The sequence below is a fragment of the Nocardiopsis salina YIM 90010 genome (genome assembly GCF_000341025.1).
In the GTDB taxonomy this organism is placed as follows: Bacteria; Actinomycetota; Actinomycetes; order Streptosporangiales; family Streptosporangiaceae; genus Nocardiopsis; species Nocardiopsis salina.
In genome coordinates this window covers 1-55,650 of sequence record NZ_ANBF01000077.1, presented here as the reverse complement: position 1 = coordinate 55,650, position 55,650 = coordinate 1, and the positions used below count along the sequence as shown (strand labels likewise).

Below are 55,650 nucleotides of genomic sequence, written 5' to 3'. Positions count from 1 at the left end.
GCGGCGGGACTTCGTAGCCAACATCTCGCACGAGTTGAAGACCCCGGTCGGCGCTCTGTCGTTGTTGGCGGAAACCGTACAGGACGCCAGTGACGATCCCGAGGCCGTCCGCCGTTTCACCGAGCGTATGCAGACCGAGGCGAACCGCCTCACCGCGGTCATCCAGGACCTCATCACGCTCTCCCGCATCCAGGGGGCCGAACCCATGGCCGAACCCACGCGCGTGGACCTGAACGCGATCGTCGAGGAAGCTCTGGACACGGTGCGCATGCCCGCCGACGCCAAGGACATCGACCTCGTCGGCAGCGGCGCGGAGGGTGTCACGGTCATGGGCGACGAGGGCCTGCTCGGTACTGCGCTGCGCAACCTCGTCTCCAACGCCGTGGCCTACAGCCCGAAGAACACCCGGGTCGCGGTGTCGGTGGGGGTCTCGCCGTCCTCGGTCGACATCAGCGTCGCTGACCAGGGTATCGGCATCCCCCAACAGGACCTGGAACGCATCTTCGAGCGGTTCTACCGTGTGGACGCCGCTCGGAGCCGGGCCACCGGAGGTACCGGTCTCGGCCTGGCCATCGTCAAGCACATCATGACCCACCACCGCGGAGAAGTGACCGTGTGGAGCAAGGAGGGGTCGGGGTCGACGTTCACGCTGCGTCTGCCCCGACCCGAGACCGGAGGGTACGACGCCCCCCGCAACACCGACCGTCAGGAGGCGGCCCAGTGACGCGCGTACTCGTTGTCGAGGACGAGGAATCCTACAGCGACGCCCTGTCGTATATGCTGCGCAAGGAAGGTTTCGAGGTCGCCGTGGCGCCCACCGGCAACGTGGCGCTGGAGACCTTCGACCGCACCGGGGCGGACCTCGTCCTGCTCGACCTCATGCTCCCGGGCCTGTCCGGGACCGAGGTCTGCCGGACCCTGAGGCAGAAGTCGAACGTCCCCGTCATCATGCTCACTGCCAAGGACTCCGAGATCGACAAGGTCGTCGGTCTGGAACTGGGCGCCGACGACTACGTCACGAAGCCGTTCTCCTCGCGTGAGCTGGTGGCCCGCATCCGTGCGGTGCTGCGCCGCCGCGGCGAGGAGGAGGCCCCGCTGCCGGCCGCGCTGGAGGCCGGTCCGGTCCGGATGGACGTGGAACGCCACGTGGTCACCGTACGCGGCGACAACGTGACGCTGCCGCTGAAGGAGTTCGAGCTGCTGGAGGTGCTCCTGCGCAACGCCGGGCGGGTGCTCACACGCATGCAGCTCATCGACCGGGTGTGGGGGGCCGACTACGTCGGTGACACCAAGACCCTGGACGTGCACGTCAAGCGGCTGCGCGCCAAGATCGAGGAGGACCCCTCGCACCCGCGCTACATCGTCACCGTGCGCGGCCTGGGTTACAAGTTCGAGCCGGTCACCGTCGACGTGGGCTGAGCACGGCCGCCCCTCCCGGCGCCCCGGCCCCCTCAGGATCGGGGCGCTCCGTCGTGTCCGGTCAGGGTTCTGGGCCGGCCCCTGATCAGACCTCGAGGACGACCGTGAAGGGCCCCTCGTTGGTCAGTGAGACCGACATCTGCGCGCCGAAGACCCCGGTGGCGACCTCGGCGCCGAGCTCGCGCAGCTCCTCCACGACCGCGTCCACGAGCGGTTCGGCCACCTCGCCCGGCGCGGCCGCCTGCCACGTGGGGCGGCGGCCCTTGCGTGCGTCGCCGTAGAGGGTGAACTGGCTGACGACCAGGAGGGGTGCCCCGACGTCGGAGCAGGACTTCTCGCCCTCGAGGATGCGCAGCGTCCACAGCTTCTTGGCGATCTTGGCGGCCTCGGCCCGCGTGTCGCTGTGGGTGGCGCCCACCAGGGCCATGAGCCCGGGGCCGGTGATCTCGCCGACGGTGGCCCCGTCGACGGTCACCGACGCGTGCGAGACCCGCTGTGCGACCGCGCGCATGTCGTCGTCCTCCTGGTCATGAGTGTCATGGGTCGGCCTTGAAGCGGTTGAGGGACCGCAGCCGCCGGGTGTTGGTGATGACGCCGGTGAGGGTCACCACGAAGGTGCTCACGGAGTCGGCGAAATCCTCACGGATGCGCCAACCGTCCGGACCGGTGTACCAGTGGAGCCCGTCGCCGTCGAGTTCGTCGCTCGTGAGGTCGGTGCTCGCGGCCTCGGCGAGCAGGGCGGCCCAGCGGTCGACGTCGTCGAAGATGACGGCGTAAGGGAGGTAACGGGAGAAGAAGGTGACCCGGCGTTCGGGCGGGGCCTGGGTGGCGCGTTCGCTCGCGAGGTAGTCGCGGAAACCCATGGTGTGGGCGTACACGGAGCTCCCCAGGCGGGTCTTGGCGGGCATGTACTGGGCCCCGGCGGTGACGGCGGCGCCGACGATGACCACCGCGAGGCCGGTGAAGGCCAGCGAGGTGAAGGCGGCCAGCGCACCGGTGAGCGCGACCCCCGCTGCGGTGACGACCATGCCGATGGTGGTCCACAGGCCGCGTTCCTGGTCGGGGGAGCGCGCGAACCAGCCGAGCCGGACCATGTCGCGGTAGAGCTGGGCGCGTACGCGGTCGACGCGTTCGGGCAGGTGCGGGGACCTGCGGGCGGAGGCGAGCTCGGACAGGGTGACGGTGTCGTCGTCGCCGAAGAGGGCCTCCATGAGGAGTTCCTCGGAGGGCAGGAGGGGTTCGTCGGTGCCGCCCTCCTCTCGCACCAGGCGCCAGTCGACCGAGGTGAAGTGGTGGTGCGGCAGTTCCTCGATACGCAGGTGCCCGCGGACCGCGAGATCGAGCACGGTCGCGGTGAGGTCGGCGATGTCGACGCGTTCGTCGATGAGGGTGCCGATCTGGCCGGGGTGTACGTCGTCGGGGGCGTGGAAGCGGGGGAGGAGGCCGGGGCGGTCCTCGACGGGGTCGTGGTCCCCCTCGGCGGACTCCTTGCGCAGGGCGCGTTCGTCGCGCCCGCGGACACGCACGAGTGCGATGAGGCCCGCGGCGGGCAGCAGGAGCAGGAGCCCGAAGGCGGTGGCGGTGGTGGGTGTGATCGCGAAGGCCGAGGCCAGGGACCACCGGCGGTCGAGGTCGGGTGCGCCCTCGGCGGTGCCCTCGGGGTAGGTGACCACGATGTCGAGGCGGTCCGCGGGGGACATGTCGGACTGCAGGAAGTTGGCTACGGAGGCGTCCTGGCCCATGTCCGAGGCGGTGCAGTACATGGCGCTGCGGGGTTCGCCGGCCAGGCAGGACAGCGCCTCGGGCGGCATGGGGGCGTTCACGGTGACGTCGGTCGTCTCCACCCGGTGGCTGTAGGCGCCCACGGCCCGCCACTCCAGCTGGACCCCCTCGGAGACCTCGGTGACGGCCCCGGTGACGGTGTAGTCGAGCTCGACCCGGTCGCGCCCCTCGGTGTCCAGGTGCGCCAGGAGCGAGGCTCCTTCCTGCTCGGTCTCGACGGGGACGGTTCCGCCGTCGGGGTCGACCGCGCGCACGTTCTCGACCTCGAAACGGCGGTCGTACTCCTTGTCGTAGAGCATCGCTGTGGTCAGGGCGCGACTGAAGGTTTCGGGGGCGTCGCCCTCGAAGGTGATGGTCTCGCGTGCGGTCAGGGTGCCGTCACTGTCGAGCTCCAGCCGGATGTCGTTGGTGATGACGGCCCCCGGGTCGGCGGTCCCCGGTACGTGCCCCGGTACTGTGGTGGGCGGCACGGCCGCGGCCTCGGCCCGGGGCGCCCCACCCGACCAGCTGAGGAGCACAGCCGTGACCAGTGAGGCCAGCACGATCAGGGCCGTCGCGCCCGCGACCGCCCGACGCCAGGAGTCGACCCACCACATGACGCGAGAGCCTATCCGGTCCCGTTGTGCGTCGTTGCCCCGGGCGGTGGCACCGGGCGCAGGTCACCCGATGCGCACAGGGGCCGCGGAGTGAGATCGCGGCCCCAGCCCGACGCGGGAGCCTGGTCCGAGCGCCCCGGCCTCCTCCAGCGGATGGGGCTGGGGGTGGCGTTGACATTGGGTACCGGGCTTGCGGCGGTGGGTGTCACGGGGTTCCTCGCGATCTCGGCGGCTTTTCCCTCGAACGGGCACGACACCGGCATCGCCGAGGCCGGTTTCCCCACCGCCGACGGGGTTCCGGGCGGCAGCAGCGCTTCCGGAGCGGTGGCCGATTCCGGCCAGGAAGGGTACGGGGACGACCCTGTCGGAGACAACCTGCTGTACCGGGTCGGCGAGCTGGGCGAGGTGACATGTGCAGCACCGGATCTGGACGAATCGGATCCCGAGTCCGTCGAGGAGTTCGCGCACGCCATCGCCGACTGCCTGGACGCGGCGTGGTCGGACTACTTCGAGGAGGCCGGGCTGGAGTTCTCCTCCCCCAACCGCGTGTACTGGCACGCGCCCGGCCACAGCCCCTGCGGCCCCTTCCCGAACGAGGACACGGCGGCGTTCTACTGCGTCGCGAACGAGGGTCTGTACCTGGGTGTCGAGGACATCGTGGAGGCCTCGGCCGGCAACGACGAGCCGGAGGCGTACACGTTCCTGCTCAGCCACGAGTACGGGCACCACGTCCAGGGCCAGTCCGGGATGCTGGCTGAGCTGCACTCGGCACGGGCCACGGCGAACGAGGACGGGGAGGACGAGCTGACCAGGCGGAACGAGCTCCAGGCCAACTGTCTCGGCGGGGTGTTCCTGGGAGCGTCGGGCGACTCCCTCGGGCACGACCGGTCGGAACAGGACAATATCCTCGACGACGTCGCGCGTCGCAGCGACAGTGGCGGCGAGCGCACACACGGTTCGCAGGAGAACGGGATCCTGTGGACGCTCCACGGCATGGACCGGGTGAACCCGGCCTCCTGCAACACGTGGGTGGTCGACGAGCCGCTGGTGCGGTGAGTGGGCCGGTGCCGCGGTTCCTCTCCCGCGGCCGGGAACGGCGACGACAGGTGGGCGGACCAGGGGTGCACGCGGGCTTCGGAGAACCGTCCCGGGCCGAGGCGGTGCGCAGGGCCCGGCGCAGCGACCGCCGGGTGTTCGCACTCGTCACGGCTCTGTTGGTGGCACTCCTGGCCTTGACGCTGCTGTCGTGGACGACCGTGGCGGACGAGGGTACCGGCGGCGCGTCCCAGGGCATGGAGGACCCGGCCGACAGCGGCCCGCCCGCGGACGAGACGAACGTTCCGGGCAGTGACGCCGTCTCGGAGCGGCTCGGCACCCAGGACACCCCGACGGGCCGGACGGCGCTGGTGGCCAACCCGTTGTACGAATCGGGACGGCTGAGCCCGCTGCCCTGCCCGATCCCGGAGCTGGACTCCCAGGACCCCGCGTCCATGGAGGAGTTCCTGCACACGATCGCCGACTGCCTGGACCAGACCTGGGAGGCGCAGTTCGCCAAGGCCGGACTGGAGTACGAGGCGCCCGATCGGGTCTTCTGGGAGGAGCCGGGGGTCAGCCCGTGCCGGCCCTACCCCTCGCCCGCGGGCGCCTTCTACTGCCGGGCGAGCGAGAGCATCTACATCGGCCTGACCGACGTGGTGGAGAAGTGGAACGGGGCCACGCAGAGCGTCATCTACGCGTCGCTGCTGGCCCACGAGTACGCCCACCACGTGCAGGGCGAGTCCGGGCTGCTGGACTACTACCACGAGCAGCGCCAGTTGGAGACGGACGACGCCGACCGGAACTCGTGGACGCGCCGCAGCGAGCTGCAGGCCAACTGCATGGCGGGTGCGTTCCTGGGCTCGGTCCGGGTGTCGTACCCATTGACCGACGCGGACCTCGACACACTCCTGACCGACGCCGCGGCCACGGCCGACCGCCCCGAGGAGACCGCCGAGGAGCGCACGCACGGGTCGATCGACAACAGCGTCTCCTGGACCGAGCAGGGCTGGGAGGGCCAGGATCCGGGTGCGTGCAACACCTGGGAGGCCTCGGAGGACGAGGTGTACTGACCACCCTGCGGCGCGGGCACACCGTTCCGTATGCGCGGGCGACCCGGTGCCCGCGGGGCCGGTTGCGGCCGTTGTCCACAGGCTGCGCCCCCGGCCTGTTTCCGCGGGCTCGGGCATGGTTACATGCCCACCATGCCGGATCATTCCGCACCCCCCGGTCCCCGTGTTCCCCCGTCCCCGACGCCCCCCGCGCCCCTCGCCGACGATTCCCCGGCGCAGGAGGCCGCCTCCCCCGTCACCGACCGTGTCGAACTGCGTGTGCACGGGGTGAGCGGCGGCCGTGCCGAGGAGCTGCTGGACGTCGAACCTGCAGTGCGGGTCGGCGGTGACAGCTCGGCCGGGTTCTTCCGGTGGCGCCGCGCACCGGACACCGAGACGGTGCCCGGCATGCGCAGGGAGATCTTCGCGTGGGGCAACCTGACCTCGGGCGACGCCTCCCGCGCCTTCTGGCTGCTGCTCCTGCCGTTCATGCTGCTCAACATCTCGTACTGGATGCGGCCGGGGCGGGTCGACCGCGGCCCGCGCGGGTTGCGGCGGGTGGCCAACAACGTCTACGGGGCCGGGGTCCGGTTGCTCGCACTGTCGCTGACGGCGCTCATCGTGCTCGCGGCCGCCGGGATCGGGATGGACCTGGTGGCCTGGCAGTGCCCGGCCCAGGCCCAGGAGTGTGTGCGGGCGCGGCCGTGGCTGGCGTTCCTGGCAGCACCGGCCTCTCCGTTGTCGACCCCCGGGACCGCCCTGCTCATCGGGGCGCTGCTCCCCGCGCTGGTCGTGGTGGTGCTGTGGCGGCTCTCGCGCCGCACGGCCTCCGACTACGAGGTCGCCGACGGCCGGGTGAGCGCCGAACCCTCCGATGCCGCGCCGCTGAGCAACCCCGGGTTCTGGAACAACAGCGAGACCATGGCGCGGCTGCGGTCGGCGCACATCGCCGTGGCCGTGGGCACGGTGGCCTCGCTGCTGCTGGTGCCGGCGGTCAGCCACGACCTGGAGGTACACGCGCTGGGCGAACCTGCTCTGCCGGGGTCCTGGGTCCCCGGGGTGCTGCTCGCGGTGCTGTTGACCGCAGTGATGACGGCGGCGGCGGGGAGCGTTCTGGTGCCTGGGGTGGATCCCCGGTGGAACGCACGCGCCGACCTCCTCTGCCGGGTGCTGCGCGACCTCGCGCTGGGGCTGGCGGCGGCGGTCGCCCTGTACACGTTCTGGCCGCGCCCGGGGTGGGTCGCCGAGGGACGCCTGCCGGGGGCCACGAACATGCTCAACACCCTGTTCACGGTGCAGGGGGTGCTGGTGTTCGTACTGGTCGCGGCGGCGCTGGTCCTGTACACGGTCGACCGGGCGCACGGGTTCACCGCGATGCGGGGCATGGCCGGTCCGGCGACGGCCGCACTGGGCGTGCTGTTGGGCGGTGCGTTCTCCGCGGCGCTGGTGTTCCAGGGATCGGTGTGGTTGAGCGGGTGCGGCTCGTTCGTCACCGAGGGGGCCGACTGCGTACCGCTCGTGCCCCCGGAGATCTATTCGTGGTTGCAGCTGGCCATCGCGCTGGAGGCGGTGGTGGTGCTCGTCGTCGCGGCGTTCCTCCTGGTGCGGTTGCGCGTCGGGCGCCGGGCGCTGATGTCCGACGTTGCCGAGCACTACCGACGGGAGGAGGACGCGCGGCGCACGCGCGACATCGCACATGCCTGGGCGGTGGGCCGCATGACCGACACCCTGCCCGGTGTGGTCCTGGCCCTGCTGCTGCCGGTGCTCGCCCTGGTCGCGCTCGCGGTGCACGCCGCGCTGACCGGCGGGATGGAGACCGGACCCGCCCCGGCGGCGAGCGCTGTGGCGGGCGGCATGGAAGGCGTTGCGCTGGAGACCATCAGCACGCTCACCGGTATCGGTTCACTGCTCGGCACGGCTGCGCTGATGGCGCTGGTGTGGATCGGGCGCAGCGCCTACCGCGACCGGCCCACCCGCCAGGCGGTCGGGGCACTGTGGGACGTGGGCACGTTCTGGCCGCGTGTGGCGCACCCGTTGGCGCCGCCGTCGTACGCCGAGCGGGCGGTCCCGCAGCTGGCGGTGCGGGTGGCGCACCTGACCGGGGACGGGACCACAGTGGTGCTGTCCGGGCACTCACAGGGGTCGGTGCTGGCGGCGGCGACGGCGTGGCAGCTGCCGAAGGACTGCTTGGAACGGGTCTCGCTGGTCACGCACGGATCCCCGCTCGACCGGCTGTACGCACGCTACTTCCCGGCCTACTTCGGTCCGCACTCCTTCGCCGACCTGCAGCGGCGCACGTGCGGGTGGCGGAACCTGTGGCGGCGCAGCGATGCGATCGCCGGACCGGTGCGCGCACGCGCCGACCCCGACGACCGGAACAGCAGGCCGACGGTCATCGAACCCCGGGAGCCGCTGACCGACCCGGTCTCCTACGACGCACCGCCCGGTGAGGCGCGCCGCCCGGAGATCCTGGGGCACTCCTCCTACACCCACGACCCCGCCTACGCGGAGGCGCTGTGGCGGGTCTCGACCGAGGGATCACAGGTCACGGGCGAGGAAGGACCGGTCTCGGTCGAGGGCGGAAGCGGGCTTCACCAGGGGCCGTAGGGGCCGTTGTTGCGGCCGTTGTCCACACCCTTGACCGCGGGACGCACGTCGAGGAGGTAGATGAGCGTCACCACCACGCAAGCGATGAGGAGGAAGCCGCGCTCGGTGAAGACACCGAGGCCGGACAGCGCCGTGGCCGCGCCGGTGAGGATGACCCAGAGCTTCTTGGTCTGCTTGTCCATCACCTCGAACGCGGCGGCCGGCGTACGTACCGCCTCGACCAGCGCGTAGAGACTGGCCACGAACGTGACCAGGTAGATGGCGAACCAGATCAGGCCCACAAGGATCACTCTCCCGATTGCGCGTTGGGCGGGTGGTGCGCCCGCTCCCCCACGGTAAACGGACAGAGAGCACCAATCGTGCCCGAGCGATCGTGTTCCTGCGGGTGTCGATGGTCTCCCCCGCCTCCGGGAAGCCGGTCAGACGGGGATGTGCCAGAGGCAGACGACGGAGGCGAGGAGGAAGGCCGAGGCCCCCATCACGAACGCACCGATGTGGTACGAGAGCTCGTCGTCGGGGTGCAGCAGCCGGTTGACGCGCCGTACGACGCCGGGCTGGGCCTTCTCGACCACGGCCATCGCCCCGTCCGGCACCGACGCCGGGCCGGCTGCGCCGAACCGCAGAAGCGCAGTGGCGAGCTCGCGCGGGGAGCTGGTGCGGCGGGCCTGATCGTCGGCGCACATCTCGATGAGCAGCGCGACGGTCTCGTAGTAGGTGCGCACCAGCCGCACCCTCGGGAAGGCGCGCTTGAGAGAGGAGAAGGGCAGCAGCACCAGGTCGTGGCGCTGGCGCAGGTGGGCCTGCTCGTGGGCGAGCACGGCGGCGAGTTCCTTGTCGTCCAGGACCTCCAGCGCGCCGGCGCTGATGACGACCTGGGAGCGCAGGACCCCGGGAAGGCAGTAGGCGGCGGCCACGGGGTGGTCGACGACCCGGGCGCCGGGTACGTCGGGGTGCTCGTCGGCCACGAGGGCCAGCAGGTCGTGGTGGCGGCGGCGCACCCGTACGACCTGGATGAAGGAGGAGACCAGACCGTAGAACAGCACCATGGTGAGCACGATGGCGAGCACGACTGCCACGATGTGGCTGATGCCCTCGAGCCCCTGGGAGAGCTCGGCCAGGAACAGCTCACCGGTGAAGATGTCACCGACCAACGCCATGCTGCCGGCGGCGGCGCCCTTCTGGTACGAGGACAGGCCGAAGGAGAGCAGGGCACCGATGGTGGACACACCCCAGGCAAGACCGAGCGCCTGCCAGGCGATGACGGCCGTGTAGGGGCCGCGAGTGGGCCACTTGGCCCTGTGGAGGGCCTCCATGGCCAACAGACAGCCGACCGATACCAGGGAGAGGAGGGCTGCACTGACCATACGGGCTAGTTCCTTGGCTGCTCGATTTCAGCGAGTGCGCGACGGAGCGCTTCAGCCTCCTGGCCGTCCATGGACTGGACGAAGGCGGCCAGGGCGGCGTCGCGGTCACCCGTCTGCCCGAGCGCGTCGATCATCATCTCCGACACGTAGTTCTCTCGGCTCGCGGCCGGGCTGTACCGCCACGCTCGTCCCTCACGTGCCCGATCGACCACCTTCTTCTTGGCGAGCCGGTCGAGCACGGTCATGACGGTCGTGTGTGCCAGGTCGCGATCGGCCAGGGCCTTGCCCACCTCACGGACCGTCATGGGTTCGTTGCGTGCCCACAGTACATCCATCACCGCGCGTTCGAGTTCGCCAAGCCGATTCATGCCAGTGAGTCTACCGGCGTATCTACTACGCGTTGTCGTACCCCCACGTTAAATCTGGATGGCCTGTGGGCAAGGCGTTCTTGACCTGTTCGGCAGGGGTGTGGAGCTCCGTCACCGGCAGGGTAGGAACCGGGCATGGCTACCGACAACCCCACGGACATCACCCTTCTCCGTGGAGACATCACAGAGCAACACGTCGACGCGGTCGTCAACGCCGCGAACAGTTCCCTCCTGGGCGGCGGCGGGGTGGACGGTGCGATCCACCGCGCGGGCGGCCCGACGATCCTCGAGGAGTGCCGCGCCCTGCGTTCCTCCGATCTCCCGGAAGGGCTCCCGGCAGGGCAGGCCGCAGCCACGACCGCCGGCGACCTGCCCGCGCGCTGGGTGATCCACACCGTCGGCCCCGTGTACAGCGAGAACGAGGACCGCAGCGGACTGTTGACCTCGTGCTTCACCGAGTCGCTGCGGATCGCGCACGAGCTGGGTGCGGGATCGATCGCGTTCCCGGCGATCTCCACCGGGGTCTACCGCTGGCCGGTGGAGGACGCCGCCCGGATCGCGGCACAGGCGGTGCGCACGGCCCCGGAGAGCGTTCCCGACATCCGGTTCGTGCTGTTCAGTGACCGGGCACTGGCGGCGTTCGAGGAGGCGTTCGCCCGCTGAGCGCCGGCCACGTCGTCCCCTCAGAGCGCGTGGCCGCCGGCGACCTGCAGCACCTGGCCTGTGATCCAGCGGGCCTGGTGGGAGGCGAGGAAGACCGCCGCGTCCGCGATGTCCCCGGGCTCGCCCACCCGCCCCAGCGGCACGATCGAGCGGGCGTGCTCGAGCATCTCTCCCTCCAGCCAACCCGTCTGGACCGGACCGGGGGCCACGGCGTTGACGCGGATCCCGGCCGGGCCGAGGTCAAGGGCGAGGCCGCGGGTCAGCGACTCCAGGGCCGCCTTCGACGTGCCGTAGGCGACCTGGCCGGGGAACGCGCGGGCGGCGTCGGTGGAGATGTTGACGACGCAGGGCGGGTCCCCTGAGTCCTCGACGAGGGCGCGCCGGCGGGCGAGCTGGGAGATGAGCAGGGCCGGGGCGACCGAGTTGACCCGGTAGGTGCGCTCCAGGGTCCCGGCGGTGAGGGTGTCGACGGTGTCCGGGCTCTCACAGTGTGCGGCGTTGTTGACCAGCACGTCCACGGGGCCGAGCAGGTTCTCGACCTCCTCCAGCAGGCGGCCGGGGGCATCGGGTTCGGACAGGTCGGCGGTCACGGAGACGGCGCCGGGCAGGTCGGTGACCAGGTCGGCCACGTTCTCGCCGTCGGGGGTCGCGTGGTCCCAGCGGATGCCCTCGGGTTCGGGTTCGGCGCGGCCGAGGCTGTGCACGGCCACGCGGGCGTCCTCGGCCGCGAAAGCCCGGGCGACGGCGGCCCCGATGCCCGCACCGGCCCCGGTGACGAGGACGGTGCGATCCCTGAGTCCGGTGTCGATCATGGTGTGCCCCCGTGTGTGGTCTCCCCTGGAACGCGACCGATCCTAACGAGCGCTCATGTTCCGGCCCAGGGATTTATCCGCCCTCGGGGTCGGCGATCGGCTCGGGGTAGCCGGGCGGGGGCGGGTCCTGTGACCAGGGGGCGTGGGCGCTGCGTCCGGGCAGGTCGGCCAGCTCGGGCACGTACCGCCGGACGTAGGCACCGTCGGGGTCGAAACGGCGGGCCTGGCGCAGGGGGTTGAACCCGCGGTTGGGGCGGGTGTCGTTGCCGGTACCGGCCACCCACTGCCAGTTCCCATGGTCGTCGGCGACGTCTCCGTCGTACAGGTGCGCGTCGAAGTGGGCGACGCCGTGGCGCCAGTGCACGCGCAGGGTCCGGGTGAGGAAGGCCGCTGTGATCATACGGGCACGGTTGTGCATGAACCCCTCCTCGAGCAGCTGGCGCATGCCGGCGTCGACGACCGGTACCCCGGTACACCCCTGTTTCCAGGCAGCGAGGGCATCGGGGTCCTCGTGCCAGGTGCGCCCGCGGTCGCGGTAGTCGTACCCCGTGATGTCGGGGAAGGCGGCGGTGACCTGGTGGTGGAAGTCGCGCCAGGCGAGCTGACGCACGTAGGCGTCGCCGCCGCGTGCGTGGGCACCGCGTTCCAGTTCCAGCGCGGACAGGCAACCGAAGCGCAGGTCCGCCGACAGGTGCGACGTGGCTCGGCCGGGGAGGTCGTCGTGTCGGTCGGGATACTCGGTCAGGCCGCCGTCGAGCCAGGCGTCCCGGCGTGCGCGGGCGCGCTCCTCACCTCCGCGCATGGGCACGCGCGCGGGAACACCGCGCCCCTCCTCGGACAAGTGGTCGGGGATCGACCCGGGTTCGGGGCCGGAGGGCACGGACACCCGGTCGGGCGCGGGCAGGACCGGCCTGCGCTCGATGCCCTCCCAGGTCCGCCAGTACGGGGTGAAGACCTTGTAGTGGTCGCCGCCGGCCGGGGTCGCATCACCGGGCGGGACAACGGTGAGTCCCGGGTGGGTGTGCACGCGCAGACCCGTCGCGGAGATCCGGTCCAGGCGCCTCTGCGCGGTGCGGCTCACCCCGGCGGACAGATGGACCACGGTGGACCCGGTCTCCTGGGCGAGGGCGTGAACCTCCGCAGCGGTCTCACCCTGCCGCACGAACAGCTCTCCCCCGCGGGCGCGCAGGGCTCCGCGCAGGTCCGCGAGGGCATCGGCAAGGTAGGCGTTGCGGTTGCGGGACGCCCGTCCCGTCAGCGCGGGGTCGAGAACGAACAAGGGCACGACCGTTTCGTGCTTCTCGAGCGCGCGGACGAGCGCGGGGTGGTCGTGCACTCGCAGGTCCTGGGTGAACAACACGATGGCAGTCTCCACCACCAGGCTTTCCTCACTCTCGGTAACGATTCTTCCCACGGGATTCCGGTGGCGACCACGGTGCCAGAGAGCCGGCCCGCGGGTAGGGGGAACACATGAAGCCGAACACCCCACCCGAGAGGACGACCGATCCCCGCCCGGTGGTGGGGGTGTCCAGTTGCCTGCTCGGCGCGCCGGTGCGCCACAACGGCGGGCACTCACGCCACCGGTTCCTCACCGACGAGTTGGACCGGTTCGTGGACTGGCATCCGGTGTGCCCGGAGGCGGAGATCGGTCTGGGCACGCCGCGCCCGACCTTGCGGCTGCGGCGCCGCGGCGATCAGGACCGGGTGGTCTCCAACGCCGACGGAGCCGACCGCACCGACGATCTGGCCGCCATCGCCGACCAACACCTCGGCAAGCTGCGCGAGGCCGACGGGTACGTGCTCAAGAACAAGTCACCCAGCTGCGGCCTCTTCGCCCTCCCGGTCGCCGGCGAGGAGGGGCAACGGGTGAGCGGCAGCGGTCGCGGGGCTTTCGCCGACCGGCTCACGCGCCTGCTGCCGTCCCTGCCGGTGGAGGAACAGGGTCGGTTGACGGACGCCTCCCTCCGGGAGTGGTTCGTGGAACGCGTCTTCGCGCACGCGCGGCTGCGGACCCTGTTCGCCGGGGGATGGCGACCCAAGGACCTCGTGGACTTCCACAGCCGGCACAAGCTCCAGCTCATGGCGCACTCGCCGGAGGGGTACCGGGAGACGGGGCGCCTGGTGGCCCGGGCGGGCGAGCGCCCGAAGCAGCAGACCGAGGAGGCCTACACCGCGGCCTTCCACCGGGCCCTGGCCGTGCGTACGACCCGGGGCAAGCACGCCAACGCGCTCCAGCACGCGTTCGGCATGCTGAGCCCGCTGCTGGACGACGCACGCCGCCACGACCTGCTCGCCTCCATCGAGGACTACCGGCAGGAACGTGCGCCGCTGAGCCTGCCGACGGCCCTGCTGCGCCACCACTGCGGGTCGGAGGAGGTGCCGTGGGCGCGGGACCAGACCTACCTCCGGCCCTACCCGGACGACCTGCGCCTGCGGCACGCTGTGGCCGTGTGACACCCGCAAGGGACACCCATGGGGATTGATTGGCTACACTGAGTAACAACCCCGAGACCGGACCCTCGTTCCGGTCGTCCCTCCCCGTTCCTCCGAGGTGTCGGTGTGTTCACGTCCCTGTCCTGGCGTCCCCTCGTCCTCGCGTCCTCCTGCACCGTCGCGATGGTCGCCGCGACCCTGGCGACCGTCCCGTCCGAGGGCCTGGTCGATCGCGTCGAAGCCCGCCTGCCCCAGAGCACGCCCGAACTGGCCACACACGAGATGCGCCTGCCCGATGAGGGCGGCACACCCCTGGCCGCCCAGCACCCCGACCCCGGCGGGGTCGCCGCGTGCGACGAGGGTGGCAGCGACGAGGTGATCACCCTGGACGACGACGGTGCACCGGGCGGACAGCGCCCCCTGTGGGTGCACCGGCCCCAGGGCCCCGACAGCGCCGACCTGCCCGTCCTGTACCTCCTGCACGGTGCGGCCTCCACCCACGTCACACTCATGGAGCAGGGCCTGGGCCCGTTGCTGGACCGCGAGATGTGCCGCACCGGGGTGGAGTTCGTGGTCGCCGCGCCGCACGGGCAGGAGCCCGGCGGGGCCACCACCGAGTGGGCCGACGCCGCCGACGGGTCCTTTGGCCTGGAGAGCTTCGTGACCGGCGACGCGGTCGAGGCGGTCGAGGGCGAACACGCACGGCACCGGAACCTGCGTGCGATCGGCGGGTTCTCCATGGGCGGCTACGGCGCCGCGAACCTGGCACTGCGCAACACGGAGCTGTACACCCAGGCCGCCTCGTTCGGCGGTTACTTCTCAGCCGACGATCCGCACGGGGTGCTCGGCGACGACACGGACGGCCACTCCCCCGACCGGCTCCTCGACCACGGGGGAGCCGACGACCTCCGGTTCGTGCTGGTGGAGGGCGACGAGGAGCACCCGGCCGCGCGGGGCGGGGGCGTGCGCGGGGAGGCCGAACGCTTCGCAGGGCTCCTCGAGGGCCGGGGTATGACGGTCGCCACCGACCACCCCGACGGCGGGCACGACTTCGACACCTGGAAGAGCTCCGTGCCCACCGTCGTCGACTTCCTCGCCGCCGGTTGGGCTGCCTCCCCCTGATCTCCCCGCTTGTCAAGACCCGGCCCCTCGGACCGTCCGGTTGGGAACAGTGTGTACCTTCGTCGCTGTTGACGACAGCGGTTGACGGTACGACTCGGACGATTCGGAAGGGACCCACCGGTGGCTGGAAGCGTTCCCACGGGAGATGAGGCGGCAGTCCCGTCCAGGGTCGCGACGGTCAGCCTGCACACCTCCCCGCTCGACCAGCCGGGCACCGGTGACGCGGGCGGCCTCAATGTGTACGTGGTCGAGGTGGCCCGCCGCATGGCTGAGCGCAACGTGGCCGTGGACATGTTCACCCGAGCCACCGATCCCGACCTACCACCGGTCGTCGAACTCGCCCCGGGGGTGAACGTGCACCACGTCCCCGCCGGCCCGTTCGGCCGCCTGGACAAGAACGCGCTCGCCGACCATCTGTGCCCCTTCATCTTCGGGATGCTGCGTGCCGAGGCCGAGGCGGCGCCCGGACACTACGACCTCGTGCACGGGCACTACTGGCTGTCCGGCCGCGCCGGGGTGACTGCCGCCCGCCGCTGGGGTGTTCCGATGGTGCAGACCATGCACACCATGGCGCGGGTGAAGAACGCGGCACTGGCAGACGGCGACAGCCCCGAACCCGAGATGCGGGTCAAGGGCGAGGACCAGCTCGTGCGACAGGCCGACCGGCTCATAGCCAACACCGAAGACGAAGCACGCCAGCTCGTCGACCACTACGGAGCGAACGAGAGCCGCATCAGCACGATCCCGCCCGGTGTGGACCTGGACGTGTTCAGCCCGGGCGACCGACGTTCCGCGCTCCGCCGCATCGGGCTGCCCGACGACACCGAACTGCTGCTGTTCGTGGGCCGGGTGCAGCGCCTCAAGGCCCCTGACGTACTCATCCGGGCCGCCGCCGACCTGCTCGGACGCGACCCCTCGCTGCGGGACCGGCTCGTGGTCGGGGTGGTCGGCGGGCTCTCCGGCGGGGGCATGCGCGAACCCCGGCTGCTCACCGACCTGGCCCGTTCCCTGGGCGTGGCCGACGTCGTGCGCATCGATCCACCGCAGTCGCGCTCCCGCCTGGCCGACCACTACCGCGCCGCCACCGCCACCGTCGTGCCCTCCTACTCGGAGTCCTTCGGGCTGGTGGCCGTGGAGTCCCAGGCCTGCGGCACCCCCGTGGTGGCTGCGCGGGTCGGCGGTCTGTCGACCGCGGTGGCCGGCGGGGTCTCCGGTGTCCTGGTGGAGGGCCACGACCCGGCCCACTACGCCGCAGAGCTGCACCGGCTCATCGACGAACCGGCCTGGCGTGCGAAGTTGGCGACCGCGGCCCCCCGCCACGCTGCGACCATGGGCTGGTCGCGCACGGTCGACGAACTGCTCGACGTGTACGGCCGGGCCCTCACCCCCCGCGCACCGCTCCCCATGGCCGCGTGCCGCTGACCCGGCACCCGCGGCCGACACCGACGAGGAAGGGACACCCCTGGTGACCAGCAACCCCGCGCGCGAGGCCGCCGTCAAGGCGGTCACCGAGGCCGTGGCCGAGGCAGGACTCGAGGTGGAGATCCCCCGCGAGGGCTCCTTCCTGGTCACGATCCCGGGCACCGCCAAGCTCAAGACCCTGGTGTGGCTGGAGATCGGGCCGCACAGCCTCACCCTGACCTCTTTCTTCTGCCGTCAGCCCGACGAGAACCACGGCGACTTCTACCGCTGGCTCATGCAGTGCAGCGCGGAGATGTTCGGGATGGCCTTCACCGCGGACGAGGTCGGCGACGTGTACCTGCGCGGGCGGCTCCCGCTTTCCGGCGTCACCCCGGAGGAGGTCGACCGCCTGTTCGGGTGCGTGCTGACCTACACCGACGAGAACTTCAACGCCGCCCTGGAACGCGGTTTCGCCTCGGCGATCCGCAAGGAGTGGGCCTGGCGCACCGAGCGGGGTCACGACACCCGGAACCTGCGGGCGTTCGCCCACCTGGCCGAGCAGCCGGAGTAGACGGGCGACCGAGCGGGCGGGCCCGTCGTGCGGGCCGCGAGCACGGGGGTGAACTGCGCGGTCCGCGTGCAGGGATCGCTAGGCTGGGCGGTATGGGAACTCTGGTACTGCTGCGACACGGTGAGAGTGTCTGGAACGCCAAGGGCCTGTTCACCGGCTGGGTGGACGTGGACCTGTCGGCCACGGGCGAGGAGGAGGCCCGCCGCGGCGGTGACCTTCTCAGGGAAGCCGGCGTGCAGCCCGACGTCGTGCACACCTCGCTGCTCAAGCGCGCGATCCGCACCGCCAACCTGGCTCTGGAGAACGCCGACCTGAGCTGGCTGCCGGTCGAGCGCTCCTGGCGCCTCAACGAGCGCCACTACGGGGCGCTCCAGGGCAAGGACAAGGCCCAGACCCGCGAGGAGTACGGCGAGGACCAGTTCATGGTCTGGCGCCGCTCCTACGACACCCCGCCTCCGGTCATCGCCGACGACGACACCTACTCCCAGGTGGACGACCCCCGCTACGTCGAGCTCCCGCCCGAGCTGATGCCGCGCACCGAGTGCCTCAAGGACGTGCTCGAGCGCACCCTGCCGTACTGGTACGACCACATCGTTCCGGAGCTGGCCGCGGGCGCCACGGTCCTGGTGGTCGCGCACGGCAATTCGCTGCGCGCGCTGGTCAAGCACCTGGACGGGATCAGCGACGAGGAGATCGCCGGGCTGAACATCCCCACCGGGATCCCGCTGCGTTACGACCTGGACGACGACTTCCGTCCGACCGACCCCGGTGGCACGTACCTGGACCCGGAGGCCGCGAAGGCCGCGATCCAGGCAGTTGCGAACCAGGGGAAGAAGTGAACCGGCGCTGATCGGACGTCGGGCCCGCGCCCCGGGGCGCGGGCCCGACGTGTGTCCGGGGCGGGGCCGGTGTCCGGGTCAGTAGACGAGCGCCTGGGCACCGTCGGAGAGGGTCTCCTCCACGAAGGTGGGGGCGCCGGCGATACGCACCCCCTGCGCGAGGTCGTCCTGGGCGAGGTCCCGACGGGCGGCGCACTGCGTGCACACCGTCACGGTCCCGGCCGCCAGGACGGTGTCGAGGAGGTCGGCCAGGGGCGCTGCGTGCGGCAGCTCGAGGTCCGGGTCCTTCCCGGCGACGGCGAACCAAGCCGCCTCCCCGGTCAGCCACAGCGAGACCTCGGCCCCGCTCGCCACGGCCGCCGCAGCGACCGTGAACGCCTGGTTGCACCGCTCCGGCGCCTCAGCACCGGAAGTGACCTTGATCACCAACGAACGAGCCATGGTCTCAGCCTACTGAGAGGCCGAGGGCCAGCAGCACGGCGCCCGCGACCGCGCAGACCACGAAGGCGGCGATCAGGGAGAAGGCCTCGGTACGGCGCGGCGGGGTGCGCACAGCGGCGGCGTCCACACCGGGCTCGACGAGGAGCGTGCCGCCTTCCGGCGCGGTGACGACCACCTGGCCGTCGCGCACCGAGGGCACCCCGGTCACACGCACGCTCTGGCCCTGGCGGATCACCCACTCGCGGTACTCGAACTCGATGGTCTCGCCCCGGAAGNCGGCTGCCGCCGCGACGCCGGGCTGCGGGCGCCCCACGACGCGCTGCAGGCACAGCTCGGCGCCGCGCTGCTCGCTCTCGTCCGGGTCGACGAAGATCCGCTCGCTCCCCGGGTCGGCACCCTCGGGGACCAGCCCGAACAGGTCCTCGGAGGTGTACTCGGCAATGGAGTCGCAGGTGCGCCGGCGCACGGCCGAGTCCCCGCCGTCCCGGTTGAGGGGCCAGTAGTGGCGCAGCACCTCGTGCCCGTGCCAGACGCACCCCGTGCCGGCCAGCCCCGAGCTGACGGTGCCCGCGGGGCCGGGAGCGGCCACCCCGGTCAACGTGACACGTTCACCCTGCTGGGCGGCGAGCGCGGAGGGGCGCAGCCGGGCGATGCCCTGTTGGCGCAGCCAGCGCCGCAGACCGATGACGGTCAGCGGCAGAAGGACCACAGCGGCCACGAGCAGCGCCGAACCGATCACCAGTAACACAGTCCGCCCCTTATGAACGCGTCGAAGCTCTTACGGCAGCGGCGGCCCAAGCACCCCGTGGCCACACCGCGTACGGTGACAATCTTTACCAGTTCTCCGGGAAAGCGGGGCCAATTGGGCGTATCCAGTCGGTGGCCGCGGGCCGGGGAACCGCTGCGGTCACCGGCACCCCCGCGGCACGGCTACGCTCGGGGGCTATGGACGCTGCGGTACACCCTGATCTGGCGAAACTGTCCTTCCTGATCGGTCATTGGGAGGGCGTCGGCGTGGCCGGCTACGCCGAAGAGGAAGAGTTCCAGTTCGGCCAGCGGGTCGAGTTCACCCCGCGCGAGGGCCTGCCCTACCTCGACTACCGGGCACAGGCCTGGCGGATGAACCCCGACGGCACGCTCGGCGAGCTGGTGACGGAGGAGTCGGGCTACTGGCGCGCACTGTCGGAGGGCGACACCGCGCAGTACGCCAAGGACGACGAGAAGAACATCATCCACCTCGAGGTGCTCATCGCACACAACGAGGGCTTCATCGAGTCCTACCTGGGCAACGTGTTCGCGAACCGTGTGGAGATGGCGACGAACGCTGTCATGCACACCATCACGGGGCTCGAGGTCACGGCCTCGCACCGCCTGTACGGGCTGTTCGGCGAGGACCGCGACACTCTGGGCTACGCCTGGGACCTTGCCGCCCGCGGGCACGACCTGCGCTCGTACATGTCGGCGCAGTTGAAGAAGTCCGAGGGCGAGAACGGCGAGAAGAGCGCTCAGGCGGACGCTGAGCAGAGCTGAGGCAGAACGGCCCGGGGTCCGTCCCGTGTTCGGCCCGGCCCCGGACAGGGGCGGACCCCGGGCCTCCTCCCTCCGAAGAGGGGCCGGTCGGACGAGGCCGGCAGCCCGGGGTCCGGGTGTCCGTCTGGGATTCGCGTCGGGCTCACCGCGCGAACGCCGGTGTCGCCCTAGCGGACGGACACCTCGCAAGTCCTGAGATCATTCATTCTTCGGACCACCTCCCTTCTTGCGTGTCTCCGACACTACGTCCGGCCCGAGAGCCGGGCAAGAGGTTTTCCTGAGGACGAAACAGCAGTTCAAAGCCGTGTTTTCCGGGGCTCGGACGGCCGGATAATCTCGGGTGCATGACTTCGCCGCTGCTGACCACACCGGGTGCCGTGACCGCCGAGTCCACCGACCAGGGGGTGGCCGCCCACTACGGTGACCCCACCCACGAGGGACGCGCCATGGAGCGTTCCGCCGCCTGGGTGGACCGCTCCAACCGCGGAGTGGTCCGCGTCGCCGGGCCGGACCGCCTGGGCTGGCTCAACGACCTCACCAGCCAGCTCACCCAGGGGCTGCCCGCCGGGACCGGGACCGAGGCGCTGGTCATGGACACCAAGGGCCACCTGAAGCACCACCTGTCGCTGGTGGACGACGGCGAGGCCACCTGGGTCCACACGGAGCCGGACGGGGCCGCGCCGCTCGCGCAGTTCCTGGACTCGATGCGGTTCATGCTGCGGGTGGAGATCGAGGACCTCTCGGAGAGCCGTGCGGTACTGACCGTGCTGGGCCCCGAGCGCGATCGGATCGTGGACACCCTCGACACCTCAGACATCCTCGTGCGCGCCACGGAGTACGAGAGCGACCTGTTCGTACCCGCCGAGCGGCTCAAGGAGACCGCGGAAGCACTGACCTCGGCCGGGGCCAAGCCCGCCGGGCTGTGGGCGTACGAGGCCCACCGGATCGCCGAGCACCGGGTGCGGCCCGGCGTGGACACCGACGAGCGCACGATCCCGCACGAGGTCGACTGGGTCGGCCGCGCGGTGCACCTGGAGAAGGGCTGCTATCCGGGGCAGGAGACCGTGGCCCGTGTGCACAACCTCGGCCGCCCCCCGCGCCGGCTCGTCATGCTGCACCTGGACGGGACCATGGAGCGCCTGCCCGAGGTCGGCACCGATATCGAGCTGGACGGCCGCAAGGTGGGGCGCGTGGGCTCCTCGGCCCGCCACCACGAGCTCGGTCCCATCGCCCTCGGTGTGGTGCGCCGCAACACTCCGACCGACGCGGAGCTGACGGTCGAGGAGATCGCCGCCGGCCAGGAGGTCGTCGTGGACCCCGACACCGGCGCCAACGCCCAGATCAACCTCCGCCGCCGCCCGAAGTAGGCCCGGCGTGGGCGCAGGCCCTTCGGGGCAGGCACCCCGCCTCAGTGCCTCCGGCGCCGCCGGGGCGGCTGCCGGAGGCACCTCCTGGGCCACACGTGCTTCCTGCGGGCACCCGCAGTGGATCAGACGGTGAGCACGATCTTGCCGCGCGTGCGCCCCTCCTGGTTGAGGCGCCAGGCGTCAGCCGCCTCCGCCAGCGGGAACGCTCGCTCGACGTGCACCGACAGCTTGCCGCGGTCGGCCAGGCGCCCGAGCTCCGCCAGGTCTTCGTGGTCGGGGCGCACCCACAGGTAGTGGCCGCCGTGTTCGGCCGCGGACGGGTCGGCGATGGAGACCAGGCGCGCCGGCTCCTCGAGCAGCGACAGGGACGCCTCGACCGCGTCCTCGCCCACGAAGTCCAGGGCCGCGTCCACACCCTCCGGGGCCAGGGCGCGCACCCGCTCCGTGAGGCCCTCGCCGTAGGTGACCGGCTCCGCGCCCAGTGAACGCAGGAACTCGTGGTTGCGCTCACTGGCCGTACCGATGACCCGGGCGCCGCGGGCTCGCGCGATCTGCACGCCGAAGGAGCCCACACCGCCGGCTGCCGCGTGCACGAGCACCGTCTCGCCGGAGACCGGGACGACCCGGTCGATGGACTGCAGCGCGGTCAGGGCGGCCAGCGGGACCCCGGCGGCCTGGTTCCAGTCGAGGGAACGCGGCTTGTGCGCGATCATCCTCACGCTCGCCGACACGAGCTCCGCGTAGGCGCCGTTCTGCGCCCAGTCCTTGCGGATGTAGCCGTAGACCTCGTCACCGACCCGGTACTCGGGGACGTCGAACCCGGTCGCCTCGACCACACCGGCCACGTCCCAGCCGGGGATCATCGGGAAGCCGGCCTCCATGACGGGGTCGAGCCCGCCTGAGGCGAGTTTCCAGTCGACAGGGTTGACGCCGGCGGCGCGGACCCGGACGAGTACCTCGCCCGGGGCGACCTTGGGGTCGGGGAGCTCGGTCTCTTCGAGCTCGTCGGCTGTTCCGTAGTTCTTCAGTGCCATTGCCCTCATGGTCAGCAACAGCGACGCAGGACGCCGACGCATTCCGTGAGCACGCGTGAGCCCCGCCTCCGGGCAGGTCCCGGGCCCCGGCGGTCCCGGACACACGTGTGCCCGCCGAGCCCCGGAGGGCACAGCGGGCACGGGCTCGCCCGGGTCGAGCGCGCCCCGGCGCGTCGACCCGGGACTTCAGCGCAGGGCGGCGGCCAGGCGCTCGTCGTGCAGACGCTCGCCCCAGGCCGGGGGCAGCGGGTTCAGCTGCCCCACACGCCAGCGCAGCAGCAGATCGGCCAGCTGCGGGTTACGGGGCAGAGCCGGGCCGTGCAGGTAGGTGCCCAGGACCTGGCCCTGGTAGGCACCCTCGGTCCGGTCGTCGTTGCCGATGCCGCGCACGGTCGTCGACAGCGGGCGGGCGGACGGGCCGATCGCGGTGCGGCCCTGGTGGTTCTCGAAGCCGGTGATGCGGCCGACTCCGAGCCCCGGGTCGACGTCAGCGACGATCTCCCCGACCGCGCGCGTCTCACCGCGGCCGCTGCGGATGTCGATGATGCCCACCCCCGGGAGCGGGGTGGAGTCGTCGTCCCCGTAGGTCTCGCCGATGATCTGGTAACCGGCGCAAACGGCGAACACGCACGCCCCGTTGCCCACCGCGCCCGCCAGGCCGCCGTCGGAGCGCAGGCGCTCGGCCGCCAGGATCTGCGGGCGGTCCTCACCGCCGCCGAGCAGGTAGATGTCGCCGTGCTGGGGCACCGGGTCGCTGGAGTGGACGTGCACGACCTCGGTGGGGATCCCGCGCAGCTCGGCGCGGCGCTTGAGGATCAGGGCGTTGCCCTGGTCTCCGTAGGTGCTCAGCAGGTCGGGGTAGATCCACACGATCCGCAGAGCGCTGCTGGTGTCGGTCATGGTCGTGAACTCCCCTACTGGACGCGGCCGTACGCCGTACGGATCTGCTGGAAGGCCGTGTAGTTGGCGATGACGTCGACCTTGGTGATGTCGGGGCGCTCGGACTTCAGGCGCCCCAGCACCTCGTCGACCCGGTCGGCGACCTCGAACGGGACCCCGTCGGTCTCCAGGCGGAGCGCGAGGTCGGTGCGCCGCTCACCCATGACGAAGACCCGTCGGTCGCGCAGGACCCGGTAGTCCACGTCCCACAGCCACGAGGTGTCCTTGCCGTCCGGGACCTGGGCGTTGACCGCGAGGATCACCGGGACCCGCGGCGGGTCGAGCACGGCGAACGACTCCAGCCACCCGGCCGGGTTCTTCGACAGGAGCAGTCGGACCTCGACGCCCATCGTGACCACGGAGGTGTAGCGCCCGGCCACGGACTTGATCTCGCGGAGGCGTTCGATGGTGCGTTCGGGGTGGATGCCGTACCCGGCCGCGGTGGCCGCGGCGATGGCGGCGTTGGCCCGGTTGGCGTCACCGGGCAGGTTGAGCTGGAGCTTGATGCGCTGTCCTTCGGGGGCGACGAGAGTGTCGGCATCGTTGTCCACGCTCCAGGTGGCCCGCGGACGCGTCAGACCGCATTCGGGGCACTCCCAGTACGGGTCGGTGTCGCGCTTGAGGTGGCCTCCGCACTCGGGGCAGCACCAGGAGTCCTCCTTCCAGCGCTGGCCGGCCGAGACCCAGGTGGCGTTGGGCGCGCCCAGGCCCGCCCACGCGACGAGGGGGTCGTCGGCGTTGGCGATGACGTGGGTGTTGGTCTTGCCGAGGGCGGTGCGCCACTTCTTGGCCAGGAGGTTGATCTCCGAGGCGCGGTCCATCTGGTCGCGGCTGAGGTTCATGAGCACGACGAAGGCCGGCTGCGTGGCTTCGATGACCTGCGGGAGGTACTTCTCGTCGACCTCCAGGACCCCGTTGATGGCCGACTTGTCGGACGAGAGGGCGGTGATGTGGCCGGTCGGCATGTTCGCGCCGTACTCGTTGGTGGCCACCCCGCCGAACTCGCGCAGGGCCTGGGCGATGAGGCGCGTGGTGGTGGTCTTGCCGTTGGTCGCGCTGACAAGGGCCAGGCGGCGGCCGCGGGAGAGTTCACCGAGCAGGTCCGGCGCGACCTTGAGCGCGACACGGCCACCGATGACGGAGCCGTCTCCGCGTCCGGTGGCACGGGACAGGCCGGCTGCGCTCCTACCCAGTACCGATGCCAGTTGGGCGCGCAAGGGAAGCTCGCTCATCTACTCTCCACTGTCGCTCGATCACCCGGTGTCGCCGGGGTCCGGGGCTTGGGTGACGGTCGGACCAAGCTTAGTGTCCACCACCGGTCAGGACCGCCAGTCCAACCGCTCGGGAGGCGGCCCGAGGTTGGGCGGGACCTGCTCCGGCGGTCGACCGGAGTGGGCTCCCACGGGTGCCGGGAGCCGCTCGGGCTCCGCGCCGTGCCCTGTGCCCGTCTCCTCGGGAGCAGCGGCCGGTTGCGGGCGGGCGGCCGGCTCCCCCGCCCGAGGCCGGGCCTGGTCGGCACGGTCGGACGCACCGTGCCCGACGCCTGCGCCGTGACCGGTGTTCCGGGAGTCGTCCACCGTGGCCAGAGTGGCCGTGGACAAGGTGAGGATACCCGGGTTGGCGTCGGCCAGGACAGGACCGGACGGGTCGATGACCAATGCCACGGTCGACGGGAGCGTGCGCAGGGCCGCGGCGTCGGTGCCGCTGGTCCGAACGGGGGATTCGTCCCCGTCCGTACCCCCGGGCGGGGCGTCGTGACCTTCTGCCCGTGCGGTCACCTCACCCCATCCAGTGGCCGATCTCACACGGCGCAGGAGGTCGAGCGGGGCCACGGCCGCGGAGGCACTACGGACCATGGCTCCGGACTCGGTGTGCGGTGAGGGGAAGAGGCGTTCGTCGTGGGTGTCGGCGTCCTGGTTCCGCACGGACTCGTCGGCGACGGCTTCGTCCCCCACGGACTCGCTCAGACGGTGCACGGCCAGGCGTTCGGGGGCCCCGCCGGGGCGGTCGGCGACGGCGAGTGCCAGCCGTTCGGCGTCGCCCTGCTCCGGGCGCATGACCACCGGTAGGCAGCGCGGGTCGTCGAAGCGGGACAGCGCCGCACCAGAGGCGTCGCGGAAGAACAGCACGACCTCCACACCGCTACCCTCGGCCACGGACAGCACCTGCTCGACCTCGTCGGCGGGAAGGCGCTCGGCCCCGCACACCACCACCGTGCGCCTGGGGGCCGCGGCACCGGCCGCTCCGGGGGTGTCACCCAGGAGCTCGCTGAGCGCCGCCACCGCGTAGGTGCCGTAGGAGCGAGCCGCGGACTCCCCCGCGGCGCGGTCCACCGAGATGATCTTTACCTGCGCGTAGGAGGCACCGTCAGCACGGGTGCCCACCGCTTCGAACGGGGACAGGCGGCGTTCCAGTTCCCAGGCGCGCGCACACACGCCCGGGGCGTCGCCGCAGCGTTCCCTGACCCGGTCGCGGCGGTCGCGGGAGAGCAGGGCGAGCGCGGGATCGTCGGCGGCCTCGTCGTCCGCGCGGGTGAGCAGGGCGCGCAGCCCGCCGATGATCTCGCCGACACCTGCGTGCGGCCCAAGGACCTCCAGGAGCCGGAGCAGNCGCCCCGCCCTCGGCGGCCGCCACCGCGGAGAGGATGCGGGCGCGCTGGCCGGCGTCCAGGTCGGTACCGAGCGTGACCAGAGGGAGGTCTGCCGGGAGCACCCAGTGCCGCGGCGCGACCGCGCACCGGTGGGCCAGGCGCCCGAGCTCCCGCGAGACCCCGCGTCCGGTGAGGTCGACGACGGTGAGGTCGCCGCCCTCCCGCAGACGGGAGAGCCCGACCGTGGTGAGCAGCGCCGACCAACCCGCGTCGGTGCCGCCCGCCACCACCACGGAGTCGACGCCGTCGGGCACGGTGACGCCGTACCAGTGGGGCTGGGCCTCGTACGCGCGAAAGGCACTCTGCCAGGCGGTGTAGGCCTCCGCGTGCTCCCGTTGGCGTTCGCGCAGCAAACGGTCGCGTTCGTCGCGTTCGGTGTCGAGGCGCTCACGGGCACGGCGGACCCGTTCGGAGGCCACATGGCGTCCCTGGAACAGGGCGACCGCGATCGGGGTGGCGATGGTCACGCAGGCGAACACCCCGGCCAGGGCGAGGACGCCCGGCAGGATGCGAAGCGCCCACAGCAGCGGGCACAGGACCGCGAGGAGACCGAGCCCGGCCAGCGCGGCGTAGAGGGGGCGGTTGGTGCGGGCCTCGTCGCTTCGTTCGGCCTCGGCCCACCCGATACCAGGGGGTTCGGTTCCCTCGGGCGCGGGTCGGCGCGGGGCCTCGCCGGGGTGCGGGATGAGAACCGTGGGCCGCCATCCCACATAGGTCCGTGAGGTCCGCGCGCGGGGCACACGTGAGGGGGTGGACATCGTCCCGACACCTCCTGTCCGACCTTGAGTGACTCAAGTGAAGCAGGACCCGCGACGGTCTTCCAGCCCTCGTGTCCACCCCTGTGGACAACAGCGGTGCACTCCGCCGCGAGCAGGACGGGGACCCCGGTTCCGACACGCCCGGGAAGGCCCGGCCCCTGGCCGCCCTCCGGCGATGTTTGTCGCCCGAGGCACGGGCACGTTGATCGGCAGCCCCCCACGAGAAGGAGCCCCCGTGTCCGACCCGACCGGCTTCCTCGCCGCCTCGGCGGTGCTGCTGACCACGACCTGCCTCGGCAGCCTCGTCTGCATGGTCAAGGGCGTCCGCTGGGACAACGACCGCGGCGAACCGGGGTCCCCCGCGCACGGCAGCCTCACCGAGCTGTGGTCGGCACGCCTGCTCGGGACCGCCCCTGCCGCGTCCCCGAGCCACCGGACGGCACGGGCCCTGGTACGTTCCGGCGGGCGGACCGATGATCCCGAGCTCGCCCGGGCGGTCCATGCGTGGGCAGCCACCCGCATCATTTACTGGTGGAACCCGTGGACCTGGTCGGGCCAGTCCCTGATGTTCGTGACGCTCGCGGGCACGATCGGCCTCAACCCCGCCACGTCCCCGTGGGGGACCGCCGTCGGCTTCGCGACCGCCGCGACGGCCGTCACCGTGGTCGTCGCACAGCCGTGCATGGTGGCGCGCTACGGCAGGGCCCTCGACGCGCACCGGCCGTACGTTGCGTGGGGCGACCCGCGGGAGGCCGTGCCCGGGCGGCAGTCCGTCGCCGATCGGCCCCAGGACCCGAAGGAGACCTGATGGACCCCACTGGCATCCGCACCCTGATCATGCTCGCCACCCTCGGGTTCCTTCTCGCCGCCCTGGTGCTGTTCGTGCTCTCCTCCCGGTGGAAGCACAGGCACCGCGGGGCGGGCAGTGGGTCGAGCGTGCCGCCGTCAACGAACTCCGGCACCGGTTGCACGGGGTCGCTCCGCCCGAACTGAGGAGGCAGGCCGCACGCACGGTCCGCCGAGGTGAAGTCACCACGGACCCCGAACTCGGCCGCGCCGTGCACCTCACCGCCCGGGCGTGGAGAGTCGGCGTGGAGGACCCGTACCATCACACCGCGCTGGCGCTCTTGTTGGCCGGGACCGCCCTCAACCTCGTACAGATCGGGCTGAGCCCGGCCCACCCGCTCGCCCTGTTCCTGGCCGGCCTCCTCGTGCTCGTGCTGAGCCCGTGGTTGCCGGTCCACCGATGGGTCCGACTCACCCGGACCGGGACCGCCCTGGAACAGCACGCGTCCGTCGCCCACCCTGAGGGCGAGCCCATCGCGGAAGCCACCGGCGCGACCGCCGGCACGCGAGAGATGACCGTCCCACTGCCCCGACCCAGGAGCCCCGTGCCCTCCCCGAGTCCGTGGCCATCTTCCTCGTCTGCTGCGCCGACTCTCACCGGGCCGCCCCAGCACACAGAAGGGCGCCGGCGGGGACCTCGTGTGTCCCCGCCGGCGCCCTCACGCATCGCCACCGTCGCGGGCCGCGGCCCGCGGGGTGTGTCAGGCGTTCACCTCGATCTCGATGACCTTGCCGACCTCGGCGGTCACCGGGTACTCGCCGGTGAAACCCTGCGAGGCGAGCACGCGCACCTTCCAGTCGCCGTCGGCGGCGAAGAAACGGAACGTGCCCTCGTCACCGGTGGCCACCTCGCCGACGAAATCGTCGGAGGCGTTGAGCAGTCGGGCGTAGGCACCGCGCAGCGGCTGTCCGTCACGGGTCACCGTGCCCTGGATGACGGCCTGGTTGCCGGCGTCCACGTCGGCGAGCGCGACCCCGCCCTCGGGGGCTCCGCAGCTGTCGCTCACTTGGCCTCGGCCTCCCCCAGCTCGACCGGGACGCCCACGAGCGAGCCGTACTCGGTCCAGGAACCGTCGTAGTTCTTGACGTTGTCCAGACCGATGATCTCGTGCAGGGCGAACCAGGTGTGCGAGGAGCGCTCGCCGATGCGGCAGTAGGCGATGATGTCCTTGTCCAGGTCCACCCCGGCCTCGGTGTAGAGCTCACGCAGCTCGTCGGCGCTCTTGAAGGTGCCGTCCTCGTTGGCCGTCTTGGCCCACGGGATGTTGCGCGCGGTCGGGATGTGGCCGGGACGCTGCGAGGTCTCCTGCGGCAGGTGCGCCGGGGCCAGCAGCTTGCCGGTGAACTCGTCGGGCGAGCGCACGTCGACGAGGTCCTTGGTGCCGATGGCGTCGACGACCTCGTCGCGGAAGGCACGGATGGAGGTGTCCTGGGCCTTGGCCTCGTACGCGGTCTCGGCCCGGTCGGGAACCTCCTCGACCAGCTCGCGGGAGTCGAGCTCCCACTTCTTGCGGCCGCCGTCGAGCAGGCGCACGTTGTCGTGGCCGTACAGCTTGAAGTACCAGTACGCGTAGGCGGCGAACCAGTTGTTGTTGCCGCCGTACAGGATGACCTGGTCGTCGTTGCCGATGCCCTTGCTGGACAGGAGCTTCTCGAACCCGGCCTGGTCGACGAAGTCGCGGCGGACCGGGTCCTGCAGCTCCGTCTTCCAATCGATCTTGACGGCGCCACGGATGTGGCCCTTGTCGTAGGCGGCCGTGTCCTCGTCGACCTCGACGAGGACCACGTGGTCGTCGTCCAGGTGAGCCTCCACCCAGTCGGCGTCCACGAGGACGTCGGAGCGGCTCATGGGGAACCTCCAGTGTTGTGGTGCGGTGTCACGTGTGGGCGCTCTCCGGGCGGCTGCCCGGGGAGGGGATGATCCGGGGGTCCGGGCGGTCGCCGTGGCGGCCGGCTCTCACGTGCGGGGGCGCAGGGGGTTCTCGCTGCGGATACCGGAAACAGCCCCCGGGGCCGTTGCGGCCTGGGGCGTGAGAAGGGTCCGGGTCTGTGCGAGAAGGGCACCGCGACGAGGGGTCGCGGGCTGCCGGTAACGACATGCATGGAGTGCTGTCCCCTGCCTGCGTGCGCGGGCGTGATGACCGGTCTGCACGGCTCGGCGTGGGCCTCTGGGCCCGACCGCCCTAGGGACACGGACAGAGCGCGCCGGCGACGCGGCAGAAGTCCACTGCCCGTCGCTTCGTCAGATACGCGCTCGTCAAGGAAGTCACGTCTGCGACGTTACCGGCCCGACCCGGAACTTGTCACTGGTGGCCTGGATCACAAGCCGCCTCGGGTTGCCTGCCCAGAGGGCGGACCCGGTTCCGGAGCAGCCACCCGATACAGCAGTCCGATCCCCGGGACCCCCGTCGAGCCCACCCGGAAGGCCGGTCGGCGGTGGCCCTCAGGAGACCGCCTCGCCGATCGCGGCGATCACGTCGGGCTTGCGCGGCTGCCCGACCGCCCGGCGCACCACACGGCCGCGGGCGTCCAGCACGAACACGGTGGGGGTCCCGGTGATACCGAGTTCGCGCACGAGTTCCAGGTGGGACTCGGCATCGATCTCGGTGTGCACCACACCGTCGACCATCCCGGCCACGTCCTCGAGGATCCTGCGTGTGGCACGGCAGGGCTGACAGAAGGCCGAGGAGATCTGCACGAGAGTGGCCCGCTCCCCGAGCGGGCCACCGACCCGGTCGGCCGTGAGCACGTCGCCCACGGCCCCCTGCGTCCGATCCATCCCGATCAGGCCGCCTCGCCGTCCATGATCGGCACGTCCGACGCGGTGCCGTCGACCCGCACGCCCGCACCGGCGGGGTCGACGTCGGTGATGTGCAGACCGTAGGGCAGGTCCGGGATCTGGATGCTGAAGGCGAGCATCCCGGCCACGCTGTCGACGACCTGGGCGGGAGCGCCGTCCACCTCGACGTCGACCGGCCGCACGTGGAGGGTGTCGTCGTCGACCTCGAACTCGGCACCGGAGGAGATCTGGGTGCTGAGGTCCAGCTCGGTGATGGCGAGCTCACCGGACATCCGGGGTTCCTCACCCTCGTTGTTGATGGTCACGCCCTCGGGCAGCTGGGAGGTGAGGTAGCCGTACGGGAGCACGACCGAACCCTCGACCTCGCCCGCCGTGACGTCGGGTTCGCCGCCGATGAGGTCCATCAGCGGGGCATCGACGTCGGAGAGGCCGACCCGCACCTGCTCGACGTCGACGTTCTCCACCGTGGCGCTGTCGGCGCTCAGGTTGATCTCGGAGTAGTTGCCGCCGATCGCCTGGGGCAGGAACGCCCAGCCCTCGATGGACACGTCCGGTTCCTCCGGCATGTTCATCTGTTGGGCAGTCTGTGAGGCGATCGTGTTCTGCGCGAAGCTGCGGGCGAGCACGTCGCCCACGACCACCACGACAGCCAGGAAGATCAGGGAGACCACAAGGAACTTACGCATCGGAAATCCCAGAACACTCTCTCTTGCTCCGGCGCGTTTCGGCAGGGTGGTCCGGCCGTCTTGGTCACACGCCATCGGCACCATGCGGGTACCGGTCAGAAAAACCCGTCGCAACGGTACTTCACCCGGGCTTCGACGCTCTCAGCCTCCGGGCGGTTCGACAAACCAGGACGGAGTGACCCATTCGAGACCTCTCCACCCCGGCACCGGACAGGCCCGCGTGCCACAGCAGGCAGGTCAGCGCGGCATGAGCATAGCCGGGAGCCCCTCGGCGGCGGCTGCTTCCGACAGGGAGAGCTCGATCACGTTGGTGGCGACGACCACCCCGGCACTGCGGCGCTGGAACTCGAGCACGTGCGGCTGCTGCTCGTGCTCCTCACGGGCGAGGTCGTCGCGGTAGATCGCGTAGACGATGCGCTGCTGCTGCGCACCCGACACGGTGTGGGAGGCGAAGAGCAGAGTGTCCGGTTCGTTGCGCGAGACCTCGGCCACGACAGCGCTCGCCAACTGGTCGAAGGCGGGCACCTGGCCGTCGGCGATCGTGTAGATGGTGATGACGCCCTTGGCCTTGGAGGCCTGGGAGCGCGGCGGACCGTCGTAGAGGTCGTCGTAGGACTCGGCGTTGCGGCGCTTGCGGCGCACGGGCTCCTCCGGGAGGTCTTCGAGATCGTCCTCGTCCGCGCCGTAGTAGTACTCGTCGTCGTAGTAGTAGTCGTCGTCCTCGTAGCGATCCCTGCGGGGGCTGACGGCGAGGGCGGCTGCGCCCCAGAGAGCGGAGACCGCGCCCAGCATGAGCAGCGGGCCGAGGGCGTCCAGGCCGAAGCGGCCGACGACGACCGACAACAGCGTGCCCAGGGCGACCAGCCCGACGACGGCCGTGTCGGGACCCTTGACGGCGGAACGCCGGCGGGCGACCGCGACGAGGGCGGTCAGGAGCAGGACCGCGGCCAGGCCCTGGGTGACACCGAGCAGGACACGCGGGATGAGGTCGTAGTGGTCGGAGAAAGCGGGGAACCCGGCGGCGAACTGGCCGCTCAACCGGTCCACACCGAACACGACCAACGGAACGATGGTGAGGGCGCTCAGCAGCAGGCGCGACGCGAAGCGCACCATGGGGGCGCGCACGGCGTACTCGAAGGCGCCCCATGCCATGTAGAGCGGCCCGAGGAGGCTGACCCCGATCTGGAACAACCTGAAGGTGAGCTCACCGAAGTCGAACATCGCGCCTATCACGGCCGCGCTGAGCCCAACGGTCATGCCCAGTGCGGCGATCAGCCAACCGATCGAGGCCGCACTGGGACGGCGCTGTGCGTACGCGGCGAGGGCGGCGGTGCCGCTCCAGCCCACCAACGCGCTTATGAATGCCAGTCCTACCGTCACCATCACGAACAATGATGCTTCACGTCAGTGGGTGGATGTGCACCACGTGCACTGATTCGGCACTCTCGTCGGGGGAGATCCCGCAGAACGAGGGCCGCTCACGGGCTCACCAATGTGACCTTCATCACCTGCTTTTTCTGCGTGACCCTGTGACAGTGCGGCGACGACCTGGGGGCTTAGGCTCTGCACACACGGGGACCCTCCCCCCGAAGACGGAGGGCCGCTTCCCCACCCGAGCCAGGAGTATTACGTGTCACAATCCGTCCGGCCCGGGGCCGCCTTCTTCGACGTGGACAACACCCTCATGCGGGGTGCGGCGATCTACCACTTCGCCCGCGGGTTGGCCGCGCGCGACCTGTTCACCACACGCGACCTGGTGCGTTTCGCGTGGGGGCAGACGGTCTTCCGCATCACCGGGAGTGAACACCCCGACCACATCAACGCCGCCCGCGAATCGGCCCTGGCGTTCGTCGCCGGCCACGACGTGGACGACCTCGTGGCACTGTGCGAGGAGATCTACGACCACACGATGGCCGACCGGATCTGGGAGGGCACCCACGCGCTGGTGCGCCGCCACCTCGACACCGGGCAGCCCGTGTGGCTGGTCACCGCGACACCGGTCGAACTGGCGCGCATCATCCAGCGCCGCCTCGGGCTGACGGGGGCGCTGGGCACCGAGGCGGAGCGTTCCGGGGGTGTCTACACCGGACGGCTCAACGGCGACCTGCTGCACGGGCCCGCCAAGGCCGTCGCCGTGCGTGCGCTGGCCGAGGAACAGGGCCTGGACCTGCAGGAGTGCTCGGCCTACAGCGACTCCTGCAACGATCTTCCGCTGCTGTCGCTGGTCGGGGACCCGCACGCGGTCAACCCAGACGCCGAGCTGCGCAGGCACGCCCGCGCGCGCAACTGGCCGGTGCACGACTTCCGCCGCCACCGGCGCGNCCCCGCGGCCGCCGCAGGCGCCGCGGCGGGGCTGGTGGCGTTGAAGGTGGCACGGCACCGCACGGCGCGGTAGGGCCGAACCCGGCGGCCCGGGGCCTGCTCAGTCTGAGCGGCCCAGGGTGGCACGGGCCAGCGCCAGCACGTGGATCGGACGCAGCCCGTGTCCCCGTGTGATGTGCGCACGGCCACGTCGTGCGGGACGACCGCGTCCGCGTCCGCGTACCCCCGCGTAGTGCTCCAAGGCCTGCGCTGAGCTGTACGAGGGGCTCCAGCCCAGAGCGTGTTCCAGGGACCCGGTGTCCATCGAGCGGCCGCTGACCGCCGCGTGCACCGCCCGTTTGGCGCTGAGGCTCGCGTAGTCGATACGTCCGCGCTTGGCGGCCCGGCGCAGCACGTCGAGCCCGCGCGCGGGAACCGGGAGGCGCTGACCGCCGACCCGGCGCAGGCAGTGCGAGAGCGGGACGGTGTCGGCGCCGGCCACGTCGAAGAGGCCGTCCTGCTCGGAGAACGCCATGCGCACCAGGGCCTCGGCTGCGTCGTCCTCGTGCAGGAAGCGCACGTGGGGATCGCTCCCGAGCGCCGTCGGCACCACACGCTGGTCCAGGTACCGGGTGAGGGGGGTGTCGACCGACGGGCCGATGAGGTTGGCGAAGCGCAACACGGCCACCGACATCTCGGGGCGGCGGCGCTGCAGGGCACGGGTGTGCTCGGCGACCTGGGCGGCATCGTCGGAGTCGAGGGTGACGCCCGCGCGCACGACCAGGCGCTGCACGCCCTCGGTGTGGCGCAGGGCCGACAGCATGCGCACCGTTCCCAGCACGTGGTTCTCACGGTTGGGTCCGCGTTCGGTGTCCAGGCCCAGGTGCAGGACCAGGTCGGCGCCGGAGTCGGCGACGATGCGGGCCAGGCTCTCCTCGTGCAGGTCCACGTGCGCGAACTCGAAGCCCTCCGAACCCGGGGCCGGCGGCGAGGAGTCCGCCCCGATCACCCGGCGGACGCCGGAGACCCCGCTGAGGGACCGGGCGACCCCGGCAGCCAGTGGGGTGGACACCCCGGTGACGAGTACGACACGAGCCATGGGACACGTTCCTTGACGGAGACGAAAGCGGTTCCGGGGTGCCCCGGAGGGCCTCCCGGCGGGTACGCGGACCCCTCTCCCGCGAGCTGTGGGACGGCGTCCGCGGCCCGTGAGACACAACGGTGCCCGACGCAAAAAATTCCACCCCGCCGGTCAACCACCCGTCAACCGGCGGGGTGTTCGAAGCTGCCCCGGCGCCCGCGCAGACCCGCGTGGGCGGGCGGACGCGCCCGGGTCAAGCGCCGGGCACGCCGGGGCCGTCACCGTACAGCGACGCGGCCGGTTCGGCGTAACTGACGCTGGCCAGGCGCTGCTCCACGAAGGTCAGCGACGTGACGCTCGCGAGGTTGCACTCGCGCAGGTCGGGACGGTGCCAGAGGCGCTTGCCCTCGGCGGCGCGGCGGGCCATCCAGATCGGCAGCTGATGGCTCACGCACACCGCCTCGCGGCCCCAGGCTGCGCGCCGGGCGACCTTGATGACCTCGACCATCCGCTGGACGATCTCCGTGTAGGCCTCACCCCACGAGGGCCGGAACGGGTTGTAGACCCGCGACAGCACGTAGGGGTCACGAACCGAGCGCACCGACAGGGACATGCCCTCGAACTGGTTGGCCGCCTCGACGAGCCGGTCGTCGAGGGTCACCGGGAGATCCGTGCGCTTCTGCAGCGGCTCGGCGGTCTCCTGGGTGCGGTCGAGCGGCGAGGAGTACAACGCGGCGATGTCGTGGCCCTCGAACCAGTCGGCGGCCATGTCGGCCATCTCGCGGCCGCGGTCGCTGAGGTGGAAGTCGGGCATGCGCCCGTAGAGGACCTTCTCGGGGTTGTACACCTCGCCGTGCCGGACCAGGTGCACGACAGTGGTCGTGGTCATCGGGAACGTCTTCCTGTCGTGTGCGGTGTCATCGGGTCCTAGCCCTGGGCCTCGGCAGCGGCACGCGCGGCGCGGGGCAGCGCGGAGACCACCTGCTCGATGGCGGCCTCGTCGTGCGCGGCGGAGAAGAACCACGCCTCGAACGCCGCAGCGGGCAGGTACACGCCCTGCTCGAGCATGGCGTTGAAGAACGCCGCGTAGGCCGCGGTGTCCGTGGTGCGGGCAGTGTCGAAGTCGACGACCTCGTGGTCGGTGAAGAAGACCGTGAAGAGGTTGCCGCCGCCCTGGACCCGGTGGGCAACGCCCTCGGCGGCCAAGGCCTTGGACACCTCCGACTCCACCTGGGCGGAGACTCGGTCGATGTGCTCGTAGACCTCGGGGGTCGCGCCGCGGAGCGTGGCCACGCCCGCCGCGGTCGCCAGCGGGTTCCCGGACAGGGTTCCCGCCTGGTAGACGGGGCCGCCGGGAGCGAGGCGGTCCATGACGTCGGCGCGCCCGCCGAAGGCCGCCGCGGGCAGACCGCCGCCCATGACCTTGCCGAAGGTGACGAGGTCGGGGACCACACCCTCGAGCCCGTACCATCCGGAGGCGCTCACACGGAACCCGGTGAGGACCTCGTCCAGGATCAGGAGCGCGCCGTGCTGGTGCGCGATCTCCTTGAGTCGGGCGTTGAAGCCGGACTTGGGCGGGACCACGCCCATGTTCGCGGGGCAGGCCTCGGCGATGACACAGGCGATGTCGTCCCCGTGCTCGGCGAAGGCCCGTTCAACCGCCTCGGGGTCGTTGTAGGGGAGCACGATGGTGTCGGCCGCGCTCGCGCCCGTCACACCGGGGGTGTCAGGCAGCGCAAACGTGGCCAGGCCCGAGCCGGCGGACGCGAGGAGGGCGTCCACGTGGCCGTGGTAGTTGCCCGCGAACTTGACGACCTTGCTGCGGCCGGTGAAGCCGCGCGCGAGACGGATCGAGGACATGGTCGCCTCGGTGCCGGAGTTGACCAGGCGGACCTTCTCGACGGGGGTGCGCTCGGAGATGAGTTCGGCCAGCTCGACCTCGCCGGGGGTCGGGGCGCCGTAGGAGGTGCCCGCGTCGACGGCCCCGTGGAGGGCCTCGACGACACCCGGGTTCGCGTGCCCGAGGATCAGCGGCCCCCAGGAGCAGACGAGGTCGACGTAGCGACGGCCCTCGGTGTCGACGAGGTAGGGACCCTCGCCCTTGACGAAGAACGGCGGGGTGCCGCCGACTGCACCGAAGGCACGGACGGGCGAGTTCACACCGCCGGGCACGACGGCGTTCGCCCTCTGGAAGAGCTGTTCGGAAGTCTGTTGAGTACCCACGTCACCAGTGTGTCAGGTGCGCCGGGGTGCCCGTCCGTGACCCGCCCCGGTCCCGGGCTCGCTGTTGTTCATCGACCAACGGACGGTGTCCCGCATGCACACGAGCGCCTCGAGGACGTTGGACTTGCCGGAGGCGTTCGCTCCGAAGAGCCCAGCGACGGTCGAGGCCTCCCAGTCGGCGTTCTCGGGGCGCGCATCCTCGTGAGCGGGGGTGAGGAGCAGCTGTTGTTCGTCTCTGACGGACTTGTGGTTCTCCAGTCGGAAACTCAGCACGGAATGAAACGTGCCCCGGGCGGACGCCCGGGGCACGTGCGGCAGGAGAGGAGTCAGACGCGGGTGTCGGAGCCCGGCGTCGGGGACTCCGCGCGGGCGTCGGACCGGGGCGCGTCCTCGGTGCGCAGCAGGGGCCGCAGCCGGTCGAACTCGGATAGGCGGTCGACAGTGGCGGTGAGCGGACGGGCCAGCGCGAGGGAGACCAGGGTGGCGACGGTGGCGCCGATGACGAGGCCGACGGTGACGTCGTGAGGGTAGTGGGCTCCCACGAGGACACGGGAGAAGGCCTCGATCACGGCGAGCACCGCGACGGGCAGGGCCATGCGGTGCCAGGTGATGATGATGGCGGCCGCGGCGGCACCGGCGATGGCGGCGTGGTTGCTGGGGAAGGACCAGTCGCCGATGGGGTCGCACGTGGCGATGGTGTTCAGGTCGGTCATCGCCTGGCACGGTCGCAGCTGTTCGAAGAAGGCCTTGATGGTGCGGCTGACCATGTACGCGATGATCGTGGCCGCCGGGGCGAACAGCGCGAGCCCGACGGTGCGGGAACCGAGGGAGCGCGCACGCCACCAGGCCGCCAGGAACAGCACCGCGAAGGCGACGAGCAGCAGGTCCGTGCCGAACTCCGCGACGGTCTGCACCCAGGGGTCGAGGCCGTCGGCGAACTCGATCACCGAACGGGACCAGGAAGCGCTGACGGCGAAGATCTCGGAGATCATCTTGCTCCATCGGGGTCGTGCGGGGAGGTTCGCGCCCTGCGGGGTACGGGGGCCGGGCGACACACCGTCGGGAGGTGACGGGACTCCCACGGGCGGATGAACGGGAAAGCCTTGCTGTATGACCAAACTAGCCGCTCCTGTGAGCCCCTGTGTCCGGGTGCGGTGGAAGAGACCGGGACCACCGGGGACCTCGTGCTGTACCGGTGAGTAATTTGGTGGGTGCACGAGGGTCTGTTCGGCGGGCGCCTTCCGTTGCGAGCGGCGCAGCCAGTGGTGCTGCCGCAAGGCCGAGGAAGGGGTCGGCCCGGATGTGCCGTCGACTGATCAGAACGCAGCGAGAGTGCCGCTGGGGCGCCGCGCAGCAGGTGATCGGTGTTCGCCCAACAGGCCCTACTCCTCCCACCGGAACCGGAGCAGCCCATGAGCGGGACCTTCACCACCGCAGACCTGATCGACGACCACGGCGACACCCTGCGCAGCTGTGCGACACAGTTCCGCCAGTACGGTGGCCGCGCGGTCTTCTCCGGCCCCGTCCGCACCGTGCGGTGCCACGAGGACAACGGGCTGGTGAAGAAGGTGCTCAACAGCCCTGGCGAGGGCGCGGTCCTGGTCGTGGACGGCAACGCGTCCGTGCGCACTGCCCTGATGGGCGACATGATCGCCGAGGCCGCAGTCGCCAACGGCTGGGCGGGTGTGGTCATCAACGGCGCCGTGCGCGACACCGTGGCCCTGGCCGGACTCGACCTGGGCGTGAAGGCGCTGGGCTCCAACCCCCGCAAGTCCGCGAAGGACGCCGCCGGCCGCCTGGACGAGCCGGTCGTCTTCGGCGACGTCGAGTTCGTGACGGGCGAGTGGCTCTACAGCGACCACGACGGCATCGTCGTGAACAGCACGAAGCTCTGACCACCCGGCCGGGAACCGGCGGTGACGAAGGCGCCCTGCCTCCTCCGGCCCCGTTCGTCACCCCCGGTGCGCCCGCTCGTCCGCCCGCGTCCGGAGCCCGTACCGCAGGAACGGCCAGACGAAGGCGCCCACCATCGCGGGCACGAGCAGCAGCGGCGGCAGGCTCGCCACCAGTACGTCGTCGGTGAAGAACACCATGACGATCTGGACCGCCCCAACCCCGGCCACGGCCGCGCCCGTCGGGCGTGCGTTGCGGGCGAGGATCAGCCCGATGCCGTCCTCAGGGTTCCGTAGTCGCTGCACACGCGGCAGCAGGAGCCCGAGCAGCACCAGGCCCGACCCGACCGACAGCCCGGCCACGAACGCGACCGGCAGATCCCCGCCCGCGGCGTTCAGCACGACCACCCCGTGGAGCGGTGCCAGCAGGAGCGCCGTCGAGACCATCACCGCGTCGCCGGCCGCCCGTGTCCCCCGGGACGATCCCCGCAGCGCGGCCGGCAGGTGCGGGCGCAGTACGTGGCCGACGGCGGACAGCCCGAGGAGCAGGACGCCGAGCCCGACCAGCGTCAGCGGCATCACCGCGACCAGCAGCCCCCTCGACATGGTTCCGCCGTGCGGCCCCACCCCGCTCTCGTCGTTGTCGACAGCCGCGGGCAGGTCGGGCCAGGCCGTCGTCGCGAGCGCCGCCATCGCCACCAGCGCGACCGCCGTCGCACCGAGCCCGGTCCAGGGCACTCCCGCCCCGCCCTCGACCTGTTCGTCCCTGTCTCGGGTCTCCGTCACCCCGCACCTCCGTATCCGTCCCAGCACGTACCGACGACGTTACGGACGGCGGAACCGGCGGCACATCGGCCGCGGAGCACGTGCGGGCCACGGCCTGCGCATGCCGGAGGTCACGGGCACCGGACATGACCCCCCGTGCCATGACCACCCGGGACCCGTCGACCTATCCTCGGGGCATGCGCGTCGGCCCCCTCCCCGGCCCCTCCCCCTGGGTCGCCCTCCGTCCGGACCGTCCACCGAGGATCCTGCAGGTCCTGTTCTGGGGGAACATGGCCGCGACGTTCGCCGTGTTCGCCTTCACGGCCTGGGAGGAGCACCAGCAGATCAGCAGCGCTTCCCAGGAGGTCAAGGGCGTGGTCGTGGCGGCCGCGCTCAGCGCGGTGCTGTGCTGCCTCCTGTGGCCCTTCGTGGCATGGTCCCCGTACGCGTCCGCCCGGCGCCGCGCGATCAGCGCCGCGTTCCTGTGTGTGGCGGTCCTGTGCACGATGACCAGCAACGCCACCATGTTCCTGCTGGTGTGCGTGGCCTCGGTCCAGGCGGTCGCGGTGTTCGGGGTGACGGGCGGAACCGTGCACGCGGTGCTGCTCTCCGTGTTCGGGCTGACGGCCTCCGTGTTCGTCCCGGACATGCCGTTCTGGGCCGGGTTGTACACCGCGGCCACGATGCTGTTCCTCGCCACGGTCTCGGCGGCACTCTTCCTCGCGCTCTCGGTGGCAGCACGCAGGGCCGAGCACACACGCGAGGTCCTGGCGGAGCTCGAGGAGGCGCACGGTGAACTCCGCATCCGCAACCGCCAGGTGCGCGAGATGACCCTGGCCGAGGAACGCTCGCGCATGGCCCGGGAGATGCACGACAGCACCGGACACCACCTGACCGCGCTGGCGATGACGCTCTCCAACGCACTCCGGTTCCGCACCCACCGCCCCGACGAGGCCTGGTCGGAGGTGGAGCAGGCCCGCGACCTGGCGCGTGAGGCCCTCGACGACACACGTAGGTGGGTGCGTGCCCTGCGGCCGCTCAGCCTCGAGGGGGTCTCCGGGCCCGAGGCGATGCGGGCGCTGGCCGAGTCCTTCGACGGCCCAGGGCTGCGCGTGGACTTCACCGCCGAAGGCACCTGGCCCGACCCACCGCAGGCCGCGGAACTGGTGTGTTACCGCGCGCTCCAGGAGGGCCTGGCCAACGCGGTCCGCCACTCGGGCGCGGGCCGCATCGGGGTGCACCTGCGCTCCACTCACGGCACCGTCGAGCTCACGATCGAGGACGACGGGCAGGGCGCCGCAGCAGCACGTACCGAACGCGGTTTCGGGCTGCACGGGATCGCCGAACGGGCCGCGTCGGTGGGTGGAACCATCGAAGCCGTGAACGGCGCCGAGGGCGGTTTCCGGCTCCGGGTAGAGGTCCCCGCCGCCGAACCCGCCACCGGGGCCCTCAGCGCGCAGGAGGGCGCCGTATGAGAGCTGTGACGGTGGTGGTCGTCGACGACCAGGCGCTCATGCGGCAGGGGCTGCGCAAGCTCCTGGAGATAGAGGCCGACATCGACGTGGTCGGCGATGCGGGCGACGGGGTCGAGGCGCTGGACGTGCTCGCCGGGCTCCCCGAACCGCCCGACGTGGCGCTCGTGGACGCACGCATGCCCCGGATGGACGGCATAGAGCTCATACGCCACCTACAGGGGACGCACCCCGGGGTGCGGGCGCTCATCCTCACCACCTTCGACGAGGACGGCACGGTGCTCGACGGACTGCGCGCGGGCGCACGCGGGCACCTGCTCAAGGACGTCCCGCCCGAGGAGCTCGTGCAGGCCGTGCACCGGGTCGCGGCCGGGCAGACGGTGCTGGGCGGGCCGGCCACCGCGCACCTGGTCGCGGCGCTCCACTCCCCCGATGGGGCCGCGGCCACCAACACCGTTCCGGAACCCGACGACCCGCTCTCGGACCGCGAACGCGAGGTCGCGGGGATGGTCGGTGACGGCGCCACCAACCGAGAGATCGCACGGGCCCTGTTCATCACCGAGGGCACCGCCAAGAACCATGTGACGTCCGCGCTGCGCAAGCTCGGCCTGCGCGACCGCACACAGCTTGCGCTGTGGGTCCGCGAACGGCGCTGAGCCCATGGGAAGCCGGTTCAGAGCGCGTGGACCGACTCCAGGACCGCCTCGCCCAGGTCCTCATCAGCCTCGCCGGGTTCGGCGGCCCGGATGGAGGTCCTGGGTCACCTCAGTGCGGGAACTCCTCGCTGGCATCGGCCAGGATGTCCAGCAGGGCGATCGGGTCGGGGAGGACGACCGACCCGTCGCTCTCACGCGGGGTACGGATCCAGGTCACCCGGCCGCCGGTGGCCAGGGCCGAGGGGGCGCCGAGCACGAAGCTGTCGCGGCAGTGCCAGCGCAGCCCCGGCATCTCCTCGACCGACTCGGGGACGCAGTCGAGGTGGCAGGACCACCACTCCTCCTCGTCGACGGGTGAGCGGGTGGCGACGAAGAACAGGTACCGGCCCTCGAGGGCGGCGACGGGGCCGGCAGGCAGACCGGAGCGCCCCATCCGGGCAAGAGCCATGACCCCGGCCTCGCGGGGCACGTCGAGGACGTCGAAGACGCGGCCGGTGGGCAGGACCACGTTGGCGGCGGGATCGGCTGCCCACCACCGGCGCAGTGTGTCTGCGTCGGTACTGGCCTCCACCCCCCAGGCGGCGCTGACCGGATGGGCGGCCGGGTCGGGGCATCCCATCCGGTCGCAGGTACACGCGCGGTCGTGTCCGGGCGCGGCACCGCGGACCACGGGCCAGCCCAGGTCCGCGTAGCCCAGCGCGGACGTCAGCATGCTGTCCATCGTGTGCCTGCGTTTACGTCGGTACAACACATCCGCCATGGGGCCTCCCGCGGTCGCCTTCGATCCGGTCGCGGCCTTCCGGAGGGGCCCGGCCCCGGCGGCCGCGACCGGGGCGTTCGGGCCTGTCGCGTCAGCGCAGGAGCCGGGCCGCCTCGGTCGCCCAGTAGGTGAGGATCTGTTCGGCCCCCGCCCGCCGGTAGGAGGTGAGTACCTCCACGATGGCCCGGTCGCGCTCCAGCCATCCGCGCTCGGCAGCTGCCTCGATCATGGCGTACTCCCCGCTGACCTGATAGGCCGACACGGGCACCGGCGAGGTCTCGGCGACCTTGGCGATCACGTCCAGGTAGGCCAGGCCGGGTTTGACCATGACCATGTCCGCACCCTCGGCCACGTCGAGGGCGACCTCCCGCAAGGATTCGCGCACGTTGGCGGGGTCCTGCTGGTAGCCGGAACGGTCGCCGAACTGCGGTGCGCCCTCGGCCGCCTCGCGGAACGGGCCGTAGAAGACCGAGGAGTACTTGGCGGCGTAGGCCAGGACCGGGACCTGCGTGTGGCCGGCGTTGTCGAGCCCGGCACGGATCGCCGCTACCTGGCCGTCCATCATGCCGCTCGGGGCGACCACGGCCGCGCCCGCCTCCGCCTGCGCGGCGGCGATGGCGGCGTAACGCTCCAGAGTGAGGTCGTTGTCCACGTGCCCGTCGATCTGCAGCGGTCCGCAGTGCCCGTGGTCGGTGTATTCGCACAGGCACAGGTCGGCCATGACCACGATGTCGTCGCCGACCTCCGAGGACAGGTCGCGCAGGGCCTCCTGTACGACACCGTTCGGGTCGTCGGCCTGGGTGCCGGTGTCGTCCTTGCGCTCGGGGATGCCGAACAGCATGAGCCCGCCGACCCCGGCCTCCGCCGCCTCGGCGGCGGCCTTGCGCAGGGAGTCCCGGGTGTGCTGGACCTGCCCGGGCATCGAGGAGATCGCGACCGGCTCGGTCAGTCCCTCCTTGACGAACATCGGCAGGATCAGGTTCTCCGGGCGCACCGCCGTCTCGGAGACCAGGCGGCGCATGGCACTGCCACGGCGCAGACGGCGGGGCCGCGCGGCGGGGAAAGCGGCGTCGGAGCTGGATGCGCTCATGTGGATCTCCCGGTCGGTGGTGTCGGCTCGGCGGTCGTCGCTCTCGGGTTCAGAGCTTGCGGCGGCGGCCGCGGCGCTTCTGGCTGGGCTTGAGCACGGGCTTTCCGGACTCGATCGCCTCGCGGCGCCTCTCGTCGCCGTACTCGGCGAGCGTCTCGGCCAGCGCCGTGACGGACGGTTTCGGTGCGACGACGTCGACGCGGAGTCCGTACTCCAGGGCGGTCTTCTCGGTCTCGGGGCCGATCACCGCGATCGCCGTCGTGTTGTGCGGCTTGCCGGCGATCCCGACGAGGTTGCGCACGGTCGAGGAGGACGTGAACAGCACTGCGTCGAAACCACCCCCCTTGATCGCCTCTCGGACAGGCTGCGGCGGGGGCGCGGCCCGGACGGTGCGGTAGGCCGTGACGTCGTCGACCTCCCACCCCTTGTTGTCGAGGCCGCTGGACAGCGCCTCGGTGGCGATGTCGGCGCGCGGCAGCAGCACCCGCTCCATGGGGTCGATCTCGGCGTCGTAGGGCGGCCACACCTCAGCGAGCCCGGCGCCGGACTGCAGGCCCTCGGGCGGGGCGAGATCGGGTTCGATGCCGAACTCGCGGACGGCGGCGGCCGTGGCGTCACCGACGACGGCGACCTTGACCCCGGCGAACGCACGCGCGTCGAGGCCGTAGGACTCCAGGCGCTCGCGGATCGCCTTGACGGCGTTGGTCGAGGTGAAGGCGACCCACTGGTAGCGCCCGGTGACCAGGCCGCGCACGGCGCGCTCCATCTGCTGCGGGGTGCGCGGGGGCTCCACGGAGATCGTGGGCACCTCCTCGGGCACGGCGCCGTGTTCGCGCAGCTGCTCCGAGAGGGAGGCGGCCTGCTCCTTGGTGCGGGGCACCAGCACGCGCCAACCGAACAGCGGCAGGGTCTCGAACCAGCTCAGTTCGTTCTGGCGGGAGGCCGGGCGGCCCACGACCATGAGCGCGGGCTCGGTGAGGTGGTGGTTCTTGGCATCCTTCTGCTTGAGCTCGGCCACGAGCCTCGACAGCGTGGACGTGACGGTGGTCTGGCGGGTCGTGCCGCCGGCGCGGACCACCGACACCGGGGTGTTGCCGGGGCGGCCGCCGGCGACGAGGGACTTGCAGACCACGTCGAAGCCGGGGCCCTGGTGGTGCGCCGGCTGCCCGGCGGGGGCGTCGGCGCCCAGGACCACCAGGGTCGTCTCACCGGCGGCGGCGTCGGCCCAGTCGACGCTCCCCTCGGCACGGGCGTTGATGACGCGCACCTCGGTCTCTTCACCGTTCAGCAGCGGGACACCGGCGAAGGCGGGGCCGGCGGTGATCGAGGAGAGCCCGGGGGCGACCTCCACCTCGATACCGGCCTCGCGGCAGGCCGCCACGAGCTCGGCGCCCCGGCAGACGACCATGGGGTCGCCCGAGTACAGGCGCACGACCCGCTTGCCCTCGCGGGCGTGGGAGAGAGCGACGCCGTTGAGGTCGTCCCCGCAGGTGCCGGCCTCGATCACGGACACCTCGGACGAGCAATGCTGCAGCAGTTCGGCACGCAACCCCGCGAGCTCGTCGGCCGCGGGCTCGCGCAGGGTGATGACCACGTCGGCCCGGCGCAGCAGTTCGGCGGCGCGCAGCGTCAGCAGATCGGCGCTGCCGGGGCCCGCCCCGACGAGGGCGACCTGCCCGGGCCGAACGGTGGCGCGCTGCTCCTCCGGCTGGGGGTTGGCGTTGGCGTTCACGTACTGGCTCCTCTGTGTGGNGGCGGGGCGGGGCAGCCGCTGACTCCTGCTCAGGCTTCTTCGTCCCTCTCGGCGAAGGCCTCGGCCACGATACGGTCGGCGCCCTCGGCGATCATCCGGCGGGCCAGGTCGCGCCCCAGGGCGACGGCGGCGCCGGTGTCGTCCGGCGACCGGATCTCGGCGGTCCCCTGGCGGCGCACGGCCTCGCCACCATCGGTGGCCACGACCGCGGCGCGCAGGCGCAGCGTTCCGTCGTTGTACTCGGCGTAGGCACCGACGGGCGCGGCGCACCCGGCCTCGAGCTCGGCGAGGACTGTGCGCTCGGCAGCGGTCGCGAGGCGGGTGGCGGGGTGGTCGACCGCGGCCAGGTACTCGAGGTCGTCGGCGAGGCGTTCGGTGCGGCACTCCACGGCCAGGGCCCCCTGTCCCGGTGCGGGGAGCATGATGTCGGGGCCGAACACGTCGGTGACGGCGTCCTGGCGCCCGACCCGGCCCAGGCCGGCGTAGGCGAGCACGACGGCGTCGAGTTCGCCGGAGCCGACCTTGCCCAGGCGGGTCTCGGCATTGCCGCGGATCGGTACGAAGTGCAGGTCGGGGCGGGCCAGGCGGAGCTGGGCCACACGCCGGGGCGAGCCCGTGCCGACCGTCGAGCCCGCCGGCAGGTCGGCGAACTTGAGTCCGTCGCGGGCGCACAGGGCGTCGCGCGGGTCGTCGCGTTCGGGGATGGCGGCCAGCACGAGTCCCTCGACCGGGGTGGTGGGCAGGTCCTTGAGGGAGTGCACGGCGAAGTCGATCCCCCCGCCCTCGAGCTCGTCACGCAGCGCGTTGACGAACACGCCGGTACCGCCGAGCTGGGTCAGGTGCGCCTTGGTGACGTCGCCGAAGCTCGTGATGAGCTCCAGGTCGATCTCCCGGCCGGTGCGCTCGGTGATCCGGTCGGCCACCGTCCGGGACTGGCTCGTGGCCATGGTGCTGCGCCGGGTGCCGAGCTTGGCGGGTGTGCCGGTCATGCCTTCTCCTGTGCGGCCGACACCGGCGAACCGGTCGGGCCGGCGTTTCCGCGGGTCGGGGACGTGGTCGGGTCGTCGAGGTCGAACAGGCGTCGCAGGGCGTTCTCGTAGGCCTCGCCGTCGGGGTCGGCCGCGAGCTCCTTGACGCGGACGGTGGGACGGTGCAGGAGCTTGTCTGCCACGCGGCGCATCGCGCGGCTGATCTCCTCACGGGATCGGTCGTCGAGGTCGTCGGGCAGACGGCCCAGCAGGCGGGCGAGCTCGCTCTGCACGACGTCCTGCCCCTGGGAGCGAAGCGCCACGACCGTGGGCGCGACCTCGTTGGCGCGGCGCACGGATCGGAACTCCGTGACCTCCTCGTCGACGATGCCGCGGGCCAAGGTGAGGGCGTCGGACCGGGCGTGGTCGCCGGACCCGTGCGTGGACGCCTGGCGCAGGTCCTCGATGTCGACGACGCTGACGCGGTCGAGCCCGCGGGCGTCGGGGTCGATGTCGCGCGGCAGGGCCAGGTCGAGCAGGACCAGCGGCCGGGCGCGGGCACCGGTGGCGGCGATCTGTTCGGCGGTCAGCACGAGGCCCTGGGCGCCGGTGCATGAGATGACGAGGTCGACGTCGGGGAGCACATCGGCGGCGTCGGCGAAGGCCACCGCCTCGGAGTGCACGTTCTCGTAGGCCTCCGTGAGGCACTCGGCCAGGCGTGCGGCCCGCTCGAAGGTGCGGTTGGCGACGGTGACGCTCGCAGCGCCCTGGCGGGCCACGGTGTTGGCCGACAGGGCGCTCATGGAACCGGCACCGAGCACCAGCACGCGGATGCCGGTGAGGGGGCCGGGGGTGGCCAAGGAGTTGCCGACGGCGCTGAGGGGGCCGGAGGCGGCCTCGGGCGGCGCGGTGTCGGCGGCCTCGGAGGCCTCGGCACCAGTGGCTCCGGACATCGGGCAGCCCGCGGGCGGTGTGGCGCGGCTGTCGGGCGATCCGCCGGGGATGCTCGCGCCGGGGGCGGTGGCCAGGTCGCGGAGGGCGACGGCGAGGCCGAAGCTCACCATGTCGGCGCCGGCGTGGTCGAGGTGGGTCTCGGTGTGGGCGCGCTTGCCGACCCGCAGGGCACGCTGGCCGAGGTCGTTGAGGACACGGCCGACGGAGCCGTTCTCCTGGCCCTCCTTGAGGGAGTCGCGCACCTGGCCGAGGATCTGCCCCTCACCGACGACCATCGAGTCGAGGCCGCAGGAGACGGAGAAGAGGTGCTCGACGGCGCTGTCCTCGTAGTGCACGTAGAGGTGGTCGGAGAGCTCGCTGAGCGGGACCCCGGTGTGCCAGGACAGGAGTTCGGTGACGGCGGCGACCCCGCCGTGGTAGGTCTCGACGTCGGCGTAGATCTCGGTGCGGTTGCAGGTCGACACGACCATGGCCTCGCTGACGGGCTCCGAGCCGAGCATCTCCGCGACGGCCTTGGCCCGCGTCTCCCCGTTCAGCGCGACACGTTCGAGCAGGGCCACCGGCGAACTCCGGTGGCTCAACCCCACGGCCAGGACACTCATCCGCGTACTCCCATGTCTGCACTATGTCTCACAGTGCTTCCCCATCCTCGAGCACGTCCACGAGCGGGCGCGCGCAGCCCCCTCGTACCGTACGTGCCTCATTGCATCCGGGGCCGTCCTCCCGTGGCCGCCCCGTACACGCCGCCCGACTCTCAGGTCAGTTCCAGTCCTGTCCGGTCCGCGGGTGCGCGGCCGTCCCCGTCGGCCCGCCTCTGGGCGTGGAAGGCCAGGATCTGGAGTTCGATGGACAAGTCGACCTTACGCACATCCACACCGTCCGGCACATCGAGAACGACCGGCGCGAAGTTGAGGATGCTGGCCACCCCCACCTCGACGAACCGGTTGGCGACATGCTGTGCGGACCCGGCCGGTGTGGCGATGACCCCGATGGACACACCGTTGTCGCGTACGGCCTCTTCCAGACTGTCGATATGCCCGACCCGCAGGCCCGCGACGCTCTGCCCGACCACCCCGGAGTCGGCGTCCAGGAGAGAGGCGATGCGGAACCCGCGGGTACCGAAGCCCCCGTAATTGGCCAGCGCACGACCGAGGTTCCCGATTCCCACGATGGCCACGGACCAGTCCTGGGTGAGACCAAGTTCACGGGAGATCTGGTAGACGAGGTACTCCACCTCGTAGCCGACCCCGCGTGTTCCGTATGACCCCAGGTGCGAAAGGTCCTTGCGGAGTTTTGCGGAGTTGACCCCGGCCGCGGAGGCGAGCGCCTCGGAGGAGACCGTGAGCGTGCCGCGGTCCTCCAGCGCCTGGAGAGCGCGCAGGTAGACCGGGAGCCGGGCGACAGTGGCCTCGGGGATACCCCTCTCCCGGGGCCGAGGGGGGCGGCTGATCACGGTCTGGCACTCCTGCGGCGGTCGGTGCGGGCGGGGGTGCGGGCCTGCGACTCCGTTGGAGGCCGCCGTGGTGGCCCCCGACAGGTCTGTGCGTACCAGGTTACGTGCTTGTGAAACCACGCACAAAGTGGGAGGCCGTGTGATTCACGCTCCACCCGCTCCCACGGATCGCCCATCGTTCGGGCTCCCGAAAGCACACGCTCACAGAGATTCACATTCGTCACGATTCGAGGGCGGAACGGAGCCTTCCTTCGTCCACCCGCCAGAAATCGTGCCGCTCACCGTCGACGAAGGTGACCGGAATCTTGTCCCAGTAGTCCTCACGGTCGGACCCGGTGACGTCGTGGAGCGACACCTCCGCGCGCGTGGCCCCGAGTTCGTCGGTGACCCGCTCGACGACACCCCATGCGTCGGCACACAGATGACAGCCCGGCTTGCCGAGCACCACAACTCGCGCGGCGCGGGTCCAGTCCCCCGTTTCGGCCATGTTTCCTCCTCGTTCCAGGGCTTTTGCGGCGCCACTAGCCGCCGGCGAAGGGCGGTAGGACCTCGATCACACTGCCCTCCGTGATCGCGACGTCACGATGGGGTCGGGATCCGACCGGCTTCTCGTCCACGAGAATCGACGAGACCCCGAGTACCCGCTGAAAGTGACCGTCCGCCCGGGCGTGACACACCGTGTCCACGACCTCCTGCAGAGTGTCCGCTTCAACCGTTTCCTCACCCGTTCCGGCGGCATCCTTGGCCGCGGCCCAGTACCTGACAGTGCACTTCGCCATGTGTTGATTATCCTTGGTGTTGCTCGGAGGCGACATATTAAGGAATTCTTCACCGAGGGCAACGGCGCCTTCGTTCGTCCGCTCAGCGCGGGCTTGACGAGATGAGACGCATGAGCCATCTGCTGCTACTGACGAACTCGAACGAACCGTCCGACCACGTCCTGCCCGCCCTCGGACTCCTCCTGCACTCGGTGCGGGTGGCCCCCGCCGAGGCCGGCGCTCTGCTTGCCTCGAGAACCGGAGGGTCGTCCGGATCCCCCGTCGACGCCATTCTCGTCGACGCGCGCACCGACCTGGCCGCCGCCCGCAACTTCTGCCGGCTGCTGGACACGACCGGGCTCGACTGTCCACTCCTGGTGGTGCNCCCCCGCCGGTCCCGCCGAGGTCGAGGCCCGGCTCCGGCTCGCCGTCGGAGGCGCCGAATCCACGACCGACGACCCCGACGAGATCCGCCGGGGCGACCTCGTCATCGACGAGGCCACCTACATCGCCCGTCTGCGGGGGCGCATCCTCGACCTCACCTTCAAGGAGTTCGAGCTGCTCAAGTTCTTGGCCCAGCACCCGGGCCGGGTCTTCACCCGCGCACAACTGCTCCAGGAGGTGTGGGGTTACGACTACTTCGGGGGCACCCGCACGATCGACGTCCACGTCCGCCGCCTGCGCGCCAAGCTCGGCTCGGAGCACGAGTCGCTGATCGGGACCGTCCGCAACGTCGGTTACCGGTTCGTGCCCGAGACCTCCGCCAAGTCGCAGGCCCAGGAGTCCGCACCGCGTGAGAGCGCTCCGGATCCGCTCCCGGCGGCCCGTCCCGCCGAGGCCGGCCACGGCTGACCGGCGGTGCACCGCGCTCGGAGGGGCGCCTCTCCCATCGGGAGCGGCGCCCCTTCACGTTTTCCGGGCATCCGCGCTGCGCTGGAAGGACACCGATCGCCGTCGCGCACCCCCTCGTGTTCGCCGCCGCCAGGTCCTAAGATCTGGGATGCACCCGAGAGCCGGGGAGACTTCAGGCGCGGCGGGACCCTCGAGGTCGGGTGCGACCGACCTGTTCCCGGCGCGCCAACGGAGATAGAGGACCCACATGCGCACCGCTTCGACGACGCCCCCGTCCCCCGTCGCCGGCCGTCGCTCCGGCCGCACTCGCGCGTTCGGGGCCGCATTCGTCGGCTCCACCCTGGTCGCGATGGCTGCCGCCCCCGCTGCCTACGCCGACCCGGCGCCGGCCGTGACACTGGCCGAGCCGCACTCCGTGTCCCAACCGGGTGAGGGCGTGGGCCCCAACCCCCTCACCGTGACCAACGGCGCGAGCGCACCTCTGTGCTTGCTGGGGCTGTCCGCCTCCTCCGACGCGTTCGCGGTCGAGGGCCCGAACGTCACCGAGGTGGCACCCGGGGAGACCGTGCAGGCCGGCTCGCTCCGCGGTTCCCCGGGAGAAGCCGCCGAGGTCTCCGCGACGCTCGCGCACGCGCTCGCCGACGAGGAGGGCAACTGCCCCGGTGAGGCGACCGGGTGGAGCGAGGTGGCCTGGTCGGTCGATGTGATCCAGCCGCCGGAGGAGACCGAGCCCACCGAGGAACCCACCGAGGACCCCACGGACGAACCCACGGAGGAACCCTCCGACGAGCCCACCGAGGAACCCACGGAGGACCCCACCGACGAGCCCACCGAAGACCCCACCGACGAGCCCACCGAGGAACCCACGGAAGACCCCACCGACGAGCCCACCGAAGACCCCACCGACGAGCCCACCGAAGAGCCCACCGAAGAGCCCACCGAAGAGCCCACGGAAGAACCCACCGAGGAGCCGTCAGAGTCCGACCGGCCCACGGACGAGCCCTCCACCGAACCGACGGACGAGGACAGCGGGTCCCCGTCCGAGGACCCGCACCCCTCCCCCGACGACGGTTCCCAGGGCGGTGCCCCGGGAGCCGTGCCCCCGCGCGACGGCTCCGTCGACAGCCCGCCCACCAGCGGCGCCGACATCCCCACCCTCCCGCGGGACGAGGCCGAGCTGCCCGACGTCTCCCCGGAGGACGAGGACCTGGCCGACCTCCCGCTGGTGAGCCCCGGTGAGGACGAGGACGACGAGATGGAGGGCACCGAGGTCGCCGCCGACCACGACCAGATGGGAGCCGGCGTGGCCCCGGCCGCGCTTCTGGCCGCCCTCCTCGTGGCGCTGCTGCTCGCGACCCCGATCATGCCGTCCCGCCGTGTCCGCGGCGCTCTCGAGGGCGGTTACCAGGGCAAGCGCCGAAAGGGCTGACGGCAGGCCCGGCCTCACACGCTCTTGACGGTCGGGGCGTCGTAGGCTTTCGGGCCATGAGCACCGTGAACGTCACCGACGACCTGACCCCGGACCTCACCGACCGTGTCATCGACCTCGCCGAACAGGCCCAGGAGGCCGACGGCGTCGCCGCGCTCTCGGAGCAGCCACTGCTGCGGGTACGCCACGGGGCGCCCGGGGGCAGCGCGCGCTTCCATGTGCTGACCGACGGGGACGAGGTCGTGGGCGCGGGTGTGGTCGAGCGTGCCTCCGGCGAGCCCGACTCCGCGGAGTTCCTCGTCGCCCCCGAACACCGCCGCCGCGGGCACGGGGCGGCGCTCCTGAGTTCGGTCCGCCAGGACGCCGGACCGGACGGGATCCGTGTGTGGGCGCACGGCCGCCTGCCGGGCGCTGCCGCCCTGGCCCGTTCCGCGGGGTGGCACACCGTCCGCGAGCTCCTCAAGCTGCGCATGCCCCTGCGCGACCTGACCGCCGACGAGCGCGGGGGGCCCTGGGCCGCACCCGAGTTGCCCGAGGTGTCGGTGCGCCCCGATGTCGCCGACCGTGTGACCGTGCGCCCGTTCGAGATCGGCCGCGACGAGCCGGCATGGCTGCGCACCAACGCCCGCGCCTTCGCCGACCACCCGGAACAGGGCCGTCTGTCCATGGACGACCTGCGCCAGCGCCAGGAGGAGGACTGGTTCGACCCGGCCGGCTTCTTCCTGGCCGTGACCGAGCAGGGCTCCGTCGCCGCTTTCCACTGGACCAAGACCCACGCCGACGGCGCCGGCCTCACCGACGGCGAGACGGTCGGCGAAGTGTACGTCGTGGGTGTGGACCCGGACTGGCAGGGCACGGGGCTCGGCCGCACGCTCACTCTCGCCGGTCTGCACCACCTGCGCGACGCCGGTCTGCCGTGGGTGCACCTGTACGTCGACGGGGAGAACACCGCGGCGGTCCGGCTGTACGAGAGTCTCGGCTTCTCCGTCTGGGAGGCCGACGTCATGTACGCCCCGGACGCATGACCACGATCACCCCCGCCCGGCTTCCGAACCGGGTGGGGGTGATCACATTCACCGACCACATCCCCTGCGGCCACGGCGTTGCGACACCCCGTTCATCTGCCGTTCATCTCTTCTGGGAGAACTGGTCACCTCCGGCGCCTACCTTCACATTCGGCGCGGCACGCCCTTTTCGCGCGCCCGGGTGATCAGCCCAGCAACCCATCCCAACGGAGCCAATCCATGACGACCACGGACGCGCCTCAGGCGGCACCCCCGCCCTCGGGCAAGCGCCGGATCGGCGACGTAGTCTTCGCCGGGCTCGCCCGCAGCTCGGGCATCCTCATCCTGCTGATCCTGGCCGGTGTCGCCGCCTTCCTGATCGTCCAGGCATGGCCCTCACTGTCGGCCAACACGACGAACTTCCTGACGACCATGGAATGGGACGCCAACGTCCGGGAGAATCCGGCCTTCGGTGTCGCGGCCCTGGCGTTCGGCACCGTCCTGGCCGCCACGATCGCGCTCGTGCTGGCCACCCCGGTGGCGATCGGCATCGCGCTGTTCATCGTCTACTACGCGCCCCGCAAGCTGGCGGCCCTGCTGGGCTACCTGGTCGACCTGCTCGCGGCGATCCCCAGCGTCGTCTACGGCCTCTGGGGCATCGGTTTCCTGGCTCCGCAACTGGTCTCGGTCTTCGAAGGCCTGAGCCGCTACCTGGGTTGGATCCCGCTCTTCGCCGGGCCACCCTCCCCCTCCGGCCGGACCATCCTCACCGCGGGTGTGGTCCTTGCCGTCATGATCCTCCCGATCATCACCGCAATGTCCCGGGACGTCTTCCACCAGGTGCCGCAGGGACACCGGGAGGCCGCGCTGGCCATGGGCGCCACCCGCTGGGAGATGATCCGCCTGGCCGTGCTGCCCTTCGGCAAGTCCGGCATCGTCGGCGGAGCCATGCTGGGCATGGGCCGCGCGCTCGGCGAGACGATGGCCGTGGCGATGATCCTCTCGCCGTCGCTGATGGTCTCCTGGAACCTGCTGCAGAGCGGTAACCAGACCATCGCCGGACACATCGCACTGCAGTACCCCGAGGCCACCGGATACGGCGTCTCGGCCCTCATCGCCGCGGGCCTGGTGCTCTTCGCGATCACCCTGGTCGTCAACATGGCGGCCCGCTACGTCGTCGCGCGTGGAATCAAGGAGGCCTGATGAGCACGACGACCACGCAGCCTCCCCAGCCGGAGACCCGCGCCGACCTGAGCCGCGGTTCACTGCCCCGCTACTTCTCGCCCGCGCTCCTGGCCGCCTCGGCCTCGGTCGTCGCCGGCGTACTGCTGGCCTTCTCCTCGTTCGGTGTCGTGCTGTGGGCACTGCTCACCGCCGTCGCCTATCTGGTCATCACCGTGACCGCCTCGGTGCGTATCGAGGGCAGGCGCAAGGCCACGGACCGCTTCGTCACCGCGATCGTCTACGGGTGTTTCCTGCTGGCGATGGCACCGCTGGTGTCCGTCCTGTGGACAGTGACGCTGAACGGGATGGAGCGCTTCAGCGGCTACTTCCTCTCCGTGTCGATGAACGGCGTCCTGCCCAGCATGGACGCGGGCGGCGTCTACCACGCCATCGTGGGGACGTTGGCCATCACCGGCATGGCCACCCTGATCTCGGTTCCCATCGGTGTGCTCACCGCGGTCTTCCTCGTGGAGTACGCCGAAGGGCGCCTCAAGAGGGCCATCACCTTCTTCGTCGACGTCATGACGGGCATCCCGTCGATCGTCGCCGGCCTGTTCGTGGTCGCCCTGTGGATGATGCTGTTCGGTCCCGGGCACCTCAACGGCGCCTCCGCCGCGATCGCCCTCGCTGTGCTGATGATCCCCGTCGTGGTGCGCTCCAGCGAGGAGATGCTGCGGCTGGTCCCGCGTGAGCTGCGGGAGGCCTCCTACGCCCTCGGTGTGCCCAAGTGGCGCACCATCACCAAGGTGGTGCTGCCGACCTCCGCGGCCGGCCTGACCACCGGAATCATGCTCGCCATCGCGCGTGTTATCGGAGAGACGGCGCCGCTGGTGCTCACCGCGGGGTCGTCGGCCGTGTCCATCAACTGGAACCTGTTCGACGGGCAGATGATGAGCCTCCCGGTGTTCATCTACGCCCAGGTCCGCATGGGCGGGGCCGTGAACTACGAAAGGGCCTGGGCCGCGGCGCTGACGCTGATCCTGGTGGTCATGCTGCTGTTCTTCCTGGCCCGCATGATCGGCCGCCTCTTCGCTCCGAAGACCCGCTGACCACCGACCCACGCTCTGACTCACGAGGAACATCCAGTGGCGAAACGAATCGACGTCTCCGGACTCCACGTCTACTACGGCGACTTCATGGCCGTCGAGGACGTCTCCATGACCATCGAGCCGCGGTCGGTGACAGCCTTCATCGGGTCCTCCGGCTGCGGCAAGTCCACCTTCCTCCGTGCACTGAACCGCATGCACGAGGTCACCCCGGGCGCCAGCGCCGACGGCAAGGTGCTCCTGGACGACCTGGACATCTACGGCCCCGACGTCGACCCGGTCATGGTCCGCGGCGAGATCGGGATGGTCTTCCAGAAGGCCAACCCCTTCCCCACCATGTCGATCTACGACAACGTCATCGCGGGGGCCAAGCTCAACAACTCCCGGATGGCCAAGTCCGAGGCCGACGACCTGGTCGAGGAGTCCCTCCGCGGCGCGAACCTGTGGGAGGAGGTCAAGGACCGCCTCCACAAACCCGGTTCCGGCCTCTCCGGCGGGCAGCAGCAGCGTCTGTGCATCGCCCGCGCCACTGCGGTCAAGCCGTCGGTGCTGCTCATGGACGAGCCCTGCTCGGCGCTGGACCCGATCTCCACGCTCGCGATCGAGGACCTCATCCACAAGATGAAGGAGGACTACACGATCGTGATCGTCACGCACAACATGCAGCAGGCCGCTCGTGTGTCCGACCGGACCGCGTTCTTCAACCTCTCCGCCCCCGGCAAGCCCGGCAAGCTCATCGAGATGGGCGAGACCAACCAGATGTTCACCCGTCCCGAGAAGCAGGAGACGGAGAACTACATCACGGGCCGCTTCGGCTAGGGCCTGTTCGGTGGACGCCTTCCGTTGCTCCGGTC

56 protein-coding genes and 2 pseudogenes (1 of these 58 only partly in view) are annotated in these 55,650 nt (G+C 71.3%); 25 read left to right on the top strand and 33 right to left on the bottom strand.

Annotated elements, in window-relative coordinates; genetic code table 11:
• Together D474_RS0108155 and D474_RS0108150 are read left to right on the top strand one after the other, a co-directional pair.
• On the top strand, positions 1-724 hold the 3' portion of the coding sequence (locus D474_RS0108155) for a sensor histidine kinase (RefSeq protein WP_017613094.1). It extends 494 nt beyond the left edge of the window; 724 of the gene's 1,218 nt are visible here — the last part of the coding sequence; the start codon falls outside the window, past its left edge; its stop codon occupies positions 722-724.
• The gene (locus D474_RS0108150; protein WP_017613093.1) at positions 721-1,419 is read left to right on the top strand and encodes a response regulator transcription factor; all 699 of its coding nucleotides are present in this window, start codon (positions 721-723) and stop codon (positions 1,417-1,419) included. Before D474_RS0108155 ends, D474_RS0108150 begins: the two co-directional genes overlap by 4 nt.
• An 85-nt stretch (positions 1,420-1,504) precedes the next feature.
• Here D474_RS0108150 and dtd read toward each other — a convergent pair whose 3' ends face one another.
• Together dtd and D474_RS0108140 are read right to left on the bottom strand one after the other, a co-directional pair.
• The gene (dtd, locus tag D474_RS0108145; RefSeq protein ID WP_017613092.1) at positions 1,505-1,930 is read right to left on the bottom strand and encodes a D-aminoacyl-tRNA deacylase; all 426 of its coding nucleotides are present in this window, start codon (positions 1,928-1,930) and stop codon (positions 1,505-1,507) included.
• A gap of 25 nt (positions 1,931-1,955) precedes the next feature.
• Positions 1,956-3,797, bottom strand: a complete 1,842-nt coding sequence (locus tag D474_RS0108140) for a DUF2207 domain-containing protein (RefSeq protein WP_017613091.1) — start codon at positions 3,795-3,797, stop codon at positions 1,956-1,958.
• Positions 3,798-3,950: 153 nt separating this feature from the next.
• On the opposite strand from D474_RS0108140, the gene D474_RS0108135 reads away from it, so the two are divergent.
• The 3 genes from D474_RS0108135 to D474_RS0108125 all read left to right on the top strand — a co-directional run bounded on the left by D474_RS0108135 (position 3,951) and on the right by D474_RS0108125 (position 8,491).
• Positions 3,951-4,853 carry a neutral zinc metallopeptidase gene (locus tag D474_RS0108135; RefSeq protein WP_026118278.1) on the top strand — a complete coding sequence of 301 codons (903 nt, stop codon included), beginning with the start codon at positions 3,951-3,953 and terminating at the stop codon, positions 4,851-4,853.
• Between the two features lie 65 nt (positions 4,854-4,918).
• Complete coding sequence (locus tag D474_RS0108130; protein WP_017613089.1) at positions 4,919-5,905, top strand: neutral zinc metallopeptidase; 987 nt, start codon at positions 4,919-4,921, stop codon at positions 5,903-5,905.
• Between the two features lie 123 nt (positions 5,906-6,028).
• Positions 6,029-8,491 carry a hypothetical protein gene (locus tag D474_RS0108125; RefSeq protein WP_017613088.1) on the top strand — a complete coding sequence of 821 codons (2,463 nt, stop codon included), beginning with the start codon at positions 6,029-6,031 and terminating at the stop codon, positions 8,489-8,491.
• On the opposite strand, the gene D474_RS0108120 is transcribed toward D474_RS0108125, so the two are convergent.
• The 3 genes from D474_RS0108120 to D474_RS0108110 all read right to left on the bottom strand — a co-directional run bounded on the left by D474_RS0108120 (position 8,476) and on the right by D474_RS0108110 (position 10,223).
• Entirely contained in the window at positions 8,476-8,772 is a 297-nt protein-coding gene (locus D474_RS0108120; RefSeq protein WP_017613087.1) for a DUF2516 family protein, read from the bottom strand. The two genes, D474_RS0108125 and D474_RS0108120, sit on opposite strands and share 16 nt — an antisense overlap.
• Positions 8,773-8,910: 138 nt before the next feature.
• Complete coding sequence (locus tag D474_RS0108115; RefSeq protein ID WP_017613086.1) at positions 8,911-9,855, bottom strand: M56 family metallopeptidase; 945 nt, start codon at positions 9,853-9,855, stop codon at positions 8,911-8,913.
• Between the two features lie 5 nt (positions 9,856-9,860).
• Positions 9,861-10,223, bottom strand: coding sequence for a BlaI/MecI/CopY family transcriptional regulator (locus D474_RS0108110; RefSeq protein ID WP_083931763.1), 363 nt, complete (start codon positions 10,221-10,223; stop codon positions 9,861-9,863).
• Positions 10,224-10,358: 135 nt separating this feature from the next.
• On the opposite strand from D474_RS0108110, the gene D474_RS0108105 reads away from it, so the two are divergent.
• Positions 10,359-10,886 carry an O-acetyl-ADP-ribose deacetylase gene (locus D474_RS0108105; RefSeq protein ID WP_017613084.1) on the top strand — a complete coding sequence of 176 codons (528 nt, stop codon included), beginning with the start codon at positions 10,359-10,361 and terminating at the stop codon, positions 10,884-10,886.
• Between the two features lie 20 nt (positions 10,887-10,906).
• Here D474_RS0108105 and D474_RS0108100 read toward each other — a convergent pair whose 3' ends face one another.
• The gene (locus D474_RS0108100; protein ID WP_017613083.1) at positions 10,907-11,698 is read right to left on the bottom strand and encodes an SDR family NAD(P)-dependent oxidoreductase; all 792 of its coding nucleotides are present in this window, start codon (positions 11,696-11,698) and stop codon (positions 10,907-10,909) included.
• A 73-nt stretch (positions 11,699-11,771) separates the two neighbouring features.
• Positions 11,772-13,076, bottom strand: coding sequence for a cryptochrome/photolyase family protein (locus tag D474_RS0108095; protein WP_017613082.1), 1,305 nt, complete (start codon positions 13,074-13,076; stop codon positions 11,772-11,774).
• A gap of 92 nt (positions 13,077-13,168) precedes the next feature.
• Here D474_RS0108095 and D474_RS0108090 point away from each other — a divergent pair, with 92 nt between their 5' ends.
• The 5 genes from D474_RS0108090 to D474_RS0108070 all read left to right on the top strand — a co-directional run bounded on the left by D474_RS0108090 (position 13,169) and on the right by D474_RS0108070 (position 18,064).
• Positions 13,169-14,152: a YbgA family protein gene (locus D474_RS0108090; RefSeq protein ID WP_017613081.1), complete on the top strand. Its 984-nt coding sequence runs from the start codon at positions 13,169-13,171 to the stop codon at positions 14,150-14,152.
• Positions 14,153-14,257: 105 nt separating this feature from the next.
• Complete coding sequence (locus tag D474_RS0108085) at positions 14,258-15,253, top strand: alpha/beta hydrolase (protein WP_017613080.1); 996 nt, start codon at positions 14,258-14,260, stop codon at positions 15,251-15,253.
• 120 nt (positions 15,254-15,373) lie between these two features.
• The gene (mshA, locus tag D474_RS0108080) at positions 15,374-16,675 is read left to right on the top strand and encodes a D-inositol-3-phosphate glycosyltransferase (protein WP_017613079.1); all 1,302 of its coding nucleotides are present in this window, start codon (positions 15,374-15,376) and stop codon (positions 16,673-16,675) included.
• Between the two features lie 43 nt (positions 16,676-16,718).
• Positions 16,719-17,225, top strand: coding sequence for a type III secretion system chaperone family protein (locus tag D474_RS0108075; protein ID WP_017613078.1), 507 nt, complete (start codon positions 16,719-16,721; stop codon positions 17,223-17,225).
• A gap of 92 nt (positions 17,226-17,317) precedes the next feature.
• The gene (locus tag D474_RS0108070; protein WP_017613077.1) at positions 17,318-18,064 is read left to right on the top strand and encodes a phosphoglyceromutase; all 747 of its coding nucleotides are present in this window, start codon (positions 17,318-17,320) and stop codon (positions 18,062-18,064) included.
• Positions 18,065-18,142: 78 nt separating this feature from the next.
• Here D474_RS0108070 and D474_RS0108065 read toward each other — a convergent pair whose 3' ends face one another.
• Positions 18,143-18,505 (bottom strand): DsrE family protein, encoded by a 363-nt coding sequence (locus D474_RS0108065; RefSeq protein WP_017613076.1) that lies wholly within the window; start codon positions 18,503-18,505, stop codon positions 18,143-18,145.
• A gap of 4 nt (positions 18,506-18,509) precedes the next feature.
• Positions 18,510-19,244, bottom strand: a complete 735-nt coding sequence (locus tag D474_RS0108060; protein WP_017613075.1) for a hypothetical protein — start codon at positions 19,242-19,244, stop codon at positions 18,510-18,512.
• Positions 19,245-19,450: 206 nt separating this feature from the next.
• Here D474_RS0108060 and D474_RS0108055 point away from each other — a divergent pair, with 206 nt between their 5' ends.
• Complete coding sequence (locus D474_RS0108055; protein WP_026118273.1) at positions 19,451-20,035, top strand: nitrobindin family protein; 585 nt, start codon at positions 19,451-19,453, stop codon at positions 20,033-20,035.
• Between the two features lie 344 nt (positions 20,036-20,379).
• Positions 20,380-21,402: a CAF17-like 4Fe-4S cluster assembly/insertion protein YgfZ gene (gene ygfZ / locus D474_RS0108050; protein ID WP_017613073.1), complete on the top strand. Its 1,023-nt coding sequence runs from the start codon at positions 20,380-20,382 to the stop codon at positions 21,400-21,402.
• Between the two features lie 122 nt (positions 21,403-21,524).
• On the opposite strand, the gene D474_RS0108045 is transcribed toward ygfZ, so the two are convergent.
• The 4 genes and pseudogenes from D474_RS0108045 to D474_RS27960 form a co-directional block, all read right to left on the bottom strand.
• Complete coding sequence (locus tag D474_RS0108045) at positions 21,525-22,445, bottom strand: NADP-dependent oxidoreductase (RefSeq protein WP_026118272.1); 921 nt, start codon at positions 22,443-22,445, stop codon at positions 21,525-21,527.
• Between the two features lie 177 nt (positions 22,446-22,622).
• A complete protein-coding gene (locus D474_RS0108040; RefSeq protein WP_017613071.1) occupies positions 22,623-23,336 on the bottom strand; it encodes a type 1 glutamine amidotransferase in 714 nt (237 codons plus the stop codon).
• Between the two features lie 14 nt (positions 23,337-23,350).
• Positions 23,351-24,607, bottom strand: a complete 1,257-nt coding sequence (locus D474_RS0108035) for a Mur ligase family protein (protein ID WP_017613070.1) — start codon at positions 24,605-24,607, stop codon at positions 23,351-23,353.
• A gap of 87 nt (positions 24,608-24,694) precedes the next feature.
• Positions 24,695-26,783, bottom strand: a pseudogene (locus D474_RS27960) (hypothetical protein).
• Positions 26,784-27,018: 235 nt separating this feature from the next.
• Here D474_RS27960 and D474_RS0108025 point away from each other — a divergent pair.
• Positions 27,019-27,591, top strand: a complete 573-nt coding sequence (locus D474_RS0108025; RefSeq protein WP_017613068.1) for a hypothetical protein — start codon at positions 27,019-27,021, stop codon at positions 27,589-27,591.
• Positions 27,591-27,776: a hypothetical protein gene (locus D474_RS0108020; RefSeq protein ID WP_017613067.1), complete on the top strand. Its 186-nt coding sequence runs from the start codon at positions 27,591-27,593 to the stop codon at positions 27,774-27,776. The genes D474_RS0108025 and D474_RS0108020 overlap by 1 nt, the downstream gene beginning before the upstream one ends.
• A gap of 554 nt (positions 27,777-28,330) precedes the next feature.
• Here the strand turns inward: D474_RS0108020 and D474_RS0108015 are convergent.
• From D474_RS0108015 to D474_RS0107995, 6 genes are all read right to left on the bottom strand, one after another.
• Positions 28,331-28,636 carry a DUF1416 domain-containing protein gene (locus tag D474_RS0108015; RefSeq protein ID WP_017613066.1) on the bottom strand — a complete coding sequence of 102 codons (306 nt, stop codon included), beginning with the start codon at positions 28,634-28,636 and terminating at the stop codon, positions 28,331-28,333.
• A complete protein-coding gene (locus tag D474_RS0108010) occupies positions 28,633-29,478 on the bottom strand; it encodes a sulfurtransferase (protein WP_017613065.1) in 846 nt (281 codons plus the stop codon). The genes D474_RS0108015 and D474_RS0108010 overlap by 4 nt, the downstream gene beginning before the upstream one ends.
• A gap of 334 nt (positions 29,479-29,812) precedes the next feature.
• The gene (locus tag D474_RS34225; protein WP_394296524.1) at positions 29,813-29,899 is read right to left on the bottom strand and encodes a putative leader peptide; all 87 of its coding nucleotides are present in this window, start codon (positions 29,897-29,899) and stop codon (positions 29,813-29,815) included.
• 173 nt (positions 29,900-30,072) lie between these two features.
• Positions 30,073-30,408 (bottom strand): thioredoxin family protein, encoded by a 336-nt coding sequence (locus tag D474_RS0108005; protein ID WP_017613064.1) that lies wholly within the window; start codon positions 30,406-30,408, stop codon positions 30,073-30,075.
• 5 nt (positions 30,409-30,413) lie between these two features.
• Positions 30,414-31,115 (bottom strand): LmeA family phospholipid-binding protein, encoded by a 702-nt coding sequence (locus D474_RS0108000; RefSeq protein ID WP_017613063.1) that lies wholly within the window; start codon positions 31,113-31,115, stop codon positions 30,414-30,416.
• Positions 31,116-31,352: 237 nt separating this feature from the next.
• Positions 31,353-32,498, bottom strand: coding sequence for a putative quinol monooxygenase (locus D474_RS0107995; protein WP_051050936.1), 1,146 nt, complete (start codon positions 32,496-32,498; stop codon positions 31,353-31,355).
• Positions 32,499-32,745: 247 nt separating this feature from the next.
• Between D474_RS0107995 and D474_RS0107990 the strand changes: the two genes are divergently transcribed.
• Positions 32,746-33,510 carry an HAD family hydrolase gene (locus D474_RS0107990; RefSeq protein ID WP_017613061.1) on the top strand — a complete coding sequence of 255 codons (765 nt, stop codon included), beginning with the start codon at positions 32,746-32,748 and terminating at the stop codon, positions 33,508-33,510.
• Positions 33,511-33,537: 27 nt separating this feature from the next.
• On the opposite strand, the gene D474_RS0107985 is transcribed toward D474_RS0107990, so the two are convergent.
• The 5 genes from D474_RS0107985 to D474_RS0107965 all read right to left on the bottom strand — a co-directional run bounded on the left by D474_RS0107985 (position 33,538) and on the right by D474_RS0107965 (position 37,712).
• The gene (locus D474_RS0107985) at positions 33,538-34,515 is read right to left on the bottom strand and encodes a Rossmann-fold NAD(P)-binding domain-containing protein (RefSeq protein ID WP_017613060.1); all 978 of its coding nucleotides are present in this window, start codon (positions 34,513-34,515) and stop codon (positions 33,538-33,540) included.
• Positions 34,516-34,750: 235 nt separating this feature from the next.
• Positions 34,751-35,386: a histidine phosphatase family protein gene (locus D474_RS0107980; protein ID WP_017613059.1), complete on the bottom strand. Its 636-nt coding sequence runs from the start codon at positions 35,384-35,386 to the stop codon at positions 34,751-34,753.
• A 38-nt stretch (positions 35,387-35,424) separates the two neighbouring features.
• Positions 35,425-36,720 (bottom strand): glutamate-1-semialdehyde 2,1-aminomutase, encoded by a 1,296-nt coding sequence (hemL, locus tag D474_RS0107975; RefSeq protein WP_017613058.1) that lies wholly within the window; start codon positions 36,718-36,720, stop codon positions 35,425-35,427.
• A gap of 12 nt (positions 36,721-36,732) precedes the next feature.
• A complete protein-coding gene (locus D474_RS0107970) occupies positions 36,733-36,993 on the bottom strand; it encodes an AAA family ATPase (protein WP_017613057.1) in 261 nt (86 codons plus the stop codon).
• Between the two features lie 53 nt (positions 36,994-37,046).
• Positions 37,047-37,712 (bottom strand): phosphatase PAP2 family protein, encoded by a 666-nt coding sequence (locus D474_RS0107965; RefSeq protein WP_017613056.1) that lies wholly within the window; start codon positions 37,710-37,712, stop codon positions 37,047-37,049.
• 420 nt (positions 37,713-38,132) lie between these two features.
• Between D474_RS0107965 and rraA the strand changes: the two genes are divergently transcribed.
• A complete protein-coding gene (rraA, locus tag D474_RS0107960) occupies positions 38,133-38,615 on the top strand; it encodes a ribonuclease E activity regulator RraA (protein ID WP_017613055.1) in 483 nt (160 codons plus the stop codon).
• 57 nt (positions 38,616-38,672) lie between these two features.
• Here rraA and D474_RS0107955 read toward each other — a convergent pair whose 3' ends face one another.
• Complete coding sequence (locus D474_RS0107955; protein WP_017613054.1) at positions 38,673-39,398, bottom strand: hypothetical protein; 726 nt, start codon at positions 39,396-39,398, stop codon at positions 38,673-38,675.
• 176 nt (positions 39,399-39,574) lie between these two features.
• On the opposite strand from D474_RS0107955, the gene D474_RS0107950 reads away from it, so the two are divergent.
• Positions 39,575-40,852 (top strand): sensor histidine kinase, encoded by a 1,278-nt coding sequence (locus D474_RS0107950; protein ID WP_040703157.1) that lies wholly within the window; start codon positions 39,575-39,577, stop codon positions 40,850-40,852.
• A complete protein-coding gene (locus D474_RS0107945) occupies positions 40,849-41,505 on the top strand; it encodes a response regulator (protein WP_026118271.1) in 657 nt (218 codons plus the stop codon). Before D474_RS0107950 ends, D474_RS0107945 begins: the two co-directional genes overlap by 4 nt.
• A 109-nt stretch (positions 41,506-41,614) precedes the next feature.
• Here the strand turns inward: D474_RS0107945 and D474_RS0107940 are convergent, their stop codons facing one another.
• The 8 genes from D474_RS0107940 to D474_RS0107905 all read right to left on the bottom strand — a co-directional run bounded on the left by D474_RS0107940 (position 41,615) and on the right by D474_RS0107905 (position 49,262).
• Positions 41,615-42,217 (bottom strand): bifunctional DNA primase/polymerase, encoded by a 603-nt coding sequence (locus D474_RS0107940; RefSeq protein ID WP_026118270.1) that lies wholly within the window; start codon positions 42,215-42,217, stop codon positions 41,615-41,617.
• Positions 42,218-42,356: 139 nt separating this feature from the next.
• On the bottom strand, positions 42,357-43,355 hold the full coding sequence (gene hemB, locus D474_RS0107935) for a porphobilinogen synthase (protein WP_017613050.1): 999 nt from the start codon (positions 43,353-43,355) through the stop codon (positions 42,357-42,359).
• A 49-nt stretch (positions 43,356-43,404) separates the two neighbouring features.
• A complete protein-coding gene (locus D474_RS0107930; RefSeq protein WP_017613049.1) occupies positions 43,405-45,087 on the bottom strand; it encodes a bifunctional uroporphyrinogen-III C-methyltransferase/uroporphyrinogen-III synthase in 1,683 nt (560 codons plus the stop codon).
• 50 nt (positions 45,088-45,137) lie between these two features.
• Entirely contained in the window at positions 45,138-46,097 is a 960-nt protein-coding gene (gene hemC / locus D474_RS0107925) for a hydroxymethylbilane synthase (protein WP_017613048.1), read from the bottom strand.
• Complete coding sequence (locus D474_RS0107920) at positions 46,094-47,632, bottom strand: glutamyl-tRNA reductase (protein WP_017613047.1); 1,539 nt, start codon at positions 47,630-47,632, stop codon at positions 46,094-46,096. Before D474_RS0107920 ends, hemC begins: the two co-directional genes overlap by 4 nt.
• 152 nt (positions 47,633-47,784) lie before the next feature.
• On the bottom strand, positions 47,785-48,483 hold the full coding sequence (locus D474_RS0107915) for a redox-sensing transcriptional repressor Rex (RefSeq protein WP_017613046.1): 699 nt from the start codon (positions 48,481-48,483) through the stop codon (positions 47,785-47,787).
• Between the two features lie 220 nt (positions 48,484-48,703).
• Positions 48,704-48,970, bottom strand: coding sequence for a glutaredoxin family protein (locus D474_RS0107910; protein ID WP_017613045.1), 267 nt, complete (start codon positions 48,968-48,970; stop codon positions 48,704-48,706).
• A 34-nt stretch (positions 48,971-49,004) separates the two neighbouring features.
• A complete protein-coding gene (locus D474_RS0107905) occupies positions 49,005-49,262 on the bottom strand; it encodes a MoaD/ThiS family protein (RefSeq protein ID WP_017613044.1) in 258 nt (85 codons plus the stop codon).
• A gap of 110 nt (positions 49,263-49,372) precedes the next feature.
• On the opposite strand from D474_RS0107905, the pseudogene D474_RS27955 reads away from it, so the two are divergent.
• The 6 genes and pseudogenes from D474_RS27955 (at position 49,373) to pstB (ending at position 55,615) form a co-directional block, all read left to right on the top strand.
• Positions 49,373-50,093 (top strand): annotated as a pseudogene (locus D474_RS27955) (winged helix-turn-helix domain-containing protein).
• A gap of 247 nt (positions 50,094-50,340) precedes the next feature.
• A complete protein-coding gene (locus D474_RS33840) occupies positions 50,341-51,522 on the top strand; it encodes a PT domain-containing protein (RefSeq protein ID WP_026118269.1) in 1,182 nt (393 codons plus the stop codon).
• A gap of 56 nt (positions 51,523-51,578) precedes the next feature.
• Positions 51,579-52,547, top strand: a complete 969-nt coding sequence (mshD, locus tag D474_RS0107890) for a mycothiol synthase (RefSeq protein ID WP_026118268.1) — start codon at positions 51,579-51,581, stop codon at positions 52,545-52,547.
• Between the two features lie 219 nt (positions 52,548-52,766).
• Positions 52,767-53,729, top strand: a complete 963-nt coding sequence (gene pstC / locus D474_RS0107885; RefSeq protein ID WP_017613042.1) for a phosphate ABC transporter permease subunit PstC — start codon at positions 52,767-52,769, stop codon at positions 53,727-53,729.
• The gene (gene pstA, locus D474_RS0107880) at positions 53,729-54,799 is read left to right on the top strand and encodes a phosphate ABC transporter permease PstA (protein ID WP_017613041.1); all 1,071 of its coding nucleotides are present in this window, start codon (positions 53,729-53,731) and stop codon (positions 54,797-54,799) included. The genes pstC and pstA overlap by 1 nt, the downstream gene beginning before the upstream one ends.
• A gap of 36 nt (positions 54,800-54,835) precedes the next feature.
• The gene (gene pstB, locus D474_RS0107875; protein WP_017613040.1) at positions 54,836-55,615 is read left to right on the top strand and encodes a phosphate ABC transporter ATP-binding protein PstB; all 780 of its coding nucleotides are present in this window, start codon (positions 54,836-54,838) and stop codon (positions 55,613-55,615) included.
• Positions 55,616-55,650 lie beyond the last annotated feature (35 nt).

Excerpts from the sequence above, each read along its gene's own strand:
- dtd (WP_017613092.1), bottom strand. The coding sequence starts at position 1,930 with ATGCGCGCGGTCGCACAGCGGGTCTCGCACGCGTCGGTGACCGTCGAC.
- D474_RS0108140 (WP_017613091.1), bottom strand. The coding sequence starts at position 3,797 with ATGTGGTGGGTCGACTCCTGGCGTCGGGCGGTCGCGGGCGCGACGGCC.
- D474_RS0108135 (WP_026118278.1), top strand. The coding sequence starts at position 3,951 with ATGGGGCTGGGGGTGGCGTTGACATTGGGTACCGGGCTTGCGGCGGTG.
- D474_RS0108125 (WP_017613088.1), top strand. The coding sequence starts at position 6,029 with ATGCCCACCATGCCGGATCATTCCGCACCCCCCGGTCCCCGTGTTCCC.
- D474_RS0108115 (WP_017613086.1), bottom strand. The coding sequence starts at position 9,855 with ATGGTCAGTGCAGCCCTCCTCTCCCTGGTATCGGTCGGCTGTCTGTTG.
- D474_RS0108110 (WP_083931763.1), bottom strand. The coding sequence starts at position 10,223 with ATGAATCGGCTTGGCGAACTCGAACGCGCGGTGATGGATGTACTGTGG.
- D474_RS0108105 (WP_017613084.1), top strand. The coding sequence starts at position 10,359 with ATGGCTACCGACAACCCCACGGACATCACCCTTCTCCGTGGAGACATC.
- D474_RS0108100 (WP_017613083.1), bottom strand. The coding sequence starts at position 11,698 with ATGATCGACACCGGACTCAGGGATCGCACCGTCCTCGTCACCGGGGCC.
- D474_RS0108090 (WP_017613081.1), top strand. The coding sequence starts at position 13,169 with ATGAAGCCGAACACCCCACCCGAGAGGACGACCGATCCCCGCCCGGTG.
- D474_RS0108070 (WP_017613077.1), top strand. The coding sequence starts at position 17,318 with ATGGGAACTCTGGTACTGCTGCGACACGGTGAGAGTGTCTGGAACGCC.
- D474_RS0108065 (WP_017613076.1), bottom strand. The coding sequence starts at position 18,505 with ATGGCTCGTTCGTTGGTGATCAAGGTCACTTCCGGTGCTGAGGCGCCG.
- D474_RS0108055 (WP_026118273.1), top strand. The coding sequence starts at position 19,451 with ATGGACGCTGCGGTACACCCTGATCTGGCGAAACTGTCCTTCCTGATC.
- ygfZ (WP_017613073.1), top strand. The coding sequence starts at position 20,380 with ATGACTTCGCCGCTGCTGACCACACCGGGTGCCGTGACCGCCGAGTCC.
- D474_RS0108045 (WP_026118272.1), bottom strand. The coding sequence starts at position 22,445 with ATGAGGGCAATGGCACTGAAGAACTACGGAACAGCCGACGAGCTCGAA.
- D474_RS0108040 (WP_017613071.1), bottom strand. The coding sequence starts at position 23,336 with ATGACCGACACCAGCAGCGCTCTGCGGATCGTGTGGATCTACCCCGAC.
- D474_RS0108035 (WP_017613070.1), bottom strand. The coding sequence starts at position 24,607 with ATGAGCGAGCTTCCCTTGCGCGCCCAACTGGCATCGGTACTGGGTAGG.
- D474_RS0108020 (WP_017613067.1), top strand. The coding sequence starts at position 27,591 with ATGGACCCCACTGGCATCCGCACCCTGATCATGCTCGCCACCCTCGGG.
- D474_RS0108010 (WP_017613065.1), bottom strand. The coding sequence starts at position 29,478 with ATGAGCCGCTCCGACGTCCTCGTGGACGCCGACTGGGTGGAGGCTCAC.
- D474_RS0108005 (WP_017613064.1), bottom strand. The coding sequence starts at position 30,408 with ATGGATCGGACGCAGGGGGCCGTGGGCGACGTGCTCACGGCCGACCGG.
- D474_RS0108000 (WP_017613063.1), bottom strand. The coding sequence starts at position 31,115 with ATGCGTAAGTTCCTTGTGGTCTCCCTGATCTTCCTGGCTGTCGTGGTG.
- D474_RS0107995 (WP_051050936.1), bottom strand. The coding sequence starts at position 32,498 with ATGGTGACGGTAGGACTGGCATTCATAAGCGCGTTGGTGGGCTGGAGC.
- D474_RS0107985 (WP_017613060.1), bottom strand. The coding sequence starts at position 34,515 with ATGGCTCGTGTCGTACTCGTCACCGGGGTGTCCACCCCACTGGCTGCC.
- D474_RS0107980 (WP_017613059.1), bottom strand. The coding sequence starts at position 35,386 with ATGACCACGACCACTGTCGTGCACCTGGTCCGGCACGGCGAGGTGTAC.
- D474_RS0107965 (WP_017613056.1), bottom strand. The coding sequence starts at position 37,712 with ATGATCTCCGAGATCTTCGCCGTCAGCGCTTCCTGGTCCCGTTCGGTG.
- rraA (WP_017613055.1), top strand. The coding sequence starts at position 38,133 with ATGAGCGGGACCTTCACCACCGCAGACCTGATCGACGACCACGGCGAC.
- D474_RS0107950 (WP_040703157.1), top strand. The coding sequence starts at position 39,575 with ATGCGCGTCGGCCCCCTCCCCGGCCCCTCCCCCTGGGTCGCCCTCCGT.
- D474_RS0107945 (WP_026118271.1), top strand. The coding sequence starts at position 40,849 with ATGAGAGCTGTGACGGTGGTGGTCGTCGACGACCAGGCGCTCATGCGG.
- D474_RS0107940 (WP_026118270.1), bottom strand. The coding sequence starts at position 42,217 with ATGCTGACGTCCGCGCTGGGCTACGCGGACCTGGGCTGGCCCGTGGTC.
- hemB (WP_017613050.1), bottom strand. The coding sequence starts at position 43,355 with ATGAGCGCATCCAGCTCCGACGCCGCTTTCCCCGCCGCGCGGCCCCGC.
- hemC (WP_017613048.1), bottom strand. The coding sequence starts at position 46,097 with ATGACCGGCACACCCGCCAAGCTCGGCACCCGGCGCAGCACCATGGCC.
- D474_RS0107920 (WP_017613047.1), bottom strand. The coding sequence starts at position 47,632 with ATGAGTGTCCTGGCCGTGGGGTTGAGCCACCGGAGTTCGCCGGTGGCC.
- D474_RS0107910 (WP_017613045.1), bottom strand. The coding sequence starts at position 48,970 with ATGGCCGAAACGGGGGACTGGACCCGCGCCGCGCGAGTTGTGGTGCTC.
- D474_RS0107905 (WP_017613044.1), bottom strand. The coding sequence starts at position 49,262 with ATGGCGAAGTGCACTGTCAGGTACTGGGCCGCGGCCAAGGATGCCGCC.
- D474_RS33840 (WP_026118269.1), top strand. The coding sequence starts at position 50,341 with ATGCGCACCGCTTCGACGACGCCCCCGTCCCCCGTCGCCGGCCGTCGC.
- mshD (WP_026118268.1), top strand. The coding sequence starts at position 51,579 with ATGAGCACCGTGAACGTCACCGACGACCTGACCCCGGACCTCACCGAC.
- pstC (WP_017613042.1), top strand. The coding sequence starts at position 52,767 with ATGACGACCACGGACGCGCCTCAGGCGGCACCCCCGCCCTCGGGCAAG.
- pstA (WP_017613041.1), top strand. The coding sequence starts at position 53,729 with ATGAGCACGACGACCACGCAGCCTCCCCAGCCGGAGACCCGCGCCGAC.